The following is a 56,641-nucleotide window of genomic DNA, read 5'->3' on the forward strand; positions in this document are numbered from 1 at the left end:
CCTATGACGAGCGAGCGAGCCTCAGTGAACTGAGCGCCACCGCAGGGGCGGTGAGCCGTTCGGTGGAGTCCGTGATCGAGGGGAAGCCCGAGATCGTACGGATCTCGTTGACCGTGCTCCTCGCCGAGGGGCACCTCCTCCTGGAGGACGTCCCCGGGGTCGGCAAGACGATGCTCGCCAAGGCGCTGGCGAAGTCGATCGACTGCTCGGTGCGGCGCATCCAGTTCACGCCCGACCTGCTGCCGTCGGACATCACCGGGGTCAGCGTCTACGACCAGCAACGCACGGACTTCGAGTTCAAGCCGGGGGCGATCTTCGCGCAGATCGTCATCGGGGACGAGATCAACCGCGCCTCCCCCAAGACGCAGTCGGCGCTGCTGGAGTCGATGGAGGAGCGCCAGGTCACCATCGACGGCGAGACGCACCAGCTCCCCGAGCCGTTCATGGTCGTCGCCACGCAGAACCCGGTGGAGATGGAGGGCACCTACCCGCTCCCCGAGGCGCAGCGCGACCGCTTCATGGCCCGCGTCTCGATCGGGTACCCGAGCCCCGCCGCCGAGTTGGAGATGCTCGACGTCCACGGTGCGACCTCCCCGCTCGACGACCTCCGATCGGTCACGCACGCGCACGACGTGTGCAAGTTGATCGAGGCGGTCCGCGAGGTCCACGTCTCGGACGCCGTCCGGAGGTACGCGGTCGACCTCGTCGCCGCCACCCGTTCCCACCCCGAGCTGCGGCTGGGGGCCTCGCCGCGGGCCACCCTCCACCTGGTACGCGCGGCGAAGGCGGCGGCGGCGCTCGCCGGGCGCGAGTTCGCGCTCCCCGACGACCTCCAGTCGCTCGCCGTCCCCGTGCTCGCGCACCGCCTCCTGCCCACCGCACAGGCGCAGTTGAACCGGCGCACGGCCGAGCAGATCGTCGGCGAGCTCCTTCATCAGACACCCGTCCCCGCGGCGCAGGACCAACGCGCAGGCGTACCGCCGCAGCCGCAGGCGCAGGGAGCACGCAGCGCCCCGCAGGTCCCGCAGCCGCCCGTGGGCACCCTGCCCACGCCGGGCGCCCCCGCCGCGCCCCCGGCACCGGGTACGGCGCAGGCCGGACGGACTGCACCCCCGGCGCCCCCGGCGCCGGGCCAGCCTCCGGCCGCGCCCGGTCCTTACCCGTACGGACCGCCGCAGCCCCGGACCCGATGATGCCGGCGGGCCCGGTACCCGGCCCCTACGCGGGCCGCACCGACGACCGTCAACCGGATTCCCCGCAGGCCGAACGGAGCCGCGGACCGCTCCGCACGGCGCTGAGCGGGCTGACCACGCGGGGCCGCTCCTTCCTCGCCGCGGGCGTGGCCGCCGCCGTCTGCGCCTACCTGCTCGGGCAGCCCGAACTGCTGCGTGTCGGCCTGCTGTTGGCCGCCCTTCCCGTGGTGTGCGTCCTCGTGCTCCACCGCACCAGGCACCGCGTCGCCGGGTCGCGGAGGCTCTCCCCCGCGCGGGTGCCCGCACGTGCCGAGGCACGGGTGCACCTGCGGATCGACAACATCTCGCGCCTCCACACCGGGCTGCTGATGCTCCAGGACCGCGTCCCCTACGTACTCGGCCCCCGGCCGCGCTTCGTCCTCGACCGGGTGGAGCCGGGAGGCAGGCGCGAGGTCTCCTACAAGGTCCGTTCGGACCTGCGCGGGCAGTACCCGCTCGGGCCGCTCCAACTGCGGCTCACCGACCCGTTCGGGATGTGCGAACTCACCCGCGCCTTCAGCACGCACGACACGCTCACCGTCGTACCGCCCACCGAGCCGCTGCCCGCCGTACGGCTCACGGGGGACGCCTCGGGGTACGGCGAGGGCCGCCAACGCTCCCTCGCGCACGCCGGGGACGACGACATCATTCCGCGGGGTTACCGCCACGGCGACGACCTGCGCCGGGTGCACTGGCGCTCCACCGCACGGTACGGCCAGCTCATGGTGCGCCGCGAGGAGCAGCCGCAACAGGCCCGCGCCATCGTCCTGTTGGACGCCCGCCGGTCCGCGTACCTCGGCTCGGGCCCGGACTCCGCCTTCGAATGGGCGGTCTCGGCCGCCGCCTCCGTCTGCCTCCACCTGCTGGAACGGGGCTACGCCGTGCGTCTGCTCACCGACGCCGGCTCGGCGACCCCCGAGGGCAGCACAGGCGACTCCTCCGACACCGCCGGCATGCTCCTCGACGCGCTCGCCGTTCTCGACCACTCGCAGAGCAGCTCCCTCGCCCCGGCCTACGACGCACTGCGCGGCGGGACGCCGGGTTCCGAGGGTCTCCTCGTCGCCTTCCTCGGCGAGCTCGACGAGGAACAGGCGTTGACGCTCGCCCGGATGCGCCAACGCACCACGCGGGCCCTCGCGTTCACCACCGCGCCGTCTGAGCAGGGGCAGACGGCAGAGCCCCCGGCGCTCCAGGCGCTCCGCGCGGGCGGGTGGCAGGTGCTGCCCGGCGGGGCCGGGCTTTCTCTTCCCGGTCTGTGGCAGGAGGCCGGGCGATCGACTGCGGAAGGGGTGGGCCGGTGAGCGTGGGGGGAAGGTTGGCTTTCTGCGGGTGGGTGGCGACGCTCGCCGCGTCCTGTGCGCTGCTGCCGCTCGCCGAACCGGCGACGTGGCTGCTCCAGGCGGCGTTCCTCATCGGCGTGCAGAGCGCGGTCGGTGTGGCGGGGCGCCGGGTCCCGCTCGCCCGACCGCTCACGGTGCTGCTCCAAGTCGTCGTCTCCGCACTGCTGTTGACGCTGAGCTTCACCCGCGAGCAGGCGATCGGCGCCGTCCTGCCGGGACCCGACGCGATCGCGCGGTTCGGCGAGCTCCTCGCCTCGGGGGCCGAGGACGTCAACCGCTACGCCACTCCGGCACCCGTGAGCGACGGTATCCGGCTGATGCTCGTCGGCGGAGTGCTCCTCATCGGGCTCCTCGTCGACGTCCTCGCCGTCACCTACCGCACCGCGGCCCCCGCAGGGCTGCCGCTCCTCGCGCTCTACTCGGTCGCCGCCGGCCTCGCCCAAGGGAGCCTCGCCTGGCTCTGGTTCGTCTGTGCAGCCGCCGGCTACCTGCTGCTCCTGCTCGCCGAAGGGCGCGAACGGCTGTCGCGGTGGGGGCGCCTCTTCGCCGAGCGCGGCCCCGAACGTCCGCTCGGCGGGCGCTCGCGCGCGACGGTGCCGGTGCGCACCGGGCGGCGGATCGGTGTGGTCGCGCTCGGCATCGCCCTCGCCGTCCCCGCGGTGCTGCCCTCGCTCGGCGGCGGCCTGTTGGAGAACGCCGGCTCGGGCGGGGGCCGCGCGGAGAACGGCGGCAGCACGATCTCGGCCGTCAATCCGCTGGTGGCACTCCAGGACAGCCTCAACCAGCCGCGGGACCGCACAGCTCTGACGTACACCACGAGTTCGGAGAAGACGGGCGACCTGTACCTGCGCATCGTCGCGCTCGACCAGTTCGACGGCTCCGCCTGGAAGCCCTCGGAGCGGAGGATCACCGACATCCCCTCGGTGCTCCCAGCCCCGCGCGGCCTCTCCCCCGAGGTCAGCTCCGACAAGGTGCGGATCAACCTCAAGGCAGCCGACTGGTACGCACAGGACTGGCTGCCGATGCCGTATCCGGCGCAGCGGGTGAAGCTCGACGGGAACTGGCGGTACGAGCCCGAGGGCCGCACGGTCGTCGGCTACCGGGGGCAGAACACGCGCGGCCAGGAGTACGAGGTCGAGAGTCTCCAAGTGGAGCCGACGCGGGAGCAGTTGAGCCAGGCGCCCGAGCCGCCGCCCGCGCTGAAGCGGGAGTACACCGAGGTCCCCGAGTCACTGCCCGCCGAGGTCCACAAGAAGGCGCGCACGGTGACGAGCGGGGCCGACAACGACTACGAGCGCGCCGTCCGCCTCCAGGACTGGTTCGCGCGCGACGGCGGGTTCACCTACGACACCCAGGTCCGCGCCGGCAGCGGTTCGGCGGCGATCGTCAACTTCCTGGAGCAGAAGGAGGGCTTCTGCGTCCATTTCTCCTTCGCGATGGCCTCGATGGCCCGAACCCTCGACATCCCCGCGCGGGTCGCGGTGGGCTTCACCCCCGGCACCCCGCGCGGCGACGGCGTGACGGCCGTCGGCCTCCAGGACGCTCACGCCTGGCCCGAGCTGTACTTCGAGGGCGTCGGCTGGACGCGGTTCGAGCCGACACCGTCCCGCGGCATCGCCCCGCCCTACACGCAGCCCGACGCACCCGACCCGAGCGAGAACCCGGGCGAGCAACTCCCGGAGCGGAACCCCAGCACCTCGCCGACGCCCGAGCCGTCCGACTCTCCCTCCTGCACCGCGGAGGAGAAGCGCGCCGACCCGTCGTGCGGTGGCCCGGCCGCGCCCGCCGGCGGCGCCGGCGGCGGCGGATTCCCCTGGGGCGAGGCTGCCGGGATCGCCGGGGCCGCGCTCGCCGTCCTCGCAGTACCTCTGCTGCCTCTCGCGTGGCGCACCCGCAGACGGGCCGTACGGCTGCGCGGCGGTCTCGGGCCGGCCGAGACGGTCCTCTCCGGGTGGCGCGAACTCCTCGACACCGCCTGGGATCACGGCGTCGTGCCGATGGAGTCGGAGACACCGCGGAAGTCGGCGGAGCGCGTGGTGCGCGTCGGGGAGCTGGAAGGCGAGGCCGCGGCCGCGGTGCACCGCGTGGCCGACTCGGTCGAGCAGGTCCTCTACGCGCCTGCGCCGCGTCCGGCGCCCGCGGTGCGCGAGGACGTGGAAGCCGTACGCGCCGGGTTGCGGCGGGCCGCGCCGCGCAGCGTGCGCCTGCGGGCGCTGCTCCTGCCGCGTTCCGGCGCCCGGCTGTGGTGGGCCGTGCGGGAACGCTCGTCAGCGCTGCGTGCGGGGGTCGTCGGCAGGCTGACGCCGCGGTTCTCCAAGGGCTGACGAGGCACACGGTGACCGCTCGCGTCCGTCCGCGAACGGCGCGTACCGCGGGCCCGGCGATCCCGTGGCCCGCGGTTGCTCCGAAAGGGTGAACTCCCGCTCTGGCGAGGGTAGTTGGGACGGGCAACCACCGCGGACCGTCACGCTCCCTGACGCGCCGAAAGCGGACCCGGGCATGAAGAAGCGCCCGACAGCGGGCGGTTGACGCGATCGCCGGATGCGGGCGGCACTCGCGCACCTGCTTGTCGGACGCTCGGAGACGAAGCGACGAAGCGGGAGGCCCGGCCCTGGGAGCCGGGTCCCCATCGGTGGTGGGTCGGGCGGCGAGCTGCCCCGCCGCTCCTCAGCAGCCGCTCAGTGCTGACCCTCGTCCCTGCGGCGCTGCCAGCGCTGCTCGATCCGGTTCATCATCGAACGGCGCTGTCTCGGCTGCTGCTGTCGACGGGAGCGGGTCGCCTCGGACGAGCCGCCGGCTGCCTGCCGGCCTTCGCCCTGCTCGCCTGTCTCCCCGGACTTGGGGGCCTTGCGCCAGCCGGTCACCGCGAGCACGGCACAGCCGAGCATGACGAGGAAACCCACGACGCTGACCCAGACCTGCTGCGCGACCATGCCGGCCATGAGGAGCGCGATGCCGACCAGAAAGCCAGCAACCGCTTGGTATACCCGCTTGCGGGTGTACCGGCGCAGCTCACTTCCTTCGAGCGCTGTCGCGAATTTGGGATCTTCGGCGTACAGCGCTCGCTCCATCTGTTCGAGCATCCGCTGCTCGTGATCAGAGAGCGGCACGGAGTCCTCCTACTCGTCGGTCGCGGGGGCGACCGGATGCGACTCTTCAAGGATAGGCAGGGAATCGCCCCCGTGAAACCCGCCCCTCTACGCCAATTCCTCCCACCACGAGCGACCTGCCGGAAGGCGGTCGGCCACGGCCTGTTCCGCGTTCATTCCCGCACCACCCTCCTGTCAACCCGGCGGTTCATTCCGATCATACGGCGCACGGCCGATGATCGGGCGGGCGGCGAGGAACTCCGCCGCAGGGCACCTCACCAGCACGGGGACGGAGCACGACAACCCGGGACGGAGGTCCCCGACGGTGTTCCCCTCAGGTCCCGGAAGTGGGTGGGACCCCCCGCCCCGTCTCGGCGAGGAGGTGCAGCCGCGCGGCGACGGCACGGAGGTCCGAGCGCTCGGCTGCGGCCGACTCCAGACGTGCGAGCGCTTCGAGCCCCTCGGGCTCCGTGTCCACCAGCGCGCCCGGGACCAGGTCGGTGAAGACGCTGACGCCGTGCAGGGAGACGATCTCCAGCCCGCTCCCGGAGACGAGTTCGGCGAGGCCCTCGGGCGTGAACCGCCGCGGCATCGGGTCGCTCTCCCCCCAACGCCCGTCGGGGGAGCCGAGCGCGGCCCGCGCCTCGGTGAACCGCCCGGCGAGCGCCCTGCCGAGCACGGCACCGCCCAGCCCGGCGGCGAGGAGGCTGAGGGTCCCCCCTTCGGGCCGGAGGGCCTCGACCGCGTTGCGCAGACCGGCCGCCGGATCGTCGACGTGCTCCAGGACTCCGTGGAAGAAAACGACGTCGTAGCCCTGGCGTTCGACGACGTCGAAGAGGCCGCCGACGTCCCCTTGCACTCCGTGCACCTGCTCGGCGACGCCCGCCTCGGCCGCGCGCCGCTCCAGCGCGAAGAGCGCGTTGGGGGAAGGGTCGACCACGGTGACCCGGTGGCCGAGCCGGGCGACGGGAACGGCGAAGTTGCCGGTGCCGCCACCGGTGTCGAGGACGCGGAGCTCGTGGCGGCCCGACGCCTTGGCGCGCTGGTCGAGGGCTCCTTGAAGTGCCTCCCAGACCACGGTGGTACGGAGGGATGCGCTCGGGCGGGACATGCGGCTGCTCCTCGGCTCAGTTGCTGGCCGTCCCACCCTATTGCCTGCGGGACGGCGCCGAACCGAGCCGCCCCGGGCTCCGTGACAGGCGTCATGCCGCTCCCTCCCCGCCGGCGGTGCGGGGGCCCGGCAGCGCCGGTTGGTCGACGAGCATGCGCTCGACGGAGCGGAGGAAGACACCGGCCGCCCGGAGGAGCTCGCGCGCCTGAGCCTCGTCCGCTGCGCCCGGGACGCCCGCCTCCGCGAGCTGCCGCCGACGCGCGCCGGCGGCGAAGTAGGCGCTCCACTCGACGAGTTCGGGAGCGGCCTCGGAAAGGGACTCCCAGGCGCTGCGGATCGGCCGGCGTGCGGCCCGGGTGCGCGGCGTGCGGTGGGGGCGCGGCGGCTCGGGGGCCGCGAGGACCGCCGCTGCCGTGCGGAGCGCGGCGAAGTGGGCTGCGGCGTAGCGGTCGTTGGGGTCGCTGAGCGCTGCGGCCTCGTCGAGTGCGAACTGCGCCTGTGCGAGGAGTTCGAGGGCCGCCGGCGGGGTCGCCGCGCGGCGCAGGACCGGGTGGACGTCGCGCTGGGCGCGGCGGTGCGAGGGCTCCGGGGGCGGTGTACGGGACGTGCGCGCCACGGGGACCAACCTCCTGTCGGCCGTCTCCGACCCGGACGGGCCGGACGTACCACCACATCGTGGCGCCACCCACTGACACTCCCCGCCGACCTGCACGAACACCTCGGCCGGTACGCCCAACTCCTCTGCGGGGAAGGGCGGGAGACCCCGGATGCGGCGCCGGTCGCACGCCCTTGCATAATTGGACTGACCAGTCAGTCTAAGCGTGCCGTCAGGAAGAGGAGGGCCAGTTGTCGGACGACGAGGCCGGCGGAGCTCCCGCAGACGAGAACGACCGGACGGACGCCGGGCCGACCGCGCGCCGCAACGAGGCCGAGCAAAGCGGACGCCGCATGCCCCGCCGTCGGAGCGCACCCGGGCGCTCCGCCGACGAGGGAGCCGCGGTGCACGCCGAGCAATTCGGCCTCGTCGGGCCGCACGGGCCCGTCTTCACCGACGTCCGACTCGACGCGGCACCCGGCGCTTTGGTGGCGGCGGAGGGCCCCGCGGGATCGGGGCGCACCTGCCTGCTTCTGGCGCTCACCGGACGTATGAAGCCCAGCTCGGGACGGGCGGAGGTCGGCGGGCACCCCCTGCCGAAGAAGATGGCAGCCGTGCGGCGGATCAGCGCGGTCGGCTCGATGCCGGGCGTCACCGACCTCGATCCGTCGCTGAGCGTCGCCGAGCACCTGCGTGAACGGGTGCTGCTCCAGCGGAGGTTCGTCGGACGCCCCGGAGCGCTGCTCCTTTCGCGCAGACGGCGTACGGCCGACGTGCGGGAGCGGGCGCACGCCGCGCTCGACGCCGTCGGCCTCGACCCGGACGAGCTCCCCAAGGGCTCGCGCACGCGCGTCCGCGACCTGGAGCGCCTCGACGAGCTGCGACTCTCGCTCGCCCTCGCGCTCGTGGCCGAGCCGCGGGTGCTCGCCGTCGACGACGTCGAACTCGGCCTGCCGGCAGCGGAGCGGGAAGCGGCCTGGGCCCTGCTCCGGCGGCTCGCCGCGGCGGGGACGACCGTCCTCGCCGCGTGCACCCAGGCACCACCGGATGCCGTCGTGGTCCGGACCCGACCGGACCACGAGGCGGACCGACCGGAGCGTGAGGAAGGGGAGGAGAGCGGGGATGCGTTCGCCGAGGCTGGCCGCGCTTGAGCTGAAGCGCTTCACGAGGGGACGGATGCCGCGGGCCGCGCTCGTCGCGATGGTCCTGCTGCCGCTGCTCTACGGCGCCCTGTACCTGTGGTCGTTCTGGGACCCCTACGAGCGGCTCGACCGGATACCGGTTGCGCTCGTCAACGAGGACGAGGGCACCGCGATATCCGGCGAGAAGCTGCACGTCGGCGACTCGATCGTGGAGGCGCTCCACGACAGCGACACCTTCGACTGGCGGGAGACCGACGCGGCGGACGCCCGCGAGGGCGTCGAGGACGGGCGCTACTACCTCTCGCTCACCATGCCGTCCGACTTCAGCAAGAAGGTCGGCTCGGCCTCCGGCGACGACCCGGACACCGGCGCCCTCCAGGTGCGGAGCAACGACGCGAGCAACTACATCGTGGGGCAGATCTCCCGCACCGTCTTCTCCGAGGTGCGGGCCGCCGCCTCCAGCAAGGTGTCGCGCGGCTTCTACGACCGGATCTACCTCTCCTTCTCCACCCTCCACGGCAAGACCTCGGAGGCCGCCGAGGGAGCGGACGAGCTCGGCAGCGGCATCGGCAAAGCGAAGAGCGGCGCCGGCGAACTCGACGAGAAGCTCGGCGAACTCCACGAGGGCACCGGCGACCTGAAATCCGGCACCTCCGAACTCCGCAAGGGCGCGGGGAAGTTGAAGAAGGGCTCCGCGCAGGTCGCGGAGGGCACGGGAGAGCTCGCCGGCAAGGTGAACAAGGCGGCGGACGCGCTCCGGCCCGTCCTCGACGAGCACGGGGACGAGATCGAGAAGACCGCACGCGGCGTCGCACGTGCGAGCAAGGAGCTCAAGGACGACCTCGGCGCGCTCCCCCGGGAGGCGCGGAAGGCGGAGTCGGAGGCGCAGCGCGCGGCGAAGACCCTCGCCGTGCTGGAGCGCACGCGCTGCGGGGAGGATTCCGCCGATCCGGAGTGCCCGGCGCTGAAGAAGGCGGTCGACGCGGCCGAGCGCTCGGCCGAAGTCGCCTCGGACGTCAACGACTTCGTGGCCGACCAGGCCGAGCAGCGCAACCTCGACCGGCTCGGTGAGCGCCTCGACGACCTGCACGGCGTCGCGACGCTCCTCGCCGACCGCGCGCCCGCGCTCGGCGACGACCTCGACTCCGCCGTACGCCAGATCGACAAGCTCGACCGCGGCGCGCAGCAGGTCTCCAAGGGAGCCTCGCGGTTGCACACGGGGCTCGCTTCCGCCGACCGCGGCGCGGGCCAGGTGGACGAGGGCGCGGGCCGCCTCCAGGCCGGAGCCGGCGACCTCAAGGGCGGACTGGTCCGACTCTCGGAGGGTTCCGGCGAGTTGGCCACGGGGCTCCACGAGGGCGCGAAGCAGATACCCGACCTCGGCGACGAGGAGCGGAACGACCGCACGGGGCCGATGTCCGACCCCGTCGGCCTGGAGTCGGAGAAGGCGCACGCGGCGCCCAACTACGGCACCGGGTTCGCTCCGTACTTCATCCCGCTCGCACTCTGGGTCGGCGCCATGATCGCGTACATGCTGCTGCCGCCGCTGAGCAAGCGCGCGCTGGCGGCCGGAGCCCCGGCATGGCGGATCGCGCTCGCCGGCTGGCTGCCGGTGGCCGGGCTCGGCGTCGCGCAGGCGGGAGCGCTCCTCGCGGTCCTGCACTGGGGCCTCGGGCTCCAACTCGCCAGGGGCGCAGGCACCGTGGGCTTTCTGCTGCTGGTGACGGTCTGCTTCACGGCGATCGTGCAGTTCCTCAACGCCCGCTTCGGTCCGGCGGGGCGCATTCTCGTGCTCGCGATGCTCATGCTCCAGCTCACCTCGGCCGGCGGCACCTACCCGATCCAGACGAGCCCGGAGTTCTTCAACGCACTCCACCCCTTCCTCCCGATGAGCTACGTGGTCGAGGGGCTGCGGCATCTGATCACCGGTGGCGGTCTCGGCCCCGTGTGGCAGGCGTGCGGGGTGCTCGCCGCGTACGCGGCGGGTGCGCTGGCGCTCACGGCGTGGACCGCGCGCCGGCGCCAGGTGTGGACCGTCGACCGGCTCCGTCCTGAGCTGGCGCTGTGAGGAGGGAGAATCGACGCATGTCGAGGAGGACCACAGCGAACGGGACGGGCGGCACGCAGCCCGCGGCGGGCGGCGCAGCCGAGGACGAGTCCGGCCCGAAGGGCAGGCGCAGCCGGGTTTCAACCCGGCAGAAGCTCTTCCACGCTGCGGTGACCCTCATCGCCGAACAGGGCTTCTCCTCCACGACGGTGGAGGAGATCGCCGAGCGCGCGGGAGTCGCCAAAGGCACCGTCTACTACAACTTCAGCAGCAAGACGGAGCTCTTCGAGGAGTTGCTGCGGCACGGCGTCGGGCTGCTCGCAGCGGACCTCCAGCAAGCGGCGACGGAGACGATCGCGGCCGGAGGCACCCGCGTCGACGCGCTCGACCGCATGATCAGAGCCGGTCTGGTCTTCATCGACAGGTACCCCGCCTTCACCCAGCTCTACGTGGCGGAGCTGTGGCGGACCAACAGGGCCTGGAACGACACCCTGCTCGTCGTGCGGAAACAGGCCGTCGCGATCGTGGAGGAGGTGCTCCGGGACGGCGTGCGCGAGGGCGAGTTGAGCGAGGAGATCGACGTCCCGCTCACCGCGGCCGCGCTCGTCGGGATGGTGCTGGTGGCAGCGCTCGACTGGAAGGCGTTCCAACCGGAGCGGTCCCTCGAGGACGTGCACGCCGCGCTCTCGCTGCTGCTCCAGGGGCGGGTAGGCGGCAGTGCGCGTCCCCGGTAGCCGTTCGGCCACCGGAGACGCGCACGGCGCATCCCCCGTTCCCCCGTTCCCCCGTGCACCGGAATCCCCCGATTCCCGGTGTTTCCCCCGTATCCCCCCGTACCGCGCGGGACGCTCCCGAACCGCCGCCCCGTGCCGGCGGTCCCGGGTGCGTCCCGGCTGCGCATCACTCTGCCGTTCCTGCCGCTTCCGTCCCATCCGCGTGGGTACTCAACCAGCACGCTGAGTCGCCGTGAGTACCTGTACTCACCGCCGCACGACCGCTGCTGAGCACCCCGGCGGACAGGCCGGACGCGGCCCCCGCCGGACGCGCGGCTAGAGTCACGGGCCATGGCACGTATCGCGGTGATCGGCGCGGGGATGGGTGCGATGGCGGCGGCGGCGCGGTTGGCCACCGCGGGCCACCGCGTCGAGGTCTACGAGCGCACGGGGACGTACGGCGGTTCCGTCGGGCGCTTCGCGCGCGACGGGTTCGCCTTCGACACCGGTCCCGGGCTGCTCCACCTTCCCGCCGTCTACCGCGACCTCTTCGTGAAGACCGGCCGCCGCCCGCTCGAGGACGCCGTCGACATGCGGCAGGTCGAGCCGGCCGCGCGGCATCTCTTCCCCGGCGGTAGATGCGTCGACTTCCCCAACTCGTCGCGCGGGAAGGCGATCGAGGCGCTCGACGGCGGCCTCGGACCGGGCGTCGGCGAACGGTGGGCCGCCTTGATGGGGAAGGCGCGCGACGTCTGGGACGCCACCCGGCGCCCGCTCCTGGAGGAGCCGCTGCGTGCCGGCGCGCGCCGACCGGAGGTCGCGCGCCGTGACCCGTACTCCGCGCCCCGGCGCGGGGTGCTCCGCCGGCGTGCGCCCTCGTTCGCGCACACGGTCCTGCGCGAGCTGGGGGACAGTCGGGCCGCTGCGCTGCTCTCGGCGCAAGTCGCCGGGTTCGGCGTGGACCCGGCGAGCGCGCCCGCGAGTGCCGTCGTACTGCCGTACCTGGAGCACACCTTCGGCACCTGGTATGTCGGCGGCGGTCTGCGGGCGCTCGCCGAGGCGCTCCACGAGCGGTGCCGCGAGCGGGGCGTCACATTCCGTTTCGACGCGGAGGTACGCGCCGTCCACGAGGCGGCAGGCCGCGCGGCAGGCGTCGAACTCGCCGACGGCAGCACCGAGTCGAGCGACCTGGTGATCGCCGCCGCCCCCGGCCCCGGACGACCGGCCGACGCACCCACCGCGCCCGCACGCTGCACCGTCCTGCTCGCGCTCCGCGGCGGCCGGCCCGCGGACACACCGCACCGGACGCTCGTCCACCGCGCGGACTCCCCCGCCCCCGTCACCGTCCTGCGCCCCGACGACCCGGCCCTGCGCCCCGACGACGACCACGAGGCCGCCGTCCTCACCGCCCACGTCCCGGCCGGCCGCAGCCCCGACCCCGACGCGCTCCTCGCCGCCGCGGACGCCGCGGGGCTGGGCCTCGGTCCCCGGGTGCTGTGGCGCGAGGTGCGCACGGCCGCGGACGTCGCAACGCAGACCGGCGCCCCCGGTGGTGCGGTCCCGGGCCCCGCGCTCTCCGGGCAGCGCGACACCCGGACGAACACGGCCGAGCTGCCGGGGCTCTACCGTGCCGGCGGCTGGGCGCATCCGGGCGGCGGACTGGCGCACGCGGGGATGTCGGGAGCGCTCGTCGCCGGGCTGATCGTGGAGGGAGACGGCTGGCAGGGGTCGTACTGAGCCGGGCGCCCGCCACCCGGGTCGGTCAGTACCGCCAGTCCCCGTAGTAGCCGTTCTGCTGCTCGTCCTGCTGCGGCTGCTGGTACTCGCCGTACTGCTCGTACCCGTACTCGGGCTGTGTGTACGGGACGCCCTGGCCGTCGCTTCCGTAGCCCTGCTGCCAGGACTGGTACTGCTGCTCCTGCTGGGCCTCGGGCGCCCGCTGCTGCGGAACCCAGACGCCGCCGGGCGGGGTGTCGCCGGGCTGCTGGTACGTGGGCGCCGGCTGGTAGCCCTGGTCCCAGCCGTAAGTGGCCGCGGGGTAGGGCGGGTTGGACGCCTGGTCGAGGTGGGCCGCGGTGTGGTCCGGCTGCGGAGCGTAGGGCTGTTGCGGGGCGTACCCGGTGCCGCCGAAGACGTTGGGGCCCTCGTCGAGGGCCGCCGTGCCGTAGGCGGGGTCCTGGTAGGCGGGCTGGCCGTAGCCGTCGGTCCACGGCTGGTAGCCCTGGTAGCTGTCGTAGCCCTGGTAGCCGGCGTACTCGTACGGGTCGGGCTGGGGAGGCTGGTCGTACTGCTGGTCGGCGAACGCATAGGCGTGGGACGGCTGTTCGCCGTAGAACGGCTGCTGTGCGTAACCGTCCTGGAAGGTGCCGTACGGGTCGTAGAAGGTCTCCTGGCCCGGATCGGCAGCGGCGTACGCGGCAGGGGCGTCCTCCTGCACCTCGGCGTGCGGGGCGCCGTGCGCCTGCGGTGGCACGGGGCCGGCTTCCAGATCGCTCACTTCGAGCGAGGGCTCGGAGTCCGCGGCGTCGTCGCGGCGGCGCCGGCTGGACCCCGGCATACCGCCGAGGGCCCAGCCGGTGGCGAATCCGCGCCGGTAGGAGAGCGTCACGAAGGTCTGGCCGACGGCGAACGCGGCGACACCCACCGCGATCACCAGCATCGAGGGCATCAGGGTGCCGACGACGACGCCCATGAACCCGAGGAAGGCCAGCACCCTCCAGCGAAGCCGCGCCTTGTGCTGCATCAGCACTTCACCGAGCAGCCAGAGCGCGACGCCGCCGAATGCGATGTAGAGGACCGTCCAGCCCATGTACGCCCCTCTCCCGCTCCCGAGCCGGCGCCGTGGGCTCAGGATTTGTTGGTCAGGCCCAGATTCTGGTGGATCTCCAGTGTCGCCGTTGAGTGGTTGAGCGTGATGAAGTGCAGCCCGGGGACGCCCTCGGACAGCAGCCGCTCGCACATCTCAGTGGCGTACTCGATGCCAACAGAGCGTACCGCCGCCGGATCGTCCGCGACGGCCTGCAGCCGATCCGTCAGCGCCTTGGGGAACGTCGTCCCCGAGAGCTGCGAAAACTTCTCCAGCTGGCCGATGTTGGTGAGGGGCATGATCTCCGGGATGATCGGGGTTTGGCAACCGGCGGCTGCGACCCTGTCCCGGAGCCTGAGGTAGTCCTCCGGCTCGAAGAACATCTGCGTGATGGCGTAGTCGGCGCCTGCCCGGCACTTGTCGACGAAGTGCTTGATGTCCGTCTCCCAGTCGGTGGAGCGCGGGTGCATCTCGGGGAAGGCGGCGACACCGACGCAGAAGTCGCCCGACTCCTTGAGGAGTTCGACGAGTTCGGAGGCGTACTCCAGTCCTTCGGGGTGCTTGACCCACTCGCCCATGGGGTCGCCGGGCGGGTCGCCGCGGAGGGCGAGGACGTTCGTGATCCCCACGTCGGCGAACTGGCCGATGACGTTGCGCAGCTCCGCCCGGGAGTGGCTGACGGCCGTGAGGTGGGCGACCGCGGTAAGTGTGGTCTCGGCCGCGATCCGCTCGGTCTGCCGCACGGTTCCGTCACGGGACGATCCGCCGGCTCCGTAGGTCACGGAGACGAAGGTCGGCGAGACGGCCTCGACACGGCGCAGGGCGTCCCAGAGGGTCCGCTCGCCCTTCTCCGTCTTCGGTGCGAAGAACTCGAAGGAGAAGGACTGTTCGCCGGAGGCGAGCAGGTCGCGGACGGTCAGGGAACGTTCGGTCCTTGGGGGTGAGATACCGATGGCCATGGCTGAAGGCTAGTGCCACCTTCCTGCGAGCGGGCAGAAAAGTTTTTCAGAATGCTCCCCCTTGTACAGATTGTTCCCCTTATCTCTGACGGAAAGTGTCCAGTAACTGGACGGACATTGGCCTCTTGACGAGCGGCGACGCCGACTGGCATCGACGTCGCCGCCGGTCAACGGCGACGGAGACGTCGTGCGAGCTTCGCGGCAGCCGCACCCGGGTCCGCCGCATCGGTCACTGCGCGTACCACAACCACCCGCGAAGCTCCGGCCTCCATCACCTCGTCCAGGTTCCCCTCGTCGATCCCGCCAATCGCGAACCACGGCTTCGCCGTCCCCAGCGAAGCCGCATACCGCACCAGCGCGAGGCCGGGGGCGCGGCGGCCGGGCTTGGTGGGGGTGGGCCAGCACGGGCCCGTGCAGAAGTAGTCGACCTCCGGGTCAGCGGCGGCCGCCGCTGCCTCGCTCTCGGCGTGAGTGGAGCGGCCGAGCAGGGGCGAGGGACCGAGGAGGCTGCGGGCCGCCCCGAGGGGGAGGTCGCCCTGGCCGAGGTGGAGGACGTCGGAGCCGGCGGCGAAGGCGACGTCGGCGCGGTCGTTGACGGCGAGCAGGGCGCCGTGCCGGCGGCAGGCTTCGCGGAAGACCTCCAGGTACTCCAGCTCCTCACCCGCCTCCAGCCCCTTCTCCCTGAGCTGGACGATGTCGACGCCGGCCGCGAGGACGGCGTCGAGAAAAGCGGGCAGGTCCCCCTGGCGGCGGCGCACGTCGGTGCAGAGGTACAGCCGGGCGTCGGCTAGGCGTTGGCGGAGCCAGGCGCCCTCGGGTGCGGGCTCCGTCGGCTTGGCGGGCATGGGTCTCTCCCCCTGCGCAGCGCTGTGCGGGCCGCGCACGCGGCCCGCACAGCATCGGTCTTCTCCGCGACCGGCGGCCGCGGGACTCTCTCAAGGTTCCGGCGCGGAGCGCGCCGGCGCACTCAGACGGCGAGCGCCTGGGCCCGGCGCTTCACCTCCGTCCCGCGGTTCTCCCGCAGTGCGGTGACGGGGCTTCCCGGGAGGCTCTCATCCTCGGTGAAGAGCCACTCCAGCATCTCCTCGTCGGTGAAGCCGTCGTCCTTGAGCAGGGTGATGGTCCCGGCGAGGCCCTTGACGATCCTGCCCTCCCCGAGGAAGGCGGCGGGGATCTGCAGCACACGCTCCTCTCCGCGCCGCACCGCGATCAGCTGGCCCTCCTTGACCAACTGGCGGACTCGGGTCACCTCGACGCCGAGCTCCTCGGCGGCGTCGGGAAGGGTGATCCAGGCGGGGACGAGAGCATCGGTCTTCGCGTCAATCTCGGTCACGCTTCCCAGAGTGCCATCTGCCACCGACAGCCACTAGACGGGCCTGCGCAACCGGCCCACCGCGCACCCCGGACGCCCGGGTCACCCCTCCAAGGCGGCACGCTTCAGCGGGAGTCCGGCGTCCGCCAGCAGCGCACGGTCGACCCGGGCTCCCCGCTGCACCAGCTTGCGCCCCTGGGCGAGGTCCCGTGGCCTGCCCACGGCGAGCAGTGCGACGAGTACGCCGTCCCGCAGCCAGCACACCGACCAGGCGGCGTCCCCCGCATCGCCGCGCCACACCAGGTCGTCGCCGGGGGCGTGGTGCCCGGCGTACTGCACGAACCTGCCGAACTGCTCCGACCAGAAGTACGGCACCGGGTCGTGGACGAGGTCCTCGGCCGCCCCGTCGGGGTGCCCCTCAGCGATCAGGTTGGCGGCGACGATCTGCGGGGCGCGCAACGCGTTGTCCCAGTGGTGGACGAGGAGCCGCTCGCCGTACCTGCGGGAGGGGAAGGACGCGCAGTCCCCGACGGCGTAGACGCCGGGGACGTCGGTGCGCAGCCGGTCGTCGACGAGGACGGAGCCGTCGCTGCCGAGTGCGACGCCCGAGCCGGCGAGCCAGTCCGTCGCCGGGCGGGCACCGATGCCGACGAGGACGGCGTCGGCCGGCAGCTCGGCGCCCCCGTCGAGCAGGACACGGCCCGGCTCGACGCCCACCACCCGCGCGCCCGTGCGGAGTTCGGCGCCGCTCTCCTCGTACCAGGCCCGCATCGGCGCCGCGACCTCGGCCGGGAGCGCGCCCGGCAGCGGCTCGTCCGCCGCCTCGACGACCGTGACGGTGCAGCCGCGTTCGCGCGCGGCCGTCGCGAACTCCGCGCCGATCCAGCCGGCGCCGACGACGACGATCCGTCCCCGCGCGGCGAGCACGGGGCGCAGCGCCGCCGCGTCGTCGAGCGTGCGGAGTTGGTGGACGCCGGGTACGCCTGCTGCGCCGGGAAGTTGGAGCGGTTCCGCGCCGGTCGCGAGGACGAGCCGGTCGTAGTGGACGGGGCCGGCGTCGGTCTCGACGGCGTTCTCGCCGGGGCGGAGCGCGGTGACCGTGCGGCCCAGTTCCAGGTCGACGTCGAGCGCGGCGAAGTCGATGTCGAAGGCGGTAGGACCCGACGGGGGCTCCTCGGCCGCGCGGTCGAGGAGCACCGCCTTGGAGAGCGGCGGCCTGTCGTAAGGGTGGTGCGGTTCCGCGCCGAGCAGCCGGATCTCGCCCTGCCAGCCCTGCTCCCGCAGTTGCACCGCCGTCTGGACCCCGGCCATCCCCGCACCGGCGACGACCACACGCTGCCGCTTCTGACTCTCGCTCACCCGCGTCACTCTATGCGCCCCCTGCCCCACCGCGCGGCCCGCACTCGGCGAGGGAGCAGTAGGCTGGGCGGCGGTACGCACGAAGAGCCGCACCGACGGCGGAGCCGGAAGCCCGGTCGCCGGCCCTCGGGCGGCACCGCGGGAGCCCGGCGCACCGGGCTGAGAGGGAGGTTGACGGCCTCCGACCGTACGAACCTGATCCGGTTCATACCGGCGAAGGGAGGAGCACCGCGCCCATGTCCAGTACGCGTTCGACCCCGGACGTCGCCGTGGTCGGCGGCGGGCTCATCGGCCTGGTGACGGCGTGGCGCGCGGCGCAGCACGGGCTGCGGACCGCCGTCGTCGACCCCTCTCCCGGCGGCGGCGCAGCGCACGTCGCCGCGGGGATGCTCGCGCCCGTCACCGAACTCCACCACGGCGAGGAGCGGTTGCTCGCGCTCAACCTCGCCTCGCTCGCCCGGTACCCCTCGTTCGTCGAGGAGTTGGAGGAAGCGAGCGGGCAGCAGGTCGGCTATCGCACCGAGGGGACGCTCGCCGTCGCCTTCGACGCCGACGACCGCGCGCAGCTCCGCGAGCTCCACGCGCTGCACCTGCGGTGCGGGCTCGACTCCGAGTGGCTCGGCGCCCGCGAGACCCGGCGCCTCGAACCGATGCTCGCACCCTCCGTCCGCGGCGCCCTGCGCGCCGGCGGCGACCACCAGGTCGACCCGCGGCTCCTCGGCGCCGCCCTGGTCACCGCATGCACTCGCGCGGACGTCGCGATGCACCGCACAACGGCGGTGCGGCTGCGCACCTCCGCCGGGCGCGCGCAGGGCCTCGACCTCGCCGACGGCACCCGCCTCGACGCAGCCCGCACCGTGCTCGCCGCGGGCTGCCGGAGCGGCGAACTCGCCGGGCTACCGCCGGAAGCCGCTCCTCCGGTCCGTCCTGTCAAAGGCCAGGTCCTCCGCCTGCGCATGCCGGAGGCCGGCGGCCCCTTCCTCACCCGCACCGTCCGCGCCGTGGTCCATGGGCACACGGTCTACCTGGTGCCGCGCCGCGGCGGTGAACTCGTCGTCGGCGCGACGAGCGAGGAGACCGGGTGGGAGACGAGCGTCACGGCGGGCGGCGTCTACGAGCTGCTCCGCAACGCGCACGTGCTCGTCCCGGGAGTCACCGAGCTCCCGCTCGTCGAGACGCTCGCCGGGCTGCGCCCCGGCTCCCCCGACAACGCGCCGCTCCTCGGCGACTCGCCGCTCCCCGGGCTCCTCCACGCCACCGGGCACCACCGCAACGGCGTGCTGCTCACCCCCGTCACGGGCGACGCCATGGGCGCGCTCCTCACCACGGGTGAACTGCCGCCGGAGGCGCGGGGGTTCGCGCCCGACCGGTTCGTAGGCAGCCGGTGACCGGCGCGCAGCCCGCCGACCGAGCAACCCCACACGAGACAAGGAGAGGCGATGCCCACAGAGGACGCCGCACCCGTCACGCTCTCCGTCAACGGCGCCGTCCGACGCGTCGAGCGAGGGCTCGCGCTGGACGCGCTCGTCGCGGAGACCACGGCCGCGCCGTCCGGCGTGGCCGTCGCCGTCAACGAGGACGTGGTGCCGCGCAGCCAGTGGCCGTCCACCCGGCTCGGCGAAGGCGACCGCGTGGAGATCCTCACCGCCGTCCAGGGAGGCTGACCGATGACCGACACGGCGACTGCGCCGCTCACCGACCTCGACCAACTCTCCCTGGGCAGCGCCCGCTTCGGCTCCCGGCTGATCATGGGAACCGGTGGGGCACCGAGCCTGGAGGTGCTGGAGCAAGCACTCCTCGCCTCGGGCACCGAGCTGACGACGGTCGCGATGCGCCGGTTCGACCCGACGGTGCGGGGCTCGGTCCTGAGCGTCCTGGAGCGCAACGGCATCCGCGCCCTCCCCAACACGGCCGGTTGCTACACCGCGGGCGAGGCCGTCCTCACCGCACGGCTCGCACGTGAGGCGCTCGGCACCGACCTGGTGAAGCTGGAGGTGGTCGCGGACGAGCGGACGCTCCTGCCCGACCCGGTCGAACTCCTCGACGCCGCCGAGGTCCTCGTCGAGGACGGGTTCACCGTCCTCCCCTACACCAACGACGACCCCGTACTCGCACGGAAGTTGGAGGACGCCGGGTGCGCCGCCGTGATGCCGCTCGGTTCGCCCATCGGCTCGGGGCTCGGCATCCGGAATCCGCACAACTTCGAGCTGATCACCGAGCGTGCCGGGGTGCCCGTGCTCCTCGACGCGGGCGCGGGTACGGCGTCGGACGCCGCGTTCGCCATGGAGCTCGGGTGCGCGGGCGTGATGCTCGCCTCCGCCGTGACGCGTGCGCAGGACCCGGAACGGATGGCGGCGGCGATGCGGCACGCGGTCGAGGCCGGGCGGCTGGCCCGTGAGGCGGGGCGCATACCGGTGCGACGCATCGCCGAGGCGTCGTCGCCCGCCGAGGGGGTCGCCGCGCTCGATCCGGAGCGTCCCGCCTTCGGCTGACCCGACGGCTTGTCACCGTTGGGCTGCAATCGGCGCCCGCGCTCCCGGCCGGACCGTCGTCGGCTCGTAGACTCTCCGCGATGGACACGACCCTTCAGGACCCGTCCCACGGGTCGAACCGCGACGACCCCATGCTCGGACAGGTCCTCGACGGCCGTTACCGAGTGGAAGCGCGGATCGCGGTGGGCGGCATGGCCACCGTCTACCGCGCCGTGGACACACGCCTGGACCGGGTCCTCGCGGTGAAGGTGATGCACCCCTCGCTCGCCGGGGACGAGAGCTTCGTCGAGCGGTTCATAAGGGAGGCCAAGTCGGCCGCGCGGCTCGGCCACACCAACGTCGTCGGCGTCTACGACCAGGGCACGGACGGGCACTACGTCTACCTCGCCATGGAGTACGTCTCGGGCTGCACGCTCCGGGACGTCCTGCGCGACCGGGGAGCGCTCCAGCCGCGGGCGGCGCTCGACATCCTGGAGCCGGTGCTCGCCGCGCTCGGCGCCGCGCACCGGGCCGGGCTCGTCCATCGGGACGTGAAGCCGGAGAACGTCCTCATAGGAGAGGACGGCCGGGTCAAGGTCGCCGACTTCGGACTCGTCCGCGCCGTGGACACCCAGACCTCGGCGACGACCGACTCCGTCCTCGGCACCGTGTCCTACCTCGCACCGGAGCAGATCGAGGACGGCACGGCCGACCCGCGCGCCGACCTGTACGCGTGCGGCGTGATGTTGCACGAGATGCTCACGGGCGCCAAGCCGCACACGGGCGGCACCCCGGCGCAGGTCCTCTACCGGCATCTCAACGAGCCGATCCCCGCGCCTTCGGAGAGCGTCCCCGGCCTCGCGCCCGAGCTCGACGCGCTCACGGCGCGCGCCACGGCACGCGACCCGGACCTGCGCCCCGACGACGCCGTCGCGCTCCTCTCCGAGACGCGCGCCGTCCGCGCCGCGCTCACCGAGGAGCAGCTCGACGCCGTCCCCCCTGCCGCCACCTCCGAGGGCGCGAGCCCTGCGAGCGAGGCGAGCACCACCGTCATCCCGCGTCCGGCGGGGCCTGCGGAGGACGCCGTCGACCGGACCACCCGGTTGAGCGCGCCGCCGCCCGAGCCGGCGCCGCCGTCGCGCCGCGGCAGGTCGCTCTGGGTCCTCGTGACGCTCGGTGTGCTGCTCGTGCTGCTGGTGGGGACCGGCATCTGGTACATCAACTCCGGTCAGTTCACCAAGACGCCGGCGGTGCTCGACCGTCCCCAGGCCGAGGCGGTGCGCACGCTCCAGGACGCGGGCCTCGGCGTGGAGGTGGAGCGGGAGTACAGCGAGCGGACCGATCGCGGGCACGTGGTTTCCACCGACCCCTCGCCCGGCGACCGCGTCCGGCGGAACGGCACCGTGACGCTCTCGGTCTCGCGCGGTCCGCAGATCGTGAAGGTGCCCGATCTCTCGGGCACCCCGCTCGCCAACGCGCAGCGCAAGCTCAAGGACGCCGGGCTCGCACCCGGTACGGTGAAGCGGAAGTTCGACGAGGAGGCGGCGCGGGGCTCGGTGGTCTCGACCGACCCGAAGCCGGGCGCCGAGCGCCGGCCGGGCGCCGCCGTCGCGCTCACCGTCTCCAAGGGCGCACCGATCCAGGTGCCCGACGTCGTGGGTGAGGGCGAGAGCGACGCCAGGGACGAGCTGCGCGAGGCGGGGTTCGAGGTGCGGACGGCCGCGAAGCGCGTCTTCTCCGAGGAGGACGAGGGTGATGTGGCGCGGCAGTCCCCCGGCGAGGGGCGCACCGCGGCCAAGGGGCAGACGGTGACGCTCACCCTCTCCAAGGGTCAGGACATGGTCGAAGTCCCCGACGTCGAGGGGATGGACGAGGACGAGGCGCGCGAGAAGGTCGAGGACGCCGGCTTCGAGGTGAAGGTGCGGAGGCTCTTCGTGGGGGACAGCGTCTTCAACCAGTCGCCCGACGGCGGGGAGGAGTCCGCGCGCGGCTCCACCGTCACCCTCTGGTTGCGCTAGCCGGAGCGTGGCACGGGGCCGGAAGCACTGCCTGCGGGCGGCTTCCGGCCCCGTTCTCGTGCACGGGTGGTCCCGGCACCCTCAACCTACGGCCATACATGGCCATTTCGGGCATTAGGGAACTCACCCCTCGCGCACCTTTCGGAGCGGAAGGTGACACAAACCCCTGTTTCCTGTGACGCCTGACATAGGGCGCAGATCACTTACGACCGTGCTTAGTCGACGTGCCGGGCGCCGGTGCCAGCACAGCGGGGAGGAAAGGGGAAAGAGAAAAGCGACTTTCAACGATGCCGGGTAGTACGTCACGCCTTTGATCTGCGGATTTGGACGCTCTAACAATGGGGCCTCGTCGCAAGGCGCCGGAATAAACAACGGTGCTTCCTCATTCGTCCCCCGCGGCGCCAGCTACCCGAAAGGCTCAGCACACCTCATGCCCAGCATTTCTCGCAGCCTCCGCTCTGCCAAGGCCCAGAAGTTCTCAGCAGCCGGCCTCGGCATCGCGGGGGCCGCAGCGCTCGCCGTCACCGTCGTGCCCGCAGGCAACGCATCGGCCGACTCGGCCAAGTCGGCGGCCAGGACCGTCGACGCCAAGCCCGCGGCCGTCAGCGACCAGGCGCCGATCGCACAGACCCAGTCCCTCGGCGCCAGCGGCTCCAGCCTCGTCAGCGCCAAGACCGATGCCGGCGGCGAGAAGCGCGGCTCGGTTGCGGAAGCGCTCGCCGCCGACGAGGCGCTCAACGGCACCATCGCAGCGAAGACCCAGGCCGAGTCCCGCGCCAAGGCCGACGTCGAGAAGAAGAAGGAGGCGGCCGAGCAGAAGGCCGCCGACGAGCGGGACGGCGAGGAGACGAGCCGCTCCGGCGAACGCAAGGCCGACTACCCGAACAACCTCGACGGCTGGATTCGCGAGGCCCGCGCCATCATGCAGGAGAAGGGCATCCCCGGCTCCTACGAGGGCATCCACCGCAACATCATCCGCGAGTCCGGCGGCGACCCGCAGGCCATCAACAACTGGGACATCAACGCCCAGAACGGCGTGCCCTCCAAGGGCCTCCTCCAGGTCATCCAGCCGACCTTCGACGCGTACCACGTCGAGGGCACCGACTACGACCTCTACGACCCGGTCGCGAACATCGTCGCCGCGTGCAACTACGCGGCCGACCGGTACGGTTCGATGGACAACGTCGATTCGGCATACTGAGCCGGGTGACAGTCCAACCCCAGCGCAACGCCATTGGCGGCCACGTCCCCGTAGCAGGGGGCCTGGCCGCCAACGGCATTCCGTACGCAGAAGAAATCGGCGCGGAGAGCGTCCAGGTATTCACGGCGAATCCGCGTTCCTGGGCCACGTCCCGCGGAAACCCGGCGCAGGACGAGGAATTCAGAAGGCTCTGCCGCCGACTCGACGTCCCCGCATACGTGCACGCGCCCTACCTCATCAATTTCGGTTCGCACAACGAGGAGACGGCCGAGAGGTCCGTCGCCTCGCTGAGCCATTCCCTCGGACGCGGCAGGGAGATCGGCGCCAACGGCGTTGTCGTGCACACCGGTTCGGCAACGGGCGGACGCACCCGCGAGGCCGCGCTCGACCAGGTGCGCGCACTGGTGCTGCCGCTCCTCGACGGGTTGACGCACCCCGAGGACCCTCCGCTGCTCCTGGAGCCGACTGCGGGCCAGGGCTTCTCCCTCTGCTCCCAAGTCGCCGATCTCGGCCCGTACTTCGACGCGCTCGACCACCATCCGCGGCTCGGCGTCTGCCTCGACACCTGCCACGTCTTCGCCGCCGGGCACGACCTCACCGTCGAGGGCGAGGCGACGCGCATGCTCGACCTGCTCGTGGAGACGGTCGGGCCCGGACGCCTGCAACTGGTGCACGCCAACGACTCGAAAGCGGGTGCGGGCTCGCGCCTCGACCGGCACGAGAACATCGGCGCCGGGCACATCGGCCCCGCGGCCTTCGGCGAACTCCTCGCCCACCCGGCGACCGCCGGCGTCCCGTTCGTCATCGAGACACCGGGCGGGAAGGAGGGGCAAGCGGCCGACGTGGCACTCCTGAAGAGCCTCCGCAAGCCGTGACGGGGTACCCCCCAGGGGTATAACATTGGGACCGTCGACGCTCCCGCCCCGGAAAGGTGTCGGACATGACGGAACCCCCGGACCAGTCCCGCGGCCCCGCACATCACGGGCACGGGCACGGGCACGACGCCGCCCCGCACCAGCAAGGGCACCATCACGCACCGGCGAGTTGGGGCACCGCACTGCGAGCCACCCTCCACTGCCTCACCGGCTGCGCCATCGGGGAGATCCTCGGCATGGTCGTCGGGACGGCGCTCGCCTGGCACGCGGCGCCCACCATGGTCCTGGCGATCGCGCTCGCCTTCGTCTTCGGCTACAGCCTCACCATGCTCGCCGTCTTCCGCGCGGGCCTCGCCCTCGGTGCGGCGGTGAAGGTGGCGCTCGCGGCCGACACCGTCTCCATCGTCGTCATGGAGCTCGTGGACAACGGCGTCATCCTGGTGGTGCCCGGCGCGCTCAGTGCCCACCTGTCGGAGGGGCTGTTCTGGTGGACGCTCGCGCTCTCGTTCGCCGTCGCGTTGATGCTGACGGTGCCGGTCAACCGGTGGCTGATCGGCAAGGGCAAAGGCCACGCCGTGGCGCACGCGTACCACTGAGCGGGCGCGGGCCCCGGCTCACAGCTCGGGGCCCTCGCCCGGTTCCTCCTGGTAGGAGTAGCGCTGCTCGCGCCACGGGTCACCGAGGTTGTGGTAGCCGCGCTCCTCCCAGAACCCCCGACGGTCGGCCGTCATGTATTCGACGCCGCGAACCCACTTCGGGCCCTTCCACGCGTACAACTGCGGCACGACGAGACGGAGCGGGAACCCGTGCTCGGCGGTGAGGAGTTCGCCGTCCCGGTGGGTGGCGAAGACGGTGCGGGGCGAACGGAAGTCCTCCAGGCGGAGGTTGGCGCTGTAGCCGTACTCGGCCCAGACCATCACGTGGGTCGCCTCGGGCGCGGGCGGCGCCAGGTCGAGGAGCTCGCGCGCCGAGACCCCGCCCCACTCGACACCGAGCATGCTGAACTTCGCCACGCAGTGGAAATCGGCGACGACCGTGGCGTACGGGAGCGCCGTGAACTCGGCGTGCGTCCAGCAGTGCTTGTCCCCGCTGGCGGTGGCGCCGAAGACACGGAACTCCCACCGCTCGGGCTTGAACCGGGGGACCGGACCGTAGTGCGTCACCGGCCAGCCCCGCTGGAGTCTCTGACCGGGCGGAAGCCCCGACCGCTCCCCCTCACGGCTGTGCGGCTGACCCATCCTCCCATGGTGACAGACCCCCGCAGACGATCACGCAGTGCCCCGCACCGCCCGCGCCCGTCGACCTTGACCGGTCGTGACCGGCTTCGTTGCGGACGGGGACGCCGAGTACCCGCGCGGACGGCGTCGGACCCGTTGGGCCAGGCATCGAGGCAGCGGCCGAAGAAGAACGCGTCGGCGCGCCGCGAGATCAAAGGGGAGCGCACACGGGACGAATCGGCGCGAACGCGCGCAAGTGAAGGTCGTTTGACTGGATATGGGCGAGCACGGATGCCAAGATGCGCGACAGATCATCCTGAAAAGGACAGATCTCACCTATCCAGCACAGCGCGCGTCCCCTCTGCGCCGTACGGCGCGAGGCTGCCGCGCCGCGCCAGACCGAGCGGACCGCGTACGAAGCGAGGGGCCATGCAGGGCGACACCGAGGTCATCGAGTTCCTGAACGAGCAGCTCACCGGGGAGCTGACCGCGATCAACCAGTACTACCTGCACAGCCGGATGCAGGACAATTTCGGCTGGTACAAGCTCGCCGAGTACACGCGGGCCGAGTCGTTCGACGAGATGAAGCACGCCGAGCGGATCACCGACCGCATCCTCTTCCTGGAGGGGCTCCCCAACTACCAGCGGCTCTTCCACGTCCGCGTGGGCCAGACCGTCACGGAGATGCTCCAGGCCGACCGGGAGGTGGAGCTGGAAGCGGTCGACCGGCTGCGCCGGGGGATCGAGGTGATGCGGGCCAAGCACGACGTCACCTCGGCGAAGCTCTTCGAGGACCTGCTCCGCGACGAGGAGCACCATGTCGACTACCTGGACGCACAGTTGGAGCTGATCGACAAGCTCGGCGAACCGCTCTACCTCTCCACTGTCGTCAAGCAGCCGGACGGCGAGGCCGGTACGTTCTGAAGACCTCAGGCCGCGAACGAAGAGGGCGACGGCGCCGACTCCACCGCTGCGTAATGCCGCGGGGCCACGGGCTCCGGAAGCACGACGGGCCCTTCGTCGGCCGATGGTAGGGACGCGGCTTCCGGCTCCTCCGCGACCGGGCCGAGCGCGGGCTCACCCCGGTCGACGGCCGCTCGGCGCGGGCAGACGTCTCGGCCGAGGAGCCCCTGGATGCGGCGGACGCAGGACCCGCAGTCCGTACCGGCCTTGCAGGCGGAGGCGATCTGCCGTGGCGTGCAGGCGCCGTTCTCCGCGTGCTCCTTCACCTGCTGCTCCGTGATGCCGAAGCACGAGCAGACGTACACGCGGACTCACCTCCGTACGGGCGCGGGCAGACGGTCGCCTGCGGGGCAACTGAGGTTAACCTAACCTAAGCTACCCGCAGTCTCCCGCTCGCCCCCGGGCGGGGAAAAGGGGTGTCAACGCGATGGGACCCGCATCACACGATGCGGGTCCCTTGAGCGTGCGCGGTGCCGGTTACTGGTCCCGGTACATCTCCGCGACGAGGAAGGCGAGGTCGAGCGACTGGCTGCGGTTGAGCCGGGGGTCGCACGCCGTCTCGTAGCGCTGGTGAAGGTCGTCGACGAAGATCTCGTCGCCGCCGCCGACGCACTCGGTGACGTCGTCGCCCGTGAGTTCCACGTGGATGCCGCCGGGGTGGGTGCCGAGGCTCTTGTGGACCTCGAAGAAGCCCTTCACCTCGTCGAGGACGTCGTCGAAACGGCGGGTCTTGTGGCCGCTCGCCGCCTCGAAGGTGTTGCCGTGCATCGGGTCGCAGACCCAGACGACCCGGGCACCCGAGGCCGAGACCTTCTCGACCAGCTCGGGCAGGCGGTCCCGGATCTTGTCGGCGCCCATCCGCGTGATGAAGGTGAGCCGGCCGGGCTCGCGCTCCGGGTCGAGCCGCTCGATGAGCGCCAGGGCGTCCTCCGAGGTGGAGTCGGGACCGAGCTTGACGCCGACGGGGTTGCGGACCCGGGAGGCGAACTCGATGTGCGCGTTGTCGAGTTGGCGGGTGCGCTCGCCGATCCAGAGCATGTGGCCCGAGACGTCGTACAGCTCGCCGCTGCGGGAGTCGGTGCGGGTGAGCGCCGACTCGTAGTCGAGGAGGAGCGCCTCGTGCGACGAGTAGAACTCGACGGTGCGCAGCTCCTCCGGGTCGGCGCCGCAGGCGCGCATGAACTTCATCGCCTGGTCGATCTCGCGCGCGAGTGCCTCGTACCGCTGGCCCGAGGGCGAGTTGCGGACGAAGTCCTGGTTCCAGGCGTGCACCTGGCGCAGGTCTGCGTAGCCGCCCGTGGTGAAGGCGCGGACGAGGTTCAGCGTGGAGGCCGAGGCGTGGTACATCTGCTTCAGGCGCTCCGGGTCCGGGCGCCTCGCCTCTTCGGTGAACTCGAAGCCGTTCACCGAGTCCCCGCGGTAGGAGGGAAGGGTGACGCCGTCGCGCGTCTCCGTCGGCTTCGAGCGGGGCTTGCTGTACTGGCCGGCGATACGGCCGACCTTCACCACGGGGACCGAGCCGGCGTAGGTGAGCACGGCGCCCATCTGGAGAAGCGTCTTGAGCTTGTTCCTGATGTGCTCGGCGCTGACACCGTCGAACGCCTCGGCGCAGTCGCCGCCCTGGAGGAGGAACGCCTCGCCGCGCGCGACGGACGCCAGGCGACTGCGCAACTGGTCGCACTCGCCGGCGAAGACGAGCGGCGGATAGGACTCCAACTCGGCCAGGGCAGTGTGGAGCTCCTGCTTGTCAGGCCACTCGGGCTGCTGCTCGGCAGGGAGGTTCCGCCATGTGTTCACGCCGGTGTCGGTAGTCGCGTTTCCAGTCACGCGCTCCAGGCTACGGGGTGGTGTCCGCTTCTTTTTCCCTCTCTCGACAGATGAGACGGAAAGCACCCGCACCGGGGAAGGAAAGGTCGCATCCAGCAGTGCGGACGCGGTAGGGTGCGCCGCATGTACGCGCTGCGCACAACCGCTGCCTGGTGGTGGACCGCTGATCCGGCGGCCCACTGACTGCGCGTACCCAGAAGATCGCGAAGGCCGCCCGAGGGCGGCCTTCTTTATGTTCCGGGCCGGCCCTCCCCACAGGGAAGAGACCCGCTCATGCACCACGCCCGCCCCCACTCCGAACCCGCCGAAACGACGGCCGCACTCCTGACCCGGCTCTGCGCCCCTGATGCTCCGCCCTTCGCACTCCTGCGCCGGCGCGGACCGGGAGCGCCCGACGGTGTAGAGGTGCTGACCGGACCCGTCGTCCCGTACGAACGCCTCGCCGAACTCCCTGAGAGCCCGCACGGCACGCTGGCGCTTGTGCCGTTCCGGCAGATCACCGAGCGCGGATTCACCGCGCGCGACGACGGGACTCCGCTCGCCGCGCTCGTCGCGGAGGAGCACGGCCTGCTGCCGTACGAGGAGGTGCGCGCCGCACTCCCCGACCGTCCGGTGCGCGTGGAGGACGGCGGCTTCGAGACGGGCGACGCGGCCTACGAGGAGATCGTCCGCCGGGTGGTGGCCGACGAGATCGGAGCCGGCGAGGGCGCCAACTTCGTCCTCAGGCGGACCTTCTCCGCGGCCGTGCCGGGGTTCTCACGCCGCGATGCACTCGCCCTGTTCCGGCGGCTGCTGGAGGGGGAGCGCGGCGCCTACTGGACGTTCGTCGTGCACACGGGAGAGCGGGTGCTCGTCGGCGCCAGCCCTGAGGTGCACGTGCGCATGAGCGGCGGGACGGTGGTGATGAACCCGATCAGCGGGACGTACCGGTATCCGCCCCAAGGGCCGGACGTGGAGGGACTGTTGACGTTCCTCGAAGACCGGAAGGAGCGCGAGGAACTCTCCATGGTCGTCGACGAGGAACTGAAGATGATGTGCACCGTGGGCGATCGTGGCGGGGTCGTCGTCGGACCGCGGCTGAAGGAGATGGCGCACCTCGCCCACACCGAGTACGAACTGCGCGGTCGCACCACGCTCGACGCCAGGGACGTACTGCGCGAGACGATGTTCGCTGCGACGGTGACGGGGTCGCCCGTGGAGAACGCCTGCCGCGTCATCGAGCGCTACGAGCCGGACGGAGAGGGCCGCGGGTACTACTCCGGTGCACTGGCGCTCCTCGGCCGCGACGCCTCCGGCGCACAGACGCTCGATTCGCCGATCCTGATCCGTACCGCCGAGGTCGACCTCGCGGGCGGCCGACTGCGGCTGTCGGTCGGTGCCACGCTCGTGCGCGCCTCGGACCCGGCGGGCGAGGTCGCGGAGACGCACGCGAAGGCGGCCGCGGTGCTCACGGCGCTCGGGGTGCGGGAGGCGCCGCCGGCCGAGGAGTTCGAGCGCCCGAGGCTCGGCGACGACCCGCGCGTACGGGCCGCGTTGGAGTCGCGGCGGGCCGGACTCTCGCCGTTCTGGCTGCGGATGCGGACGGCTGGCGTCGGGGGGACGTACGGCGGTGAGGCGGGCGCTGGTGCACACGCGTCGTCGGGGGCCGCCACCGGGGTGCTCGTCGTCGACGCCGAGGACACGTTCACCTCGATGCTTGCGCACCTCCTCCGCGCCTCTGGCAGGACCGTCGAGGTGCGGCGGCACGACGCGGAGGGGACCGTTGCCGCCGCACTCGCGCACCCGGGTCCCGTGGTGCTCGGGCCGGGCCCCGGAAACCCGCTCGACGTACGGGACCCGCGGATCGCGCGGCTGCGGGGGCTCGCCGCCGAGCTGGTCGGAGGCCATCCGTACGGCGTGCTCGGGGTCTGCCTCGGGCACGAACTCCTCGCCGCCGAGCTCGGGTTGGAGCTGGTGCGCAGAGAGCGGCCGCACCAGGGGGCGCAGGGACGGATCGACCTCTTCGGCCGTGCGCGGACCGTCGGCTTCTACAACTCCTGGGCCGCGCGGTGCGGTGACGGGGTCGCCGAGGAACTCGCCCTCCACCGCGTCGAGGTGAGCCGCGACGAGGGCACAGGCGAGGTGCACGGGCTGCGCGGCCCCGGGTTCGCCGGGGTGCAGTTCCACCCCGAGTCGGTGCTGACGCTGGACGGCCCCGAGATCCTCGCCGAGTTGCTCGCACCCGTGCCGGTCTGAGCACCGCGGGCGGTCCGGCCACGGCGTTCGCGGGCACTGTCCGTCGGGGCAGCGCCCGCGAGCCGGAGGGCGACGGTGGGCGGAACGGCGCGGGCGGCGAGCGCGCCGGCATCCGACGCCGACCGGTGACGCGCTCTCGGGCTTCTTGCGTCAGAGAGGCGCCGCGGAAGCCGCCCGGTGCTGCGCAGCGGGCGGCGTACGTCCCTTCCCTCAGCGGCGTCTCGCCGTACCGCACTCGGAGACGGCGTCCATGGGCCGGCGCCCCGGGTGGCAGCGCCCGCGCCCACGTGTACGGCGGCACGTGGGCCCCGGGGCCGGTCCGGGAGGAAGGCGTCAGCCGAAGAACACGCCTGCCTCCGCGTAGAGTTCGGGGCTCACCGTCTTCAGCTTGGCGGTCGCGTCGGAGAGGGGGACGCGGACGATCTCGGTGCCGCGGAGCGCGACCATCGTGCCCCATGCCTCCTCGCGGACCGCGTCGATGGCGTGGAGGCCGAAGCGCGTGGCGAGCCAGCGGTCGTACGCGGTGGGGGTGCCGCCGCGCTGGGTGTGGCCGAGGACGGTGGTGCGGGCCTCCTTGCCGGTGCGCGACTCGATCTCCTTGGCGAGCCACTCGCCGACGCCGGAGAGCCGGACGTGCCCGAAGGCGTCCGTCGAGCCGTCCTTGAGGACCATCTCGCCGTCCTTCGGCATCGCCCCCTCGGCCACGACGACGATGGGGGCGTAGCTCGCACGGAACCGGGAGGTGACCCAGGAGCAGACCTGGCCGACGTCGAAGCGCTGCTCGGGGATGAGGATGCAGTTGGCACCGCCGGCGAGGCCGGAATGGAGGGCGATCCAGCCGGCATGGCGGCCCATCACCTCGACGACGAGCACGCGCATGTGGGACTCGGCCGTGGTGTGGAGGCGGTCGATGGCCTCCGTGGCCACGGTGACCGCGGTGTTGAAGCCGAAGGTGTAGTCGGTGGCCGAGAGGTCGTTGTCGATGGTCTTGGGGACGCCGACGCACGGGATGCCGTGCTCGTCGGTGAGGCGTGCGGCGACGCCCAGGGTGTCCTCGCCGCCGATGGCGACGAGCGAGTCGACCTCGTACTTGGCGAGGTTCTCGCGGATACGGCGGACGCCGTTCTCCTGCTTGAACGGGTTGGTCCGGGAGGAGCCGAGCAGGGTGCCGCCGCGCGGCAGCATGCCGCGGACCGCGGGGATGTCCAACCGGACGGTCTCTCCCTCCAGCAGGCCGCGCCAGCCGTCGCGGAAGCCGAGGAAGTCGTACGCGTACTCCTGGACGCCCTTTCGGACGGCGGCCCGCATGACCGCGTTGAGACCGGGGCAGTCACCGCCGCCTGTCAGCACTCCGACCCGCATGGGGATCTCCCTTCACATGACGCACCTGGATGTGGCAGGGGTTCAACTCGGGCCACGCTAACGGTGATCCACGTCACAGGGGAGCGCGCGGACGACGCCGCTCGTACCGCCGAAACCCCGCCGGCGAAGGGGAGTTGCTCCTCGAACCGGGGCGGTATCGGCCCCTCCACCTCACCCGCACGAGCGACAGGAAACGGCCTCGCATCTGCACACCGCCGCGCCCGGACCGCTGCGACCTGCGCTTACCGCGTCAACCCGTCAACCGCCCTACCGGAAGCGGATGTTCCAGATGCGCCCTGAGCCGGGCGGGGCGCCCTCAGGCGTCGAGGCCGCGCTCGATGGCGTACCGCACCAGCTCGACGCGGTTGTGAAGCTGGAGTTTGCCGAGGGTGTTCTGCACGTGGTTCTGCACGGTGCGGTGGGAGATGACCAGGCGCTCGGCGATCTGCTTGTACCCCAGCCCTTTGGCGACGAGCCGCAGCACCTCCTTCTCCCGCACCGTCAACTGCGGCACGTCGCCCGCCGATCGGGCCTCGGCCGCCGGCTCCACGGCGAGCCGGCGGTACTCCCCCAGCACGAGCCCGGCGAGCCCCGGCGTGAAGACCGGATCGCCGACGGCGGTGCGCCGCACCGCTTCGAGGAGCTCCTCGGGACCCGCCGACTTCACCAGGTACCCGGTCGCACCCGACTTGACCGCCTCCAGCACGTCCGCGTGCTCGCCGCTCGCGGAGAGGACGAGCACCCGCAACGACGTCCCGGGGCCGACGAGTTGGCGGCAGACCTCGACGCCCGGCAGCTCCGGCAGGTTGAGGTCGAGGACGAGGACGTCCGGCTCGGTCGCACGGGCGCGCACCACCGCCTGCCGGCCGTCGCCCGCCGTGGCCACCACGTCGAAACCCGCCGCCTGGAGGTCGCGGGCGACGGCGTCCCGCCACATCGGATGGTCGTCCACGACCATCACTCGCACCGGACCCGCTTCCTCAGCCATCCCTCGGCACCCTCATCTCGACTTCCGTTCCCTGCCCCTGCACCGTCTCCAGCACGGCCGACCCGCCGAGTTCGTCCAGCCGACCGCGGATCGAGAGCGCCACCCCGAGCCGGCCCTCGCGCGCCGCCTCGTCGAGCCGTCCCTCCGGGATGCCGGGGCCGTCGTCGCGCACGGTGACGGCGACCTCGTCACCGTCGTCCTCCAGGAGTATCCACACCCGCGCGGGATCGCCCTTCTCATCGCACGTGTGGGTACGCACGTTGTCGAGCGCGGCGCTCACGGCCGCCGCCAACTCCCCCGCGGCATGGGGCGGGAGGAGCACGGGCCGCCCCGGTTCAGCGAAGCTGACGCCGGGCCCCGCGTGGACGGCGAGAAGGCTGCGCAGGTCGCTGCACGCGCCGCTCCCCGCTTCCTGAGGTTCTTCCGGCGGCTGCTGCACCGGCTCCTCCTCCCGCGGCTCCCGGGGCTGCGGTACGACGCCGCTGGAGACGAGGGTGCGCAGAGCGACCTCCTGCTCCCCCGCCATGCGCCCCAACTCCGCCGCCTCGCCCCCGATCGCCGTCCCCCGCCGCTGCACCATGGCCAGGACCTGGAGGACGCTGTCGTGGATGTCCCGCGCGAGCCGCTCCCGCTCGCGCGTCGCCGCCTCGATCTGGAGCGCCCGCGCAAGGGTGCGCTCGCTCGCCCGCGCGACCTCCACCACGTAGCCGATGGCGACGCTCGCGACGCAGACGAGCAGCGCGTTGTGGAGCGTCGCGCGGGTGAGCGCCCCGCTCTCGGCCACGTTGGCGGCGCCGACGAGCAGCGCACTCGCGCCGCCCCAGCGCCAACCGCCCTTGATCGCGAAGGCGAGCACGGGCGCCGCCGTCCAGATCGAGGGAAGGGTGGGGCCGACGTTCTCGTGGGCGTCGACGTACGGCGTGAGGAGGATGCCGACGAGCGCGAACGAGAGGTCGGCCGCGAGGAACCACCGGGTGCAGCGCTCGGCGGAGGAGACCTGCCTTAGCGTCAGCGACGTCCACAACAGGAGCGCCGCGAGGTAGACGGTGCCCGGCACCGGGTGTGCGAACTCCCTGTAGGACCAGGCGAATCCGACGCCCGCGTAGCAGAGCGTCAGCACGCGGTACCCGGCGAGCGCGCGCCAGAGCGGTTGCTCGACGGACATCCTCACGGCCACTGCCGAACCTCCCCCGGGGCGGTCCCCCCGGACCCCCGTCGACTCCGCCCGGACCGGGCGCAGGCACGACGCTACCGCCTCGGCGCGCGCCGCCGCTCGGGCGCCCGTGCGCTAAGCGGCGCGGTCGGGGGTCCGCTCGCCGCCCTCGGACGCGACGCGCTGCCGCTCGCGCTCGGCCTGTTTGCGCTCCGCCTCTGCCGCCTTCGACGCCTCGGCGAGCTGGCGCTTCGCAGCCGTGGCGTAGATGTCGACGTACTCCTGCCCGGAGAGCTTGAGGATCGCGTACATCACCTCGTCCGTGACGGCGCGCTGGATGAAGCGGTCCTCGTCCATGCCCTGGTAGCGGCTGAAGTCGAGCGGTTCGCCGATGCGGATGCCCGGGCGCTTCAGCTTCGGGACCACCTTGCCCGGCGGCTGGATCTCCTCGGTGCCGATCATGGCGACGGGGAGCACGGGGGCGCCCGAGCGCAGCGCGACGCGTGCGAGGCCGCCGGGCTTGCCTCGGTAGAGGCGGCCGTCGGGCGAGCGCGTCCCCTCCGGATAGATGCCGAACAGCTCGCCGCGCTCCAGCACTTCGAGGCCGCTGCGGATGGCGGCCTCCCCTGCGCCCCGCCCACCGGAGCGGTCGACCGGGAGCTGGCCGACGCCCTTGAAGAACGCCGCCGTGAGCTTCCCCTTGACGCCGGGCGAGGTGAAGTACTCCGCCTTCGCGATGAAGGTGATCTTCCGCTCCAGGACGGAGGGCAGGAAGAAGGAGTCAGAGAAGGAGAGGTGGTTGCTGGCGAGGATGGCGGGGCCCTCGTCGGGCACGTTCTCCAGGCCCTCCACCCACGGGCGGAAGGTGAGCTTCAGTGCGTTGCCGACGGACAGCTTCATCGCGCCGTAGAACACCCGGGACCTCCTTGTCTGCGATGAGCCGACCATATCTCGCCCACGCGTCCCCGCGGCCCCTGCGTACCGGAGCCGTCGGCAACGGCCGCCGGGAGCAGCGGGATCGGCTGCGGAACTACCGGGCTGTCGGTGCGCACGCGTAGGGTTGGCAGCCCGTCCCCCGCGACCGCCGGACGACCCCTTGGAGGCCACCGGTGCCCATACTTCCCGGAGCCGAGCCGCTGTTCCGCGACGGCGGCAGCGTCGGCGTCCTGGTCTGCCACGGATTCACGGGCTCCCCGCAGTCGGTGCGCCCCTGGGCCGAGCACCTCGCGGAGCAGGGGCTGACGGTCTCCCTTCCGCTGCTGCCGGGACACGGCACCCGCTGGGAGGACCTCGCCGTCACCTGCTGGGAGGACTGGTACGCGACCGTCGAGCGCGCGCTGCTGACCCTCCTGGACAGGTGCACGCAGGTCTTCGTCGTCGGCCTTTCCATGGGCGGCACCCTCGCGCTGCGCCTCGCCGCGCGCCACCGCGAGGTGGCAGGGCTGGTGCTCGTCAACCCGGCGATGACCTTCCCGCGCGTGCAGGGAGCGCTGCTGCCGGCGGCGGGGCTGCTGCTCCGCTCGGCGCCGGGGATCGCGAGCGACATAGCCCGCGAGGGCGTCGAGGAGCTGGGATACGAACGGACGCCCGTCCGCGCGGCCCGCTCGCTCCGGCAGCTCTTCCGCGTGGTGCGCTCGGAGCTGCCGAGGGTCGTGCAGCCGCTGTTGGTGCTCCACAGCCGCACCGACCACGTCGTCCCGCCGAGCGACTCGGAACTCGTGCTCAGCGAGGTCTCTTCGACGGACGTGACGGAGACTGTCCTGGAGCACAGCCTCCACGTGGCGACTCTCGACCACGACGCGGAGCGGATCTTCGCAGATTCGCACTCCTTCATCGACCGGCTCACAGCAAGGAAGACGGCTAGTGACGGAGCGTGACCCGGACGCCGAGCGCGGCGAGGAGCCGGAGCGACAGGGCCCCGAGGGCAGCGGCACGCCCCTGCCTCCCGAAGAGGAGGCGGCGTGGGCGGCGATCGTCGCGGGCTACGGCGAGGAGCCCGACCTCGACGAGTCCGCTGCACCGTCGCAGGACGGCGAGGAGCCGGCGGACGAGACCGAACAGAAGCCGGACGGCGAGCGGTTGCGGAAGTCCGACGACGCGGAGCCGGCGCCCGACTCCCCCGCGTCCGACGACGCAGCGGGCGAAACACCCCCCGCGCCCCGCTCCCCCGGCGAGGTGGTGCGCAGCTTCACCGTCTACGCACCGGGCACCGGCCCGCGCGACTGGAGCGCTCCCGAGGAGCCGGAGGACGACCACTTCGTCCCGCCCGAGCCGCCCCCGCTCCCCGAGACGGACACCGCGACGAAGTTCGCGTGGCTGGGCGCGGTCGGCGGTCCGCTGCTGCTGATCGGCGCCGCGGTCTTCGGGATCGAGTACACCTGGTGGCTCGTGACGCTCGGGTTCGGCGGCTTCATCGTGGGCTTCGGCACGCTGCTCACCCACCTCAGGGACGGCAACGACGAGGGGGACGACCCGGGCGGCGGCGCCGTCGTCTGACGGCGCCGCCCCCGCCAACTCCTGCGGCACAAGGGCGCGTCGGGGCACGACGGCGCAGGGCGGGAAGTCGGGACGCCCTCCTCGCTTCCGGAAAACGGAAGTGCGCGAGGGCCTCGGGAGGAGGAAGATGGAGGGGGCCCGACGCTTACGCGCGGGCCTCACTGCACTGAGCAATCGGGGGGCTCATGATGCTGACACTGCTGCTGGCTTTCACCGTCGTCGCCGCACTCACCGGCTGGCTGATCGACGTCGAACTGCGGCGCGAACGCGAGCGCCGTTCCTGACGCTCGCACGCCTCGGGCGCCTCCCCGTGGGAGGCGCCTACGAGGTGTGCGTCAACCGGCGTGCGGGCGGGCGGAGTCGGCCGCCCCGCGGCCTGCCGGGACCCGCAGCACGGCGAGGACGGGCAGGTGGTCGGTGGCGGCGCGCAGATCCCGCTCCGCGACGCCGGGAAGTCCTCTCGGTACGCCGCAACCGAGGACCTCGACCCCGGGCGAGGTGAGCACCGCGTCGATCCGCCGGCGCGGCTCTGCCGCGCTGTAGGTCGCCTCCTCGCCCCAGGGCGCCGCGATCCTGGCGTCTTCGAGGTGCTCCGTCAGCCGGCGGCAAGTCCGGCCGGACGGCGGCTCGTTGAGGTCCCCCGCGACGACGGCGTGCTCGGCACCGAGGGCGCCGACCCGCTCCAGCAGCAGCCCTGCCTGGCGGTACCGCTCGGCGGCGTCGAGGCTGAGATGGCAGCTCACGACGCCGAGCGGCGCCGCGGTCCCGAAGCGGAGCACCGCGGTCGCCAGCCCCCTGCGGTGCAGGCCCGGCGTGTGCGGCAGCAGTACGTCCTCGGTGTGGACCACACCGGCGCGGAGCGCGGCGAGGATCATGGGACCCGCCGCCGTCGCACCGCCCGTCACGTAGGTGAGCCCGGTGGTGCGGGCGAGCCGCGCGGCGTGCTTGCGCCAGCGGAAGAACCGCGGCGCCTCCTGGACGCAGAGGACGTCGGGCGCGCACGCCCGGACGACCCGGGCGAGCGCCTCCCGATCGTCGCGCAGGGAACGCACGTTGTAGCTCAGCATGCGTACGACGGCCGAGCCGTCCGGCTCCGTACGGGAGTCCGGCAGGTCCGCGAGCGGCATCCGCTCAGCCCTGGCGAGCGAGGTCGGCGACGCCCACCATGCCTGCTCCACCGCCGAGTTGGGCCGCGAGCACCTCGGCGTGCGGCCGCCAGCGGCTGCCGACGAGCTGGCGCCTGTAGGACTTGCGGATCGGCCCGAGGACCAGTTCCCCCTCGTCCGAGACGCCGCCGCCGACGATGAAGGCGCCCGGGTCGAAGAGCGAGGCGAGGTCGGCGAGCCCGGCGCCGGCCCAACGGGCGAGCTCCCGGAAGGCGTCGGTCGCCACACGGTCGCCCTGGCGGGCGGCCTCGCTGATGTGCTTCCCCATGATCCCCTCCGGCGTGCCGTCCCCCAGCGCGAGGAGGGCGACGGCGCGCTCGGGGGTGGCCGTCGCGCGCTGCTGCGCGTACCGGACGAGGGCGCTGCCCGAGGCGTACTGCTCCCAGCAGCCCTGGTTGCCGCAGCCGCAGAGGAGGCCGTCGGGGACCATCCGGATGTGCCCGAACTCCCCCGCGATGCCGAAGCGTCCGCGGTGGAGACGGCCGCCGATGATCACGCCGCCGCCGAGGCCGGTCCCGATGGTGACGCAGACGACGTCCCCGTGCCCCGTGCCCGCACCGAACTTGTACTCGCCCCAGGCCGCGGCGTTGGCGTCGTTCTCGATCACCACGGGGAGGTCGATGCGCTGCTCGACCATGTCCTTGAGCGGCTCGTGCCGCCAACTGAGGTTGGGGGTGAAGAGCACGGTGGCGCGCTTGTCGTCGACGTAGCCGGGGGCGCCGATGCCCACCGCGTCTACGTCGTACTCGGTGTTGGCGCCGCGCACCGCCTCGGCGATCGCGTCGATCACCCCCTCGGGGGTGGGAGGAGTCGGCACCTGGTTCGTGGTGAGGATCGTGCCCTCTTCGTCGACAACTCCCGCTGCGATCTTGGTGCCGCCGATGTCGACGCCGATAGTGAGTCCCATGTGTCCCTCAGTTATTCGGTTCGAACCCCGCCGCGGACCACCGTACCGGAGGGGCCGTCGCCGCACCGTCGACTCCGGACGCGGGCCCGAGCGTCAGGGGCGTCCCGAGGGCGGTGGGTCCTCCGGGTCGTCGAGGTCGATCGGCTGGCGCTCGGACGGTTCGGGGCCGTCCTTCTCGAACGACGGGCCCTCGGCGGGCGGCTGCTCCCCCGCGCGCTCCGTCCAGCGGCGCTCGGCCTCGCCGACGGCCGCGCGATAGGCGGCGAGCAACTCCCCGCCGGCCGCGGCGAGATGGTCGACGACCTCGGGGTTGCGGCGCAGGACGGGGTCGACGGTGTCCTTCGCCTGCCTGGCGAACTGCTTCGCCACGCCCTCGACGGCGGCGGTGCCCGCGCTGCCCAGCAGCGGCCGGCCGAACTCCGCGAGGCGGTCGCCGACCGCTTCCGCGAGCCGCCGCAGCTCCTCGGCGGCGCTGCCCGGCTCGGGTCCGTACCTGGCGCGCCTCCGCGCGCGTTCGGCGGCGAGGTCCTCGGCGCACGCCTCCGCCCAGGCGTCCGGGTCGGGGGGCGGCTGGGCGCCGTCCTCGGCCCGCTCCGAGCGGTCGGGGTGCTCGGCTGAGTCGCTCATGGTCTCCTCCGCTGGGCGAGGTCTGCGGTTGCCTTCGACGTTACCCGAACAACCGCACGGCGGCCGCTGCTCGTCGCCGCCGCCTCGTCACGGTGCCAACACCCGCAGCCTGCAGCGAAGTTGCCGCCCGCGCCCGTCGGCGGTCACCGCACCGAGCCCTCCCGCTCGTCCCGCGCCGCCGGCCACACCGCGGGGTCGGGCTCCCACCGGAGCCGCAGCTCCCCTCCCTCCAGCGCGGCCCCGACGACGCGGCACCTGCGCAACGCCGACGGCAGCGACAGCACCCGGCGGTAGGGACCGACGGTGACGGCGAGCTCGTCACCTCGGCGCACCAGCCCCAACTCGCCCCGCTCGGCGCCCGGCAGAGCGAGGCGCCAGACGAGGTGGCCCTCCTCATCCAGCCGGTCGTCCAAGGCGCCACGCGGCCCGAGCCCCTCCGGCGGATACGCCTCGCCCGCACGGGGGCCGGGGAGCACGGCGCCGGACGGCAGCAGGGAGGCCAACTGCGCGGCGCCGGACGGCTCTTCGCCGAGGTGCGGCAGCTCGTGGACCGGCACCCGGCCCTCCGCGCACCCGGCAGCGATCCGCTCCAGTGCGCCGCGCTGCCGCCCGGCCAGCAGCTCCAGCCATCCGCCCCCGCCGGACGCCGCGTCCGAACCGGCCCCGGGCACGAGGCGGTTGGCGAGGACGCCGTCGACCCGCAGCCCTTGGAGCCCGGCGCCCGCCCGCGCCAGCCGGAGCGTCTCGGCGGCGTCCTCGCCCGGCTCGACGACAAACCGCAGCACGGTGCCGCTCGACTCCACCACCCGCTGTACCGCCGCGAGCCCCCGCTCCCACTCGGCGGCGGCCTCGTAGAGCCAGGGCCCGGGCATCGGCACCCCGGCGAGCTGCGCGAGCACCGGGCGCAGCGCGCGCGCCGCCTGCCGCTCCGGGGGCAGCAGCCGCCGCAGGTAGCGTCGCAACTGGCCGGGCAGTGCGAGAAGTTGGAGGGCCCTCGGCGCCTCGGGGAGGTCCACGACGACGGTGTCCCAGCGGCATCCGCGTGCCGCGGACTCCCCGCACCCCTCGGCATGCACCGCGCGCAGCGCGTACAGCAGCGAGAGGGCGCCGGCGCCCGGGAGTTCGGTGAGTTCGTCCTCGTCCATCGGGGAGGCGCCGAGCATCTCCAACGCCTGCCTGCCCCGCTGCTGCCAGCCGACGGCGCGGGAGCGGAACTCGGCGGCCGAGTCGATGCGCGCGCGCCACAGCCCTGGCGCCTCGGCGACCCGGTGGCAGGCGGGCCCCGTGTCGTCCTCCGCTTCGGGGGCGGGGTCGGGCTCCCCCGCGACGGGCCCGAGGAGGCGGGCGAGGAGCGCCTCGGGCTCGGCGCTCAGCAGGAGGGTGCGCGCGCCCCGCGCCGCCACCGCGCACGCCGTGGCCGCGGCGGCCGTGGTGCGTCCGGCCCCGCCGGCGCCGGAGACGAGCACGGTGTGGGGCGCGTCCTCGCCGTACGCCCGCACCCCTGGGTCAGCCTTCCGCGCGCGGCTCGTCGCCGCCCGGATCGCCGGACTCCACCCGCTTCTTCAGGCCGTCGAGCGCACGGTCGATGATGACCTTCTCCGCCTTCCGCTTGATCATGCCGAGCATGGGGATCTTGACGTCGACGGTGAGTTGGTAGGTGACGTCGGTGGCCCCGCCGGCGACGGGCGCGAGGCGGTACACGCCGTCGAGCGAGCGGAGCATCTGGGACTTCACGAGGGACCAGTGCACCTCGTGCGGCCCGATCCAGTCGTAGGCCAGGGTGTGCTCGTCCTTGATGGCGCCGGCGTCGAGCAGCAGCCGGACCTGGAGCGCGCGGCCGTTCTCGTCCTCCTCGACGACCTCGGCCTCCTTCACCTCGCCCGTCCACTCCGGGTAGCGCCGGAAGTCGGAGATCACCTCCATGACGGCCTCGGGAGCCGCGTCGATGGTGATGTTCGAGCTGGTGTGTTCCGCCATCGCGATGGCCCTCCGATTGCCCCGACAAACCGCTGCGTTCTGCGCTGGAAGGCTACCGCGCCCTCCGGATGCACCCGGCACGCACCCGGCGGGCGGGGGACGTGCGGCTCACCACTCCAGGACCCACGGCGTCCCCGAAGCGTTGAAGTGGCCGACGTTGACGCACTCCGTCTCGCCTATCCGCATCCTCGGTACCAACGGCTGGTGGACGTGCCCGAAGAGGTGGTAGCGCGGGCGCACCGTGCGGATCGCCTCCAGCAGCGCGGTGCTGCCGCGCTCGAAGCGGCGGGCGACGGTGTCGTAGCAGAGGTCGGGGACCTCAGGGGGTATGTGCGTGCACAGCACGTCGACTTCGCCGAGCGCCGCCACCTTCGCCGCGTAGGTCTCGTCGTCGATCTCGTACGGGGTTCGCATCCTCGTGCGCAGGCCGCCGCCGACGAAACCGAACCGCAGGCCGCCGATCTCCACCGCCTCGCCGTCGAGGACGGTGGTGCCCTTGTGGGCGTACTCGGGCCAGAGCGCGGGGACGTCGACGTTGCCGTAGGTGGCGTACGTGGGGGTCGGCAGGGCGGCGAAGAGCTCCGCGTACTGCCTGCGGACGGCCTGCTCGGTGACGGCCGCGCGGTCGACGCTCTTCCAGAGCTCCGCCGCCAGCTCGTGCGCCTCCGCGAACCGGCGCTCGGTGCGCAGGGCGACGTAGCGGTCCGTCGCCTCCTCGCCGAAGAGGTCGGGGAAGATGCCCCGGGTGTGGTCGGCGTAGTCGAGGAAGAGGATGAGGTCACCGAGGCACAGCAGCGCTTCGGCCCCCTCGCCCGCGTGCGCGAGCGCCTCGCTGTTTCCGTGCACGTCGCTGACGACGTGGACCCGGTGGTCTCGCATCCGGTCAGGGTAGACGGCCGGCGGGCACCCGTGTAGACCGCGGCCGGCGGCCAACCGGCAGGCTGCCACCAGCGGTTACTTTCCGGTCAAAGGCCGCGTCGACTACCCTGTGGGGCATCGGTCCCGCGTGTGTGACCCAAGAGACATCTCCAGGCCACCCCCTATGCCGTCGGCCATACCCATGGGTAACGTCCCGCCTGACCATTCATCAAGATCACACCGGCGGATCTTGGATCGAGCCGAAGGAGGCCGCCCCCCGACGGCCCCCTGTCCGGTGCCGACGAGGAGCAGCAGTCTTGCGTGAGTCCAGCCTTCCGGCCCTGTACGAGGTCCCCGCTGACGGCAATCTGACGGATCTCATCCGCCGCAACGCGGCGCAGCATCCGGAAGTCGCCGTCCTTGCGCGCAAGCGCGCGGGGCGCTGGGAGGACGTCACCGCGACCGCCTTCCTCGCCGAGGTGCGGTCGGCGGCGAAGGGCCTGATGGCGGCGGGCGTTCAGCCGGGCGACCGCATCGGCCTGATGTCCCGCACCCGGTACGAGTGGACGTTGCTGGACTTCGCCGTCTGGAGCGCGGGCGCCGTCACCGTGCCCGTCTACGAGACGAGTTCGCCCGAGCAGATCGGCTGGATACTCGGCGACTCGGGCGCCGTCGGCATCCTCGTCGAGACGGAGGCGCACGCACGCTCCGTCGAGTCCGTCCGCGACCGCCTCCCCGAGCTCGCCCACGTCTGGCAGATCGACGCCGAGGACGAGCAGCAGGGGGCGCTCGCCCGACTCGCCGCCGCAGGCGCGGAGTTCACCGACGAGCAGGTCGACGAGCGCAGCTCGCTGGCGAACGCGGACTCCCCCGCCACCCTCGTCTACACCTCGGGGACCACGGGGCGCCCCAAGGGCTGCGTGCTGAGCCACCGCAGCTTCTTCGCCGAGTGCGGCAACGTCGTCGAGCGACTCAAACCGATGTTCCGCACCGGGGAGTCCTCGGTGCTCCTCTTCCTCCCCGTGGCGCACGTCTTCGGCCGGCTCGTCGAGGTCGCCTCCGTGATGGCGCCGATCAAGCTCGGCCACGTCTCCGACCTCAGGTCGCTCACCGACGAACTCGGCTCCTTCAAGCCGACGATGGTGCTCGGCGTCCCCCGCGTCTTCGAGAAGGTCTACAACGCGGCGCGCGCCCAGGCCGCCGAGAGCGGCAAGGGCAAGATCTTCGACCGCGCCGCGGCCGTCGCCGCCGAGTACAGCCGCGCGCTCGACGAGCCCGCGGGGCCCTCGCTCAAACTCCGTCTCCAGCACCGGCTCTTCGACAAGCTCGTCTACGCCAAGCTGCGCTCCGTCCTCGGCGGTCGCGCCACCCACGCCATCTCGGGCGGCGCCCCGCTCGGCGCGCACCTCGGCCACTTCTTCCGCGGCATCGGCTTCACGGTGCTGGAGGGGTACGGCCTCACCGAGTCCTGCGCCGCCACCGCCTTCAACCCCTACGACCGCCAGAAGATCGGCACCGTCGGGCAGCCGCTCCCCGGCTCGGTCGTACGGATCGACGACGACGGCGAAGTACTGCTCCACGGCGAGCACCTCTTCACCGAGTACTGGAACAACCCGCAGGCGTCCAAGGAGGCGCTCTCCGACGGCTGGTTCCACACCGGCGACCTCGGCACGCTCGACTCCGACGGCTACCTGTCGATCACGGGCCGGAAGAAGGAGATCCTCGTGACGGCGAGCGGCAAGAACGTCGCGCCCGCGGTGATCGAGGACCGCATCCGCTCGCATGCGCTCGTTGCGGAGTGCATGGTCGTCGGGGACGGCCGCCCGTTCGTCGGCGCGCTCCTCACCGTCGACGAGGAGTTCCTCCCGCGGTGGAGCGCCGAGCACGGCAAGGAGGGGCTGAGCCAGGAGCAGCTTCTCGACGACCCGGACCTCCGCGCGGAGCTCCAGCGCGCCATCGACGACGGCAACGAGGCGGTCTCGCGCGCCGAGTCGGTCCGCAAGTTCCGTGTGCTGCACACCCAGTTCAGCGAGGAGTCCGGGCACATCACCCCCTCGCTCAAGCTCAAGCGGGGCGTCGTCGCCAAGGACTTCGCCGACGACATCGAGGCGCTCTACACCTGAGCCCCCGCACCGAGCGGGCCCGCGCCCTGCCCGCTCGGTGCGCCGTGTCAGAGCAGCTCTTCGAGGCGCTCGGCGAGCAGGTCCCAGCGCCAGCGCTCCTCGACCCACGCGCGCCCCCGCGCGCCCATGCGCCGCCGCAGCTCCGGGTCCTCGAGGAGCGTCACGAGCCGCCCTGCCGTCTCCTCCGCGTCGCCGCCGCGCACCACCCAGCCGGTCTCCCCGTCGAGGACGGCGTCGGGCGCGCCGCCCGAATCCCCCGCCACGACGGGCAGTCCGGTGGCCGACGCCTCCAGATAGACGATGCCGAGACCCTCGACGTCGAGCCCGCCGCGCCGCGTGCGGCACGGCATCGCGAAGACGTCGCCCGCTCCGAAGTGCGCGGGCAGCTCCTCCCAGGGGACGGCGCCCGTGAACCGCACGGACCCGTGCACCCCGAGCTCCTCGGCGAGCTTCTCCAGCTCCTTCCGGTACGGGCCCCCGCCGACGACGAGCAGTACCGCGTCCGGCACCTCGGCGAGAACCCGCGGCAGCGCCCGGATCAACGTGTCCTGCCCCTTGCGCGGGACCAGGCGCGAGACGCAGACCACGACGGGCCTGTCGCTGAGCCCCAGCCCCTCCCGGACCGCCTCGCCCCCGGAGTCCGGGTGGAAGGTCTTCTCGTCGACCCCGGGCGGCAGTTGGACCATCCTGGAGGCGGCCTCGGGGGTGAGCGCGCGGGCGATCCGCGAGCGGGTGTACTCGCCGAGGTAGGTGAGGGTGTCGGTCCGCTCGCCGATCCGCCGCAGCAGGGTGCGCGCGCCCGGGAGCTGCGCCCAGCCCGCCTCGTGGCCGTGCGTCGTCGCCACCAGGCGCTCGGCGCCGGCCCTCCGCAGCCGCGAGGCCATCAGGCCGAGCGGCGCCGCGGCGCCGAACCACACGGAGCGGCACCGGTGTCGGCGGAGCAGATCCTCCGCCGTGCGCGTCACCCGCGGGGTGGGGAGCAGCATCGTCGAGCGGTCGCGTACGACGGTGAACGGCTGCTCGGCGTCGAAGGCGGCCGTCGCCTCGGCGCCCTCGCGGCCGCGCTTCCAGGTGGACGCGTAGACGACCACGTCCGACGGGTCCAGGCGCACGGCCATGCTGTGCAGGAACGCCTGGATGCCGCCCGGTCTGGGCGGGAAGTCGTTGGTGACGATCAGGGTCTTCTCCATCGCCGCCGACAGTACCGCGCGCCCCCGCCGGCCGTTCGGGGCATCCGCCCCCTCGGCCCCCGGCACAGCAGGGGGGCCGATGGCCCGCGGCGGTGGACGCGCGTCATGATGGCCCAGCGCCGCGCCTCGGGCGGCGGGTACGGGCCACGACCAGCGCGATCGACGGGACGACCATGGCGGAGGACGAGACGGCAACGACCCCCGGAGCACGCGGAGTCGACCGCTCCGCCGGGTGGGAGCTGCTCGTCTGGACCGGCACGCGCGCGCTGCTCCTCGCCTGCGTCCTCGGGCTCGTCGCCTTCCCCGGGCTCGACGTCACCACCGACGTCTCGGTGATCTACCGGGAGTGGGCGCACACCCTGGGCAGCGGCGTCTTCCCGCCCGAGGACGTGACCTGGCAGTACCCGCCGGCCGCCGCGCTCCCGATCCTCGCGCCCGGCCTCCTCGGCTTCCTCGACTACGCGACGGGCTTCTTCGTCCTCGCCTGCGCCGCCGACGCGGCCGTGCTGCTGATGCTGCTGCGCGCGTCGCGGGGCGGCGGGAGACGGGCCGGGGTGTGGGTCTGGGTGCTGGGCGTTCCGCTCCTCGGGCCCACCGCGTACGCGCGGTACGATTTGATGGTCACCGCCGTCGCCGTCGCCGCACTGCTCGCCGCCGTGCGCCGGCCGGCCGTCGCGGGGGCGCTCGCGGGGTTCGGGGCGATGCTCAAGGTGTGGCCGGTGCTCGTGCTGCTGGGGACGCCGCGCGGAGGGCGTACGCGGACGGCGTGGGGGACGGCCGTCGCCGTCGCGGTCGCGCTCGCCGCGGGGTTCGCGGTGGCGATGCCGGGCGCGTTCGCTTTCCTCACCGCGCAGGGGGAGCGGGGCACCGAGGTGGAGTCGCTGGGGGCGCTCGTCTTCCATGTGGCGAGGTTCTTCGGCTGGGAGGGGCGCGTCGAACTGAACTACGGGTCCATGGAGTTCCTCGGTCCTTACGTCCCGCTCGTGAGCACGGCCGCGCTCGTACTGAGCGCCGCCGCCTGCGGGTGGCTGCTGCTGTGGCGGCTGCGCGCCGTCGCCTGGACGCCGGCGACGCACGCGGACGCCGCCTTCACCGCCGTGCTCCTCTTCACCACGACCAGCCGTGTGCTGAGCCCGCAGTACATGATCTGGCTCCTCGGGGCCGCCGCCGTGTGCGCCGGCTTCCGGACGGGCCGGATGCTGCTTCCGGCGTGGCTCGTCGTCGCGGCGACGGCGGTGACGGTGCTGGAGTTCCCCCTCGGATTCGCGTACGTGGTGGAGAGCGACCCGGCGGGCGTCGTGCTCCTGGCGGTGCGCAACGGGCTGCTCGTCGCTGCCTCCGTCCTCGCGGCGCGGAGGCTGTGGCGCAGCACCGTCACCGAACCGCGGCGCGCGGCGCGTACGGAGGCGGACGGACCCGGCGCGGCGGAGCACGCCGCCGAAGCCCCGGCGGCCGACCGCCGCGCGCAGGTCCCCTCTCCGACGGAGCCGTAGACCACGGGGCTACCCGAGGACGCGCGCCACGTACGCCCGCCACTCGGCGGTGAACTTTGCTTCGGAGAGCGCGAGTTGGTCCTTCAGCGCCCGTCCCGCGCCGTGCCCGGACGCGGCGTGGACGGCGAGGAGGCGCTCCGCGCCGTACCGCTCGGCGAGCAGGCGGCAGGCGAGCCAGGCGCCTTCGTACGCGTGCGCGAGCGTCTCCGCGCCGGCGTCGAAGCGGAAGTCGGCGTCGGTGGGCAGGCGGTGCGGGGCGCGGCCCTCGCCGACGGCGCGGGCGAGTTCGGGGGCCGCCGCGCGGGGCGGGGTACCGGCAGCGCGGTGGGCCACCCAGTCGGCGAGGCCCTCGGAGAGCCACATCGGCGTACCCGGGTGCGTCTCGTCGCGCGCGGCGATGTGCACGGTCTCGTGCGCCACGACGAACTCCCTGCCCCCTTCGCTGAGTTGCCCGTACTCCTCGGGGTTGACGACGATGCGGTCGGGCGGCTCCTCCGCGCCTCGTGTCTCGCCCGTCGTCACGGCGGCGACGCCGCGCAGGAGTTCGGGCTCGGAGCCGAGGAGGCGGCCCATCCCGTCCAGCCCGCTCGGCACTTCGAGGACGACCCGGCGCTGCCACCCGCGCGGCCAGTACCTCTCCGCCTCCGCGACGGCGCGGTCCGCCGCCGCGGCCAGCTCCCGCAGCTCTGCCGCGGGCCTTCCGACGCCGAGCACGAGGCTGCGCGCGCCCCGCTCCTGGACCACCTCGCCCTGCGTCCAGATGCCGCCGCCCGCGCTCCCGGCGAGCGCCCAACCGCCCGCCGTGCGGCGGAACTCCAGCCGCTCCACCGTGCGCGAGGCGCCGCCGTCCCAGCCGCGCAGCCGCTGGTGGAGCACGGCACGGGCGGTGTACCCGCCCCGGCCCGAGGGCGCGGCGTCGACGAGCCGCAGCCGCCAGTCGGTGAGCGGCAGCCGCGTCAGGTTGCGGAAGGCCATCCGGGGCGTGCTCCTCGCCCCGGGCGCGAAGGTGGCGAGGTAGGCGCGCTCGTCACCTTCGAAGAGGGCCTCCGACTGGCGGTCGAGTACGCGCTGGAGCTGCCGGAGCGCCACCGTCGGCGGGGAGTCGGCAGCAGCGAACCCCAGGAGTACGGCGAGGACAGCGACGCCGCAGATCAACCTGCGCACCCGCGCGTCCGCACCTCCGTCCACCCGGCGATCGTACGGGCCTTCGGATGCGTCCCCCGCGCCGCCCTTCCGGGTGTGGGCCGCCGCGCACGGGAGGCTCCGCGCCCTCGCCGCTCACGGCCGCGTCACCGAGGAGACCGGCATCATGCCGACGGGGTCGAAGCGGACGGCAGCTCCCGGATGGGGCGCGTGGACCACCTGGCCGTTGCCGACGTACATGCCCACGTGGCTCGCATCGGAGCGGTAGAGCACCAGGTCACCCGGCTTCGCCTGGGAGAGCGGCACCTGGCGGCCGGCGGAGCGCTGCGCCTGCGAGGTGCGCGGGATCGAGACGCCCGCCTGCGAGTACGCCCACTGCATGAGCCCTGAGCAGTCGAAGGAGCTCGGCCCCGTGGCGCCCCACGAATAGGGCGAGCCCAGCGCCGACTTGACCGCGGAGACGGCCGAAGCGGCGTGCGCCGAGGACGCCTTGCCGCCGCCCGCCTCGCCTGCCTGCGCCCGGTCGCCCGCGCGGGAGCCGCGCTCTCGCTCGGCCCGTTCTTTCGGGGTCAGCTTCTCGAGCAGCCGCCGCGCCTCGGCGAGCTTGTGCTGCACCCCTGCCTTGCGCTTCTTCAGCTCGCGCTGCTCCGAGCGAAGGCGGCCCAACTTGCCCTTGGCCTCGGTGCGCTGCTGGTCGAGGGCGCGCTGGGCGCGCTGGAGCTGCCCGAGCCCGGTCGCCTGGCGGCTGCCGATGCGGTCGAGGACGGCGGCGCGGTCGAGGTAGGTGTCCGGGTCGCTGCTGAGCATGAGCATCAGGGCCGGATCGACGCCGCCCGAGCGGTACTGGGCGCCTGCCACGGCGGCGAGCCCCCCGCGCATCCTGTTCACCTTCGCCTGGCCGCGTGCGACCCGGTCCTGGGCGTGCTCGACCTGCTCGCGGAGCGAACCGGCGCGCTCGGCCACCGCGTTGTACCTCTCGGTCGCCTTCTCCGCCTGGGCGTAGAGGCCGTCCACCCGCGAGGAGACGGAGGCACGGGAGGCTTCGTCGGCCGGCTCCGCGCCTGCGGGCGCTTGGCCGAGCACGGCCGTGGCGCCGGCTGCCGCGGAGAGCACGGTGGCACGGAAGGCCGGACTCTGCCAGGGCCGGCCGCTGCTGCGTCGGGGAGACCTGTGGGATGCCACTTCGGGACGTGTCCCTTCCTGCTGGGCGAACTGCGCCAGCAGAATGTAGCCGCGTAGTGACAGTCGGTCCAAGAAGCGCGGCGGGTGCGGAGATCGGGACATCTCGCATCCAACTGCCGCCTCCCGCAGGTCACCAGGGCACCACCGGCGCCGACACCCCTCCCCCGCTTTCACCCGGAAGAACGAAAAGGGGCCGATCTCCTGCGACACCAGGGCCTGTTGAGCAAGCCGAGGCGCCGGAGAGACCGGCCCTTGCGCCGTACGAGGGCGTCGGATCAGACGCGGGCGCCGAACATGAACGGCATGTTGTTGATCGACTCGAAGCGGACGTTCGCGCCGGGCTTCGGAGCGTGGAGGATCTGCCCGTTGCCGGCGTAGAGGCCGACGTGGTGCAGGTCGTCGTAGAAGAAGACGAGGTCGCCCGGGGCGAGTTCGTTCTGCCCGAGCCGGCTGCCCGCGTTGGCCTGGGCCTGGGAGGTGCGCGGCAGCGAGACGCCGGCCTGCTGGTACGCCCAGGAGGTCAGCCCGGAGCAGTCGAAGGAGCTGGGCCCGGTCGCGCCCCAGACGTACGGCGAACCGATCTTGCCCTTGGCGGCGCTCAGCGCGGCGCCGGCGCGCGAGGAGGACGAGGAGTCGTTGCCGAGGTCGACGCGATCGCTGGAGGCGCGGTCGGCGCGCTCCTGCTTCTCCGCCATCCGCTCCCTCTCCTCGGCGGTGAGGGTGTTGAGGAGCGACTGCGCCTTGGAGAGCTTGCCCTGGATCTTCTGCTTCTTGTTGCCGAGCTCCTTGCGGGTGTCGGCGAGGTCCTTGAGCTTGTCGGACGCCTCGGAGCGCTGCTGCGCGAGCGAACGCTGCTTGCCCTGGACCTTCTTGAGCGCCTCGGCCTGCTTGCTGGTGAGCTGGTCCATCGTGGCGGCCCGGTCGAGGTAGTTGTCCGGGTCGGAGGAGAGGAAAAGCTGCACGGACGGGTCGACGCCGCCGGAGCGGTACTGCGCCGTGGCCATCGAACCGAGGCCTTCCCGCATCTCGTTGAGCTCCTCCTGGCCGCGTGCGACGCCGTCCTGGAGGTTCTCGACCTGCTTCTGGAGCTTCTTCTGCTTGTCCTTGGCGCCGTTGTACTTCTCGGTGGCGCCCTCGGCCTCTTCGTAGAGCTTGTCGACCTTCGCCTTGACGTCCTTCTTCGACGCCTGCGGGTCTGCGTGTGCGGCCTGGGAGGTGAGAGCGGCCACGGCTGCTGCCGCGGACACGGTGAAGACGCTCATGCGTGCGCGGCTCGGCTGCTTGGGACGACGGTGGGACGCCACTGGGGCGAGCTCCTTCTTCCTCAGCCGCCTGCCGGTCGGTCAACTCCGGCTCCGCGGCGCCCCGCTGGGAGGACCAGTGCGGCGTGCGGAACTAGGCGGGCCTCCGCTGTCACCCCGGATAGGTGATCAACCGAGCGAAGGTTCGAGGCCAGACACTAGCCACGCCAAACTGATCGGATCAAATCCCCTGGGAAAAAACCTGTGGCGCCACGGAATTCTTTACTCACATCCCACGCGCAGCGATGGGAGCGTCACGCTCCGCCGACGAACTCGCCCGCCACAGCCGTCTTTTCACCTCATGCCCATCCGACGGTGTCCCAATCCCCACACGTGCGGACCGGGTTGGCCACAACCCCCTCAACTCCGCTGCAGTCGGTTGAGCAACAGCGCCGAGGCGACGGGACGCGCACCCGCTGCCGCGCACCCGTCGGCGACCTCCCGATCGGAGGAGACGACCACGACCGGCCGCCCCGGCGGCTCGGCACGCACCAGTCGACGGATCAACTCGTCCGCCGTCTCCCCCGGTTTGGAGAAGAGCACCCGCACCCCGCGCGGCGGCGCCAGCAGCACGGGCGCGAGCAGCTCCGCACCGTCGAAGACGCACGTGACCTCGGCGCCCGACTGCGCCGCGAGCCCCGCGAGCCCACCGAGCAGCCGCAACCGCTGCTTCTCCAGCGGCAGCGAGGGGTAACCCGACTTGGTGACGTTGTAGCCGTCGACGACGAGGTGCGCCTGCGGCAGCTCCAATAGCTGGTCGAGGAGGGCGGGATCGGTCGCGGCGAGCGCCCGCGCCGACACCTCCTTCGGGGAGAGCCTCCCCGGCTCGACCGCGTCGACCGTCTCGGCCGGCCTCGACTCGACCGGCGGCAGGGCGAGTTCGCGCCGCAGCCCCCGAGCGGCGTCGAGCACCGTGTCGAGGAGCAGCCGCACCCGCATGTCCTCCACGCTGCGCCCCTCGCGGGCCGCCCGCCGCCCGGACTCCAACGCCGACTCCGCCTCGGCGAGCCGCGCCCGCAGCCGCCGTGCCTCGCTCTCGGCCGCCGCCTGCTCGCCGGCCGCCGACTCGCGCGCCGCCTCCAGCTCCTCGCGGAGCTTCCGCACGGCCGCCTCGCCGCGCTTGACGTCGCTCTGCGCCGAGCGCAGCTTCCTGCGCACCGCTTCGGTCTCCTTGCGCGCCGCCTCGACCTCGGTGCGCTGCCGCTCGGTCGCGGCCCGCGCGGCGGTGCGCGCCTGCTCCAACTCCTCGCGCAGCCGTACGAGTTCGCGCTGCGTCCGGTCCTCCTCGTGCTCGGCCTGCGCCCGCTGCGCCTCCTCGCCCGCCGCGGTGACGAGCTTCGACCAGCCCGCAGGGCGAAGCACGTACGCCAGCGCCGCGACGTCGACCGGATCGGCGGCCGGCGGCGGAGTGCCCTGCTCGACGGAGTCCGCCAGCTCCCCGAACCGCTCCCTGAGCCGGGCCGCGATCCGGGAGCGGAAGGCCGCGTCGCTCTCCAGCGACGCGGCCATCGCGTTGGCACCGAACTTGGTCCGGCGCTGCGGGGTGAACCGGGCGTACGGGCGCAGTGCGGCGGGGAGTTCGGCCGGGCGGAGCCCGCCGAGGACCTCGCCCGTCAGCGCGACGACTCTGCGCCGCACCCGCTCGGCGAGCGGCCGGTCCAGCCCTTCGGCCGCCGGCTGCTCATCCCCGGCCGACGGCTCGGCGCCGTCGCCCGTCGTGTCCTCCACCGCTCAACACCGCCGTCCGTCAGCCGCCCGCGCCTGGTCGGTCCACCAGCTCCACCTCGTCGACGGTGTTGCACCAGCGACAGCGGACCGACTCGATGTTCTCACTGAGGACATCCTGCTCCTCGACGTTCGCCGCACCGGCGAGGTCCAGGTGGACGTACTCCACCACCTTGCTGGAGCGCGTGACGTCGAACCTCGTCAGATTGCCGCACAGGGTGCAGCGCCAGCGGGTTTCCGTCGTGGGCGTGGGAACCGCCATGTCTCCCTCATTCCTCGGAACGTTCCGCACCGCAAGGCGACGCTGCCTCACGGTCCCTACGGTCCGCCGGGCCGTTCGAACCGGCGGCGAGCACGCCGGTTCCGCGCGGTCAGGAGGTACGGAGGCGCAGCAGCGCCTTCCGTCAACCCTACGGCCTGCCGGTTGCGGCGTGTGTCGAGGAGCCTGCCCCGTAGTCGAGCCGTCATGATCCCGCCCATGGACGAGTCAGCGGACAACCACGGCACACCTCGCACATCCGACACAGCAGGGCCGCCGGACGCGCCCGGCGAGGAGCCCGGGCCCCACCGCCCGCTGCTCACCTACGCGTTGCTCCTCGCCTGCTTCCTCCTCTTCCTCCTCGGCCCTGCCTCCGGCTTCCTCCACGTCTACGGGACGGGCGAGGCCGTACGGCACGCGCAGGCCGCGTACTTCCACCGCTGGGGCGTGGTGCCGGAGGCGCTCTGGCGCGGCGGGCTCCGCCAGTTCCTCACCCCGCTCAGCGCGCTCTTCCTCCACGGCAACTGGCTGCACCTGCTCGGCAACCTGCTCTTCCTCTACGTCTTCGGCGGGATGGTCGAACAGCGGCTCGGCGCCCTGCCGTTCGCGCTCTTCTACCTGTGCGTCGGCTACGCGGCGATGCTCTGCTACGCCGCCGCGCACGCCGGCTCCGCCGAGTCCCTCGTCGGGGCCTCGGGCGCGATCTCGGGGCTCCTCGGCGCGTTCCTCTACCTCTTCCCCCGCGCCCGCGTCACCAGCATCTTCCCCTTCCTCCTCTTCCTGCCGCTGCGCTTCCCCGCCTGGCTGGTGCTGCCGTTCTGGGTGACGCTCCAGTGGCTCGCGGTGCGGCAGGACGCCGAGGGCCCGGGGGTCGCGTACCTCGCTCATGTGGCGGGGTTCACCCTGGGGTTCCTGGCCGCCTGGGCCTCCTGCCGGCGAGCTAGAGTGACCGGGCCAGCCCCGGCGTCCAAGGGAGAGACCCAGCCGTGATCACCTCGATCGTGCTCATCAAGACCAGCACCGAACGCATCCCCGAGATCGCCGAACAGATCGCGGCGCTGGACGGCGTCAGCGAGGTCTTCTCGGTGACCGGTGCGCACGACCTGATCGCGATGGTCCGCGTCGCCCGCCACGACGACCTCGCCGACGTCATCCCGGGACGGATCAGCAAAGTGCCGGGTGTCGAGTCCACCGAGACGCACATCGCCTTCCGCACCTACTCGCAGCACGACCTGGAGGCCGCCTTCGCCATCGGCCTCGATTCCTGAGCCTCCCGACGACTCAGCGCGCCAACTCCCCCACGGCACGCACCAACCGCTCGACGTGCTCGGCAGGCGTCCCCGCACCGAAACTCGCCCGCACGGCGCCGCCGCCGTCCCCGCACCCGGCGGGCCCCTCCTCCTCCAGCAGCGCCCGCACCAGTGGATGCGCGCAGAAGAAGCCGTCACGCACCCCGATGCCGTACCGCCCGGCGAGCTCCGCCGCGACGTGGGCGGCCGGCAGGCCGCGCACCGTGAAGGAGACGACGGCCACCCGGTCCGCCTCCGGCCCGAAGAGCGACAGCACCGAGACACCCGGCACCGCCTCGAGTCCCGTACGCATCAGGTTGAGCAGCCGCTCCTCACGCGCCGCCAACCGCTCGCGCCCCGCCTCGGTGAACGCCGTGCACGCCGAAGCGAGCGCCACGGTGCCGAGCACGTTGGGCGACCCGGCCTCGTGGCGGGCCGCGCCCGAGCGCCACGCGACGTCGAGCCGGCCGTCGGCCGTGCGCTCCACCGCGCTGCTCGCACCTCCCCCCGCGAGGTACGGCTCGGCCTCCTCCAGCCAGTCGGCCCGCCCCGCCAACACCCCTGCCCCGAACGGCGCGTAGAGCTTGTGCCCGGAGAGCGCCACCCAGTCGACGCCCCATCCGGCCACGTCCACCCGCCGGTGCGGCGCGAGCTGCGCCGCGTCGACGACGGTCCGCGCACCGTACCTGCGCGCGACGGCGGCGAGGCGCTCCACGGGCCACACCTCCCCCGTCACGTTGGAGGCGCCCGTCACGCAGACGAGCCGCGGTCCTTCGGCGGCGTCGGCGAGCGCCCCCTCCAGCGAGGCCACGGCCTCGGCAGGCGAGCGGGGCGCCGGCAGAACGGTCGTGGGATGGTCGCGCCAGCACAGCAGCGAGGCGTGGTGCTCGCTTTCGAAGACGAACACCCTTGTGCCGCTCGGGAGTGCGGCGGCGAGCAGGTTCATCGAGTCGGTGGTGGAGCGGGTGAGGACGAGTGCGTCGTCCGGACGGCAGCCGAGGAACGCCGCGACGGTGGCGCGGCTGCGTTCGTACGCCTCGCTGGAGAGCTGCGAGAGGTACCCCGCCCCCCGGTGGACGCTGCCGTAGTACGGGGCGAACGCCGCCACGTCGTCCCACACTCGCCGGAGCGCGGGGGCGCTCGCGGCGACGTCGAGCGCGGCGTACGGCACCGACCCGCCGTCGCGCAGCGGTACGTGCACGTCGTCGCCGAGGACGGGCAGCGGCGCGTGCTCTTCGAACGGGCGGGCCGGGACATGGGTGGGTATGGGCATGGCGCAACTCCCCTGGTGACAAGGCGGATCGGCTCGACCGCGCGCTCCGGTGCGGCGAGCTCCGTGTGAGGCGACCCCGGCCGAGAGCGGCGGGGGCCGGCGCGACGACGGCCGCGCCGTGGGCCGAGGCGGCCCGTGGACGGTGGCTCGGAGAAGGGGCGTACGCCCTACCGCATTCGCCGGCTCATGGGTGGCTCCTCGAAGGACCAGGGACCCCTGGCAAGAGATCCGCGCTTGCCGACGGCCCTGCTTGCCGACGGCCTGGTCATCACCCGGGGCACCCCGCCACGGAAGGAGGGTTGCCGGACAGCGGGCCGGGGCCCGTCGACGCTGTCACTCGTGACCTGCCGGGATTATGGCACACCGTGGTGCACCGCGGCACCGCCCTTCTCACCACGCGGACCGGGCCCCGCGCGGGGGCCCGGTCCGGCGGCGTTGTCAGCGCGTGCTGGCGGCGATCCAGCGCTCCAGCGCGGCGCGCGCCGCACCCGAGTCGATCGACTCGGCCGCCTTCGCCAATCCGGCCGTGATCCGCACCGTCAACGGCTCCTCGGTCGGCTCCAAAGCGGCGAGTGCCGCAGCGGAGTTGAGGAGGACGGCATCGCGCACGGGACCGTGCTCGCCTTCGAGCAACCGCCTCGCGACGTCCGCGTTGTACGCGGGGTCGGCACCGCGGAGCGCCTCCACGGGGACGCGGGCGATACCGACGTCCCGCGGATCGAAGGACTCGCTCCGCACCTCGCCGTCGCGGACGAGCCACACGGTCGACGTGGACGTCGTGGTGAGTTCGTCGAGCCCGTCGTCACCGCGGAAGACGAGCGCCGACGAACCGCGCTCCGCGAGCACCCCCGCGAGGATCGGTGCCATCCGCGCGTCGGCGACGCCCGTCGCCTGCGCGGTCACCCGCGCCGGGTTGGTGAGAGGGCCGAGGAAGTTGAACGGCGTGGGCACGCCCAACTCCCTGCGCGCGCTCGCCACATGGCGCAGCGACGGGTGGAAGCGCACCGCGAAGCAGAAGGTGATCCCCGCCTCCTCGGCGACCTCGGCCACCCTGCGCGGGCTCAACTCCAGGTTGACGCCGAGCTTCTCCAGGACGTCCGAGGCGCCGGAGGCGCTGGAGGCCGCACGGTTGCCGTGCTTGACGACGCGGGCACCGGTGCCGGCGACGACGATCGAGGACATCGTCGAGATGTTCACCGTACGGGCGCGGTCGCCGCCCGTGCCCACGATGTCAAGCGCGGGCCCCGGCACGTCGATGGTGAGCGCGTGCGCGTACATGGCGCGGACCAGCCCCGAGATCTCCTCGACCGTCTCGCCCTTGGCCCGCAGCGCGACCGCGAAGCCGGCGATCTGCGCGTCGCTCGCCTCCCCGGACATGATGCGGTCCATCGCCCACGCGGACGCGTCCGCGGTGAGGTCGCCACCGGTGAGGAGGGTGCCGAGGAGGTCCGGCCAGCTGTGCGCCGCCGCGGTGTCGCCTCCGGCGGGTGTAGCAGCGCACATGGGGATCACTCCTGGCGTTCGTCCGTGGTGGGCCCGCAGCTCGCGGGCGTCCCCACCTTATCGACAGCCGCCCGCGCCCCGTGCCGCGCCCGCACTGCGGACGTGCCGCACACG

The 56,641-nt window shown here is 72.9% G+C and carries 51 protein-coding genes and 2 riboswitches (1 of these 53 cut by a window edge); of the genes, 22 read left to right on the forward strand and 29 right to left on the reverse strand.

Annotation, left to right across the window (positions count from 1 at the left end):
* The 3 genes in view from F603_RS0109590 to F603_RS0109600 are tightly spaced (each overlapping or abutting the next) and all read left to right on the forward strand, a layout consistent with a single transcriptional unit that may run on beyond the window.
* Positions 1–1,193 carry the 3' portion of an AAA family ATPase gene (locus tag F603_RS0109590; RefSeq protein WP_019545791.1) on the forward strand. The gene continues 7 nt to the left of window position 1, outside the view, so only the last 1,193 of its 1,200 coding nucleotides appear in the window; its start codon lies beyond the left edge, outside the window; its stop codon occupies positions 1,191–1,193.
* Complete coding sequence (locus F603_RS0109595) at positions 1,193–2,533, forward strand: DUF58 domain-containing protein (protein ID WP_019545792.1); 1,341 nt, start codon at positions 1,193–1,195, stop codon at positions 2,531–2,533. The genes F603_RS0109590 and F603_RS0109595 overlap by 1 nt, the downstream gene beginning before the upstream one ends.
* Positions 2,530–4,896: a transglutaminase TgpA family protein gene (locus tag F603_RS0109600; protein WP_037955645.1), complete on the forward strand. Its 2,367-nt coding sequence runs from the start codon at positions 2,530–2,532 to the stop codon at positions 4,894–4,896. Before F603_RS0109595 ends, F603_RS0109600 begins: the two co-directional genes overlap by 4 nt.
* A 354-nt stretch (positions 4,897–5,250) precedes the next feature.
* Here the strand turns inward: F603_RS0109600 and F603_RS0109605 are convergent, their stop codons facing one another.
* From F603_RS0109605 to F603_RS0109615, 3 genes are all read right to left on the reverse strand, one after another.
* On the reverse strand, positions 5,251–5,682 hold the full coding sequence (locus F603_RS0109605; protein ID WP_019545794.1) for a DUF3040 domain-containing protein: 432 nt from the start codon (positions 5,680–5,682) through the stop codon (positions 5,251–5,253).
* A gap of 313 nt (positions 5,683–5,995) precedes the next feature.
* Positions 5,996–6,772, reverse strand: a complete 777-nt coding sequence (locus tag F603_RS0109610) for a methyltransferase (protein ID WP_019545795.1) — start codon at positions 6,770–6,772, stop codon at positions 5,996–5,998.
* Between the two features lie 91 nt (positions 6,773–6,863).
* Positions 6,864–7,388 carry an SAV_6107 family HEPN domain-containing protein gene (locus F603_RS0109615; RefSeq protein WP_019545796.1) on the reverse strand — a complete coding sequence of 175 codons (525 nt, stop codon included), beginning with the start codon at positions 7,386–7,388 and terminating at the stop codon, positions 6,864–6,866.
* 230 nt (positions 7,389–7,618) lie between these two features.
* Here F603_RS0109615 and F603_RS0109620 point away from each other — a divergent pair, with 230 nt between their 5' ends.
* The 4 genes from F603_RS0109620 to F603_RS0109635 all read left to right on the forward strand — a co-directional run bounded on the left by F603_RS0109620 (position 7,619) and on the right by F603_RS0109635 (position 13,006).
* A complete protein-coding gene (locus tag F603_RS0109620; protein WP_019545797.1) occupies positions 7,619–8,518 on the forward strand; it encodes an ATP-binding cassette domain-containing protein in 900 nt (299 codons plus the stop codon).
* Entirely contained in the window at positions 8,490–10,577 is a 2,088-nt protein-coding gene (locus F603_RS0109625; protein WP_019545798.1) for a YhgE/Pip domain-containing protein, read from the forward strand. Before F603_RS0109620 ends, F603_RS0109625 begins: the two co-directional genes overlap by 29 nt.
* A 17-nt stretch (positions 10,578–10,594) precedes the next feature.
* Positions 10,595–11,290 carry a TetR/AcrR family transcriptional regulator gene (locus F603_RS0109630; protein WP_019545799.1) on the forward strand — a complete coding sequence of 232 codons (696 nt, stop codon included), beginning with the start codon at positions 10,595–10,597 and terminating at the stop codon, positions 11,288–11,290.
* A gap of 330 nt (positions 11,291–11,620) precedes the next feature.
* Positions 11,621–13,006: a phytoene desaturase family protein gene (locus F603_RS0109635; protein ID WP_019545800.1), complete on the forward strand. Its 1,386-nt coding sequence runs from the start codon at positions 11,621–11,623 to the stop codon at positions 13,004–13,006.
* Between the two features lie 25 nt (positions 13,007–13,031).
* On the opposite strand, the gene F603_RS0109640 is transcribed toward F603_RS0109635, so the two are convergent.
* From F603_RS0109640 to F603_RS0109660, 5 genes are all read right to left on the reverse strand, one after another.
* Positions 13,032–14,078 (reverse strand): hypothetical protein, encoded by a 1,047-nt coding sequence (locus tag F603_RS0109640; protein ID WP_019545801.1) that lies wholly within the window; start codon positions 14,076–14,078, stop codon positions 13,032–13,034.
* A gap of 38 nt (positions 14,079–14,116) precedes the next feature.
* Positions 14,117–15,034: a methylenetetrahydrofolate reductase [NAD(P)H] gene (metF, locus tag F603_RS0109645; RefSeq protein ID WP_019545802.1), complete on the reverse strand. Its 918-nt coding sequence runs from the start codon at positions 15,032–15,034 to the stop codon at positions 14,117–14,119.
* 167 nt (positions 15,035–15,201) lie between these two features.
* Positions 15,202–15,879, reverse strand: coding sequence for a thiamine phosphate synthase (gene thiE, locus F603_RS0109650; protein WP_019545803.1), 678 nt, complete (start codon positions 15,877–15,879; stop codon positions 15,202–15,204).
* Between the two features lie 122 nt (positions 15,880–16,001).
* Positions 16,002–16,367: an Rv2175c family DNA-binding protein gene (locus F603_RS0109655; protein ID WP_016906970.1), complete on the reverse strand. Its 366-nt coding sequence runs from the start codon at positions 16,365–16,367 to the stop codon at positions 16,002–16,004.
* A gap of 81 nt (positions 16,368–16,448) precedes the next feature.
* Positions 16,449–17,705, reverse strand: a complete 1,257-nt coding sequence (locus F603_RS0109660) for an NAD(P)/FAD-dependent oxidoreductase (RefSeq protein WP_026328280.1) — start codon at positions 17,703–17,705, stop codon at positions 16,449–16,451.
* 128 nt (positions 17,706–17,833) lie between these two features.
* Positions 17,834–17,944, forward strand: a riboswitch (TPP riboswitch).
* On the opposite strand from F603_RS0109660, the gene thiO reads away from it, so the two are divergent.
* From thiO to F603_RS0109695, 7 genes are all read left to right on the forward strand, one after another.
* The gene (thiO, locus tag F603_RS0109665; protein WP_019545805.1) at positions 17,942–19,093 is read left to right on the forward strand and encodes a glycine oxidase ThiO; all 1,152 of its coding nucleotides are present in this window, start codon (positions 17,942–17,944) and stop codon (positions 19,091–19,093) included. It overlaps the preceding riboswitch by 3 nt.
* Positions 19,094–19,144: 51 nt before the next feature.
* Positions 19,145–19,369 (forward strand): sulfur carrier protein ThiS, encoded by a 225-nt coding sequence (gene thiS / locus F603_RS0109670; RefSeq protein ID WP_019545806.1) that lies wholly within the window; start codon positions 19,145–19,147, stop codon positions 19,367–19,369.
* Between the two features lie 3 nt (positions 19,370–19,372).
* Positions 19,373–20,197 (forward strand): thiazole synthase, encoded by an 825-nt coding sequence (locus F603_RS0109675; protein ID WP_019545807.1) that lies wholly within the window; start codon positions 19,373–19,375, stop codon positions 20,195–20,197.
* Between the two features lie 80 nt (positions 20,198–20,277).
* On the forward strand, positions 20,278–22,194 hold the full coding sequence (gene pknB, locus F603_RS0109680) for a Stk1 family PASTA domain-containing Ser/Thr kinase (protein WP_019545808.1): 1,917 nt from the start codon (positions 20,278–20,280) through the stop codon (positions 22,192–22,194).
* A gap of 430 nt (positions 22,195–22,624) precedes the next feature.
* The gene (locus tag F603_RS0109685) at positions 22,625–23,395 is read left to right on the forward strand and encodes a transglycosylase SLT domain-containing protein (protein WP_019545809.1); all 771 of its coding nucleotides are present in this window, start codon (positions 22,625–22,627) and stop codon (positions 23,393–23,395) included.
* A gap of 5 nt (positions 23,396–23,400) precedes the next feature.
* Positions 23,401–24,270, forward strand: a complete 870-nt coding sequence (locus F603_RS0109690; RefSeq protein WP_026328281.1) for a deoxyribonuclease IV — start codon at positions 23,401–23,403, stop codon at positions 24,268–24,270.
* A 65-nt stretch (positions 24,271–24,335) separates the two neighbouring features.
* The gene (locus F603_RS0109695; protein WP_019545811.1) at positions 24,336–24,866 is read left to right on the forward strand and encodes a DUF4396 domain-containing protein; all 531 of its coding nucleotides are present in this window, start codon (positions 24,336–24,338) and stop codon (positions 24,864–24,866) included.
* Between the two features lie 18 nt (positions 24,867–24,884).
* Here the strand turns inward: F603_RS0109695 and F603_RS0109700 are convergent, their stop codons facing one another.
* The gene (locus tag F603_RS0109700; protein ID WP_026328282.1) at positions 24,885–25,508 is read right to left on the reverse strand and encodes a sulfite oxidase-like oxidoreductase; all 624 of its coding nucleotides are present in this window, start codon (positions 25,506–25,508) and stop codon (positions 24,885–24,887) included.
* 408 nt (positions 25,509–25,916) lie between these two features.
* Here F603_RS0109700 and bfr point away from each other — a divergent pair, with 408 nt between their 5' ends.
* Positions 25,917–26,411: a bacterioferritin gene (bfr, locus tag F603_RS0109705; RefSeq protein WP_019545813.1), complete on the forward strand. Its 495-nt coding sequence runs from the start codon at positions 25,917–25,919 to the stop codon at positions 26,409–26,411.
* A 5-nt stretch (positions 26,412–26,416) separates the two neighbouring features.
* On the opposite strand, the gene F603_RS0109710 is transcribed toward bfr, so the two are convergent.
* Both F603_RS0109710 and F603_RS0109715 read right to left on the reverse strand, forming a co-directional pair.
* On the reverse strand, positions 26,417–26,755 hold the full coding sequence (locus F603_RS0109710; protein WP_019545814.1) for a (2Fe-2S)-binding protein: 339 nt from the start codon (positions 26,753–26,755) through the stop codon (positions 26,417–26,419).
* 172 nt (positions 26,756–26,927) lie between these two features.
* Positions 26,928–28,247, reverse strand: coding sequence for a class II 3-deoxy-7-phosphoheptulonate synthase (locus tag F603_RS0109715; RefSeq protein ID WP_019545815.1), 1,320 nt, complete (start codon positions 28,245–28,247; stop codon positions 26,928–26,930).
* 303 nt (positions 28,248–28,550) lie between these two features.
* On the opposite strand from F603_RS0109715, the gene F603_RS0109720 reads away from it, so the two are divergent.
* Complete coding sequence (locus F603_RS0109720) at positions 28,551–30,512, forward strand: phenazine-specific anthranilate synthase component I (protein ID WP_019545816.1); 1,962 nt, start codon at positions 28,551–28,553, stop codon at positions 30,510–30,512.
* Positions 30,513–30,845: 333 nt separating this feature from the next.
* Here the strand turns inward: F603_RS0109720 and F603_RS0109725 are convergent, their stop codons facing one another.
* The 4 genes from F603_RS0109725 to F603_RS0109740 form a co-directional block, all read right to left on the reverse strand.
* Entirely contained in the window at positions 30,846–31,874 is a 1,029-nt protein-coding gene (locus F603_RS0109725) for a 6-phosphofructokinase (protein ID WP_019545817.1), read from the reverse strand.
* 316 nt (positions 31,875–32,190) lie between these two features.
* Positions 32,191–32,862: a response regulator gene (locus F603_RS0109730; RefSeq protein ID WP_026328284.1), complete on the reverse strand. Its 672-nt coding sequence runs from the start codon at positions 32,860–32,862 to the stop codon at positions 32,191–32,193.
* Positions 32,855–34,027 (reverse strand): MacS family sensor histidine kinase, encoded by a 1,173-nt coding sequence (gene macS / locus F603_RS0109735; RefSeq protein WP_019545819.1) that lies wholly within the window; start codon positions 34,025–34,027, stop codon positions 32,855–32,857. The genes F603_RS0109730 and macS overlap by 8 nt, the downstream gene beginning before the upstream one ends.
* A gap of 123 nt (positions 34,028–34,150) precedes the next feature.
* Positions 34,151–34,930 (reverse strand): lysophospholipid acyltransferase family protein, encoded by a 780-nt coding sequence (locus F603_RS0109740; RefSeq protein WP_019545820.1) that lies wholly within the window; start codon positions 34,928–34,930, stop codon positions 34,151–34,153.
* Positions 34,931–35,124: 194 nt separating this feature from the next.
* Between F603_RS0109740 and F603_RS0109745 the strand changes: the two genes are divergently transcribed.
* Together F603_RS0109745 and F603_RS0109750 are read left to right on the forward strand one after the other, a co-directional pair.
* On the forward strand, positions 35,125–35,892 hold the full coding sequence (locus F603_RS0109745; RefSeq protein WP_019545821.1) for an alpha/beta hydrolase: 768 nt from the start codon (positions 35,125–35,127) through the stop codon (positions 35,890–35,892).
* Positions 35,879–36,511 (forward strand): prolipoprotein diacylglyceryl transferase, encoded by a 633-nt coding sequence (locus tag F603_RS0109750; RefSeq protein ID WP_019545822.1) that lies wholly within the window; start codon positions 35,879–35,881, stop codon positions 36,509–36,511. The genes F603_RS0109745 and F603_RS0109750 overlap by 14 nt, the downstream gene beginning before the upstream one ends.
* A gap of 335 nt (positions 36,512–36,846) precedes the next feature.
* On the opposite strand, the gene F603_RS0109760 is transcribed toward F603_RS0109750, so the two are convergent.
* The 6 genes from F603_RS0109760 to F603_RS0109785 form a co-directional block, all read right to left on the reverse strand.
* Positions 36,847–37,638 (reverse strand): endonuclease/exonuclease/phosphatase family protein, encoded by a 792-nt coding sequence (locus F603_RS0109760; protein ID WP_026328285.1) that lies wholly within the window; start codon positions 37,636–37,638, stop codon positions 36,847–36,849.
* A 4-nt stretch (positions 37,639–37,642) separates the two neighbouring features.
* Positions 37,643–38,584 (reverse strand): ROK family glucokinase, encoded by a 942-nt coding sequence (locus F603_RS0109765; RefSeq protein WP_019545825.1) that lies wholly within the window; start codon positions 38,582–38,584, stop codon positions 37,643–37,645.
* Positions 38,585–38,677: 93 nt separating this feature from the next.
* Positions 38,678–39,211, reverse strand: a complete 534-nt coding sequence (locus tag F603_RS0109770; protein WP_019545826.1) for a DUF5304 family protein — start codon at positions 39,209–39,211, stop codon at positions 38,678–38,680.
* Between the two features lie 143 nt (positions 39,212–39,354).
* Positions 39,355–40,710, reverse strand: coding sequence for an ArsA family ATPase (locus F603_RS0109775; RefSeq protein WP_019545827.1), 1,356 nt, complete (start codon positions 40,708–40,710; stop codon positions 39,355–39,357).
* Positions 40,711–40,717: 7 nt separating this feature from the next.
* A complete protein-coding gene (locus F603_RS0109780) occupies positions 40,718–41,188 on the reverse strand; it encodes an SRPBCC family protein (protein ID WP_019545828.1) in 471 nt (156 codons plus the stop codon).
* 108 nt (positions 41,189–41,296) lie between these two features.
* Positions 41,297–42,067: a metallophosphoesterase family protein gene (locus F603_RS0109785; protein ID WP_019545829.1), complete on the reverse strand. Its 771-nt coding sequence runs from the start codon at positions 42,065–42,067 to the stop codon at positions 41,297–41,299.
* A gap of 296 nt (positions 42,068–42,363) precedes the next feature.
* Here F603_RS0109785 and F603_RS0109790 point away from each other — a divergent pair, with 296 nt between their 5' ends.
* Positions 42,364–44,169, forward strand: coding sequence for an AMP-dependent synthetase/ligase (locus tag F603_RS0109790; protein ID WP_019545830.1), 1,806 nt, complete (start codon positions 42,364–42,366; stop codon positions 44,167–44,169).
* A 47-nt stretch (positions 44,170–44,216) separates the two neighbouring features.
* On the opposite strand, the gene F603_RS0109795 is transcribed toward F603_RS0109790, so the two are convergent.
* Entirely contained in the window at positions 44,217–45,359 is a 1,143-nt protein-coding gene (locus F603_RS0109795) for a glycosyltransferase family 4 protein (protein WP_019545831.1), read from the reverse strand.
* A gap of 173 nt (positions 45,360–45,532) precedes the next feature.
* Between F603_RS0109795 and F603_RS0109800 the strand changes: the two genes are divergently transcribed.
* A complete protein-coding gene (locus F603_RS0109800) occupies positions 45,533–46,852 on the forward strand; it encodes a glycosyltransferase family 87 protein (RefSeq protein ID WP_019545832.1) in 1,320 nt (439 codons plus the stop codon).
* A gap of 9 nt (positions 46,853–46,861) precedes the next feature.
* Here F603_RS0109800 and F603_RS0109805 read toward each other — a convergent pair whose 3' ends face one another.
* The 5 genes from F603_RS0109805 to F603_RS0109825 form a co-directional block, all read right to left on the reverse strand.
* The gene (locus tag F603_RS0109805; RefSeq protein ID WP_019545833.1) at positions 46,862–48,040 is read right to left on the reverse strand and encodes a hypothetical protein; all 1,179 of its coding nucleotides are present in this window, start codon (positions 48,038–48,040) and stop codon (positions 46,862–46,864) included.
* A 90-nt stretch (positions 48,041–48,130) separates the two neighbouring features.
* The gene (locus F603_RS0109810) at positions 48,131–49,108 is read right to left on the reverse strand and encodes a C40 family peptidase (RefSeq protein WP_019545834.1); all 978 of its coding nucleotides are present in this window, start codon (positions 49,106–49,108) and stop codon (positions 48,131–48,133) included.
* Positions 49,109–49,452: 344 nt separating this feature from the next.
* Positions 49,453–50,481 carry a C40 family peptidase gene (locus tag F603_RS0109815; RefSeq protein WP_026328287.1) on the reverse strand — a complete coding sequence of 343 codons (1,029 nt, stop codon included), beginning with the start codon at positions 50,479–50,481 and terminating at the stop codon, positions 49,453–49,455.
* 357 nt (positions 50,482–50,838) lie between these two features.
* Positions 50,839–52,206: an NYN domain-containing protein gene (locus tag F603_RS0109820; RefSeq protein WP_019545836.1), complete on the reverse strand. Its 1,368-nt coding sequence runs from the start codon at positions 52,204–52,206 to the stop codon at positions 50,839–50,841.
* A gap of 19 nt (positions 52,207–52,225) precedes the next feature.
* Complete coding sequence (locus tag F603_RS0109825) at positions 52,226–52,465, reverse strand: hypothetical protein (protein ID WP_019545837.1); 240 nt, start codon at positions 52,463–52,465, stop codon at positions 52,226–52,228.
* A gap of 204 nt (positions 52,466–52,669) precedes the next feature.
* On the opposite strand from F603_RS0109825, the gene F603_RS0109830 reads away from it, so the two are divergent.
* Both F603_RS0109830 and F603_RS0109835 read left to right on the forward strand, forming a co-directional pair.
* Positions 52,670–53,452: a rhomboid family intramembrane serine protease gene (locus F603_RS0109830; protein ID WP_019545838.1), complete on the forward strand. Its 783-nt coding sequence runs from the start codon at positions 52,670–52,672 to the stop codon at positions 53,450–53,452.
* Positions 53,449–53,730, forward strand: a complete 282-nt coding sequence (locus F603_RS0109835) for an Lrp/AsnC family transcriptional regulator (RefSeq protein WP_016906930.1) — start codon at positions 53,449–53,451, stop codon at positions 53,728–53,730. Before F603_RS0109830 ends, F603_RS0109835 begins: the two co-directional genes overlap by 4 nt.
* A gap of 13 nt (positions 53,731–53,743) precedes the next feature.
* Here F603_RS0109835 and F603_RS0109840 read toward each other — a convergent pair whose 3' ends face one another.
* Together F603_RS0109840 and trpD are read right to left on the reverse strand one after the other, a co-directional pair.
* A complete protein-coding gene (locus tag F603_RS0109840; protein ID WP_019545839.1) occupies positions 53,744–55,024 on the reverse strand; it encodes an aminotransferase class V-fold PLP-dependent enzyme in 1,281 nt (426 codons plus the stop codon).
* A gap of 225 nt (positions 55,025–55,249) precedes the next feature.
* A riboswitch (SAM riboswitch) is annotated at positions 55,250–55,369 on the reverse strand.
* Positions 55,370–55,462: 93 nt separating this feature from the next.
* The gene (trpD, locus tag F603_RS0109845) at positions 55,463–56,527 is read right to left on the reverse strand and encodes an anthranilate phosphoribosyltransferase (protein ID WP_019545840.1); all 1,065 of its coding nucleotides are present in this window, start codon (positions 56,525–56,527) and stop codon (positions 55,463–55,465) included.
* Positions 56,528–56,641: the final 114 nt, after the last annotated feature.

The sequence above is a fragment of the Streptomyces sulphureus DSM 40104 genome, assembly GCF_000381025.1.
In the GTDB taxonomy this organism is placed as follows: domain Bacteria; phylum Actinomycetota; class Actinomycetes; order Streptomycetales; family Streptomycetaceae; genus Streptomyces; species Streptomyces sulphureus.

Bases quoted from the DNA above. Each gene is read 5' to 3' on its own strand.
- bfr (WP_019545813.1), top strand. From the start codon at position 25,917: ATGCAGGGCGACACCGAGGTCATCGAGTTCCTGAACGAGCAGCTCACC.
- macS (WP_019545819.1), bottom strand. From the start codon at position 34,027: ATGTCCGTCGAGCAACCGCTCTGGCGCGCGCTCGCCGGGTACCGCGTG.
- trpD (WP_019545840.1), bottom strand. From the start codon at position 56,527: ATGTGCGCTGCTACACCCGCCGGAGGCGACACCGCGGCGGCGCACAGC.
- F603_RS0109635 (WP_019545800.1), top strand. From the start codon at position 11,621: ATGGCACGTATCGCGGTGATCGGCGCGGGGATGGGTGCGATGGCGGCG.
- F603_RS0109795 (WP_019545831.1), bottom strand. From the start codon at position 45,359: ATGGAGAAGACCCTGATCGTCACCAACGACTTCCCGCCCAGACCGGGC.
- F603_RS0109630 (WP_019545799.1), top strand. From the start codon at position 10,595: ATGTCGAGGAGGACCACAGCGAACGGGACGGGCGGCACGCAGCCCGCG.
- F603_RS0109780 (WP_019545828.1), bottom strand. From the start codon at position 41,188: ATGGCGGAACACACCAGCTCGAACATCACCATCGACGCGGCTCCCGAG.
- F603_RS0109720 (WP_019545816.1), top strand. From the start codon at position 28,551: ATGCACCACGCCCGCCCCCACTCCGAACCCGCCGAAACGACGGCCGCA.
- F603_RS0109700 (WP_026328282.1), bottom strand. From the start codon at position 25,508: ATGGGTCAGCCGCACAGCCGTGAGGGGGAGCGGTCGGGGCTTCCGCCC.
- F603_RS0109825 (WP_019545837.1), bottom strand. From the start codon at position 52,465: ATGGCGGTTCCCACGCCCACGACGGAAACCCGCTGGCGCTGCACCCTG.
- F603_RS0109800 (WP_019545832.1), top strand. From the start codon at position 45,533: ATGGCGGAGGACGAGACGGCAACGACCCCCGGAGCACGCGGAGTCGAC.
- F603_RS0109760 (WP_026328285.1), bottom strand. From the start codon at position 37,638: ATGCCGCTCGCGGACCTGCCGGACTCCCGTACGGAGCCGGACGGCTCG.
- F603_RS0109765 (WP_019545825.1), bottom strand. From the start codon at position 38,584: ATGGGACTCACTATCGGCGTCGACATCGGCGGCACCAAGATCGCAGCG.
- F603_RS0109695 (WP_019545811.1), top strand. From the start codon at position 24,336: ATGACGGAACCCCCGGACCAGTCCCGCGGCCCCGCACATCACGGGCAC.
- thiE (WP_019545803.1), bottom strand. From the start codon at position 15,879: ATGCCCGCCAAGCCGACGGAGCCCGCACCCGAGGGCGCCTGGCTCCGC.
- F603_RS0109725 (WP_019545817.1), bottom strand. From the start codon at position 31,874: ATGCGGGTCGGAGTGCTGACAGGCGGCGGTGACTGCCCCGGTCTCAAC.
- F603_RS0109830 (WP_019545838.1), top strand. From the start codon at position 52,670: ATGATCCCGCCCATGGACGAGTCAGCGGACAACCACGGCACACCTCGC.
- thiS (WP_019545806.1), top strand. From the start codon at position 19,145: ATGCCCACAGAGGACGCCGCACCCGTCACGCTCTCCGTCAACGGCGCC.
- F603_RS0109840 (WP_019545839.1), bottom strand. From the start codon at position 55,024: ATGCCCATACCCACCCATGTCCCGGCCCGCCCGTTCGAAGAGCACGCG.
- F603_RS0109675 (WP_019545807.1), top strand. From the start codon at position 19,373: ATGACCGACACGGCGACTGCGCCGCTCACCGACCTCGACCAACTCTCC.
- F603_RS0109730 (WP_026328284.1), bottom strand. From the start codon at position 32,862: ATGGCTGAGGAAGCGGGTCCGGTGCGAGTGATGGTCGTGGACGACCAT.
- metF (WP_019545802.1), bottom strand. From the start codon at position 15,034: ATGGCCATCGGTATCTCACCCCCAAGGACCGAACGTTCCCTGACCGTC.
- thiO (WP_019545805.1), top strand. From the start codon at position 17,942: ATGTCCAGTACGCGTTCGACCCCGGACGTCGCCGTGGTCGGCGGCGGG.
- F603_RS0109685 (WP_019545809.1), top strand. From the start codon at position 22,625: ATGCCCAGCATTTCTCGCAGCCTCCGCTCTGCCAAGGCCCAGAAGTTC.
- F603_RS0109785 (WP_019545829.1), bottom strand. From the start codon at position 42,067: ATGCGAGACCACCGGGTCCACGTCGTCAGCGACGTGCACGGAAACAGC.
- F603_RS0109595 (WP_019545792.1), top strand. From the start codon at position 1,193: ATGCCGGCGGGCCCGGTACCCGGCCCCTACGCGGGCCGCACCGACGAC.
- F603_RS0109625 (WP_019545798.1), top strand. From the start codon at position 8,490: ATGCGTTCGCCGAGGCTGGCCGCGCTTGAGCTGAAGCGCTTCACGAGG.
- F603_RS0109770 (WP_019545826.1), bottom strand. From the start codon at position 39,211: ATGAGCGACTCAGCCGAGCACCCCGACCGCTCGGAGCGGGCCGAGGAC.
- F603_RS0109640 (WP_019545801.1), bottom strand. From the start codon at position 14,078: ATGGGCTGGACGGTCCTCTACATCGCATTCGGCGGCGTCGCGCTCTGG.
- F603_RS0109610 (WP_019545795.1), bottom strand. From the start codon at position 6,772: ATGTCCCGCCCGAGCGCATCCCTCCGTACCACCGTGGTCTGGGAGGCA.
- pknB (WP_019545808.1), top strand. From the start codon at position 20,278: ATGGACACGACCCTTCAGGACCCGTCCCACGGGTCGAACCGCGACGAC.